The 45461-nt window shown below is 46.3% G+C and carries 54 protein-coding genes and 1 tRNA gene (1 of these 55 only partly in view); 48 read left to right on the top strand and 7 right to left on the bottom strand.

Going from position 1 to position 45461, the window contains the following annotated elements:
• Positions 1-165 precede the first annotated feature (165 nt).
• The 9 genes from NCY57_RS03365 to atpC all read left to right on the top strand — a co-directional run bounded on the left by NCY57_RS03365 (position 166) and on the right by atpC (position 7554).
• Entirely contained in the window at positions 166-1146 is a 981-nt protein-coding gene (locus NCY57_RS03365) for a biotin--[acetyl-CoA-carboxylase] ligase (RefSeq protein WP_173739360.1), read from the top strand.
• A 191-nt stretch (positions 1147-1337) separates the two neighbouring features.
• On the top strand, positions 1338-2003 hold the full coding sequence (locus tag NCY57_RS03360) for a F0F1 ATP synthase subunit A (RefSeq protein WP_202031519.1): 666 nt from the start codon (positions 1338-1340) through the stop codon (positions 2001-2003).
• Positions 2004-2065: 62 nt separating this feature from the next.
• Positions 2066-2284, top strand: coding sequence for an ATP synthase F0 subunit C (gene atpE, locus NCY57_RS03355; protein WP_021652814.1), 219 nt, complete (start codon positions 2066-2068; stop codon positions 2282-2284).
• Between the two features lie 50 nt (positions 2285-2334).
• Positions 2335-2835, top strand: coding sequence for a F0F1 ATP synthase subunit B (gene atpF, locus NCY57_RS03350; protein ID WP_173739359.1), 501 nt, complete (start codon positions 2335-2337; stop codon positions 2833-2835).
• Positions 2816-3319: an ATP synthase F1 subunit delta gene (gene atpH / locus NCY57_RS03345; protein WP_015525579.1), complete on the top strand. Its 504-nt coding sequence runs from the start codon at positions 2816-2818 to the stop codon at positions 3317-3319. Before atpF ends, atpH begins: the two co-directional genes overlap by 20 nt.
• 7 nt (positions 3320-3326) lie before the next feature.
• Positions 3327-4835: a F0F1 ATP synthase subunit alpha gene (atpA, locus tag NCY57_RS03340; protein WP_173739358.1), complete on the top strand. Its 1509-nt coding sequence runs from the start codon at positions 3327-3329 to the stop codon at positions 4833-4835.
• An 8-nt stretch (positions 4836-4843) separates the two neighbouring features.
• Complete coding sequence (gene atpG / locus NCY57_RS03335; RefSeq protein WP_022427144.1) at positions 4844-5734, top strand: ATP synthase F1 subunit gamma; 891 nt, start codon at positions 4844-4846, stop codon at positions 5732-5734.
• 5 nt (positions 5735-5739) lie between these two features.
• Positions 5740-7137: a F0F1 ATP synthase subunit beta gene (gene atpD, locus NCY57_RS03330; protein WP_015525581.1), complete on the top strand. Its 1398-nt coding sequence runs from the start codon at positions 5740-5742 to the stop codon at positions 7135-7137.
• A gap of 9 nt (positions 7138-7146) precedes the next feature.
• Positions 7147-7554, top strand: a complete 408-nt coding sequence (gene atpC / locus NCY57_RS03325) for an ATP synthase F1 subunit epsilon (protein WP_015525582.1) — start codon at positions 7147-7149, stop codon at positions 7552-7554.
• Positions 7555-7614: 60 nt separating this feature from the next.
• On the opposite strand, the gene NCY57_RS03320 is transcribed toward atpC, so the two are convergent.
• Genes NCY57_RS03320 through NCY57_RS03310 form a run of 3 tightly spaced genes read right to left on the bottom strand, consistent with a single transcriptional unit; the run spans position 7615 to position 9334 of the window.
• The gene (locus NCY57_RS03320) at positions 7615-8301 is read right to left on the bottom strand and encodes a hypothetical protein (RefSeq protein WP_173739357.1); all 687 of its coding nucleotides are present in this window, start codon (positions 8299-8301) and stop codon (positions 7615-7617) included.
• Positions 8302-8305: 4 nt separating this feature from the next.
• Positions 8306-8800, bottom strand: coding sequence for a hypothetical protein (locus NCY57_RS03315; protein ID WP_129975099.1), 495 nt, complete (start codon positions 8798-8800; stop codon positions 8306-8308).
• Positions 8801-9334 (bottom strand): RNA polymerase sigma factor, encoded by a 534-nt coding sequence (locus NCY57_RS03310; RefSeq protein WP_110102749.1) that lies wholly within the window; start codon positions 9332-9334, stop codon positions 8801-8803. It lies immediately after the preceding gene.
• Positions 9335-9475: 141 nt separating this feature from the next.
• On the opposite strand from NCY57_RS03310, the gene NCY57_RS03305 reads away from it, so the two are divergent.
• Positions 9476-10636 (top strand): alanyl-tRNA editing protein, encoded by a 1161-nt coding sequence (locus tag NCY57_RS03305; RefSeq protein ID WP_114001503.1) that lies wholly within the window; start codon positions 9476-9478, stop codon positions 10634-10636.
• A 5-nt stretch (positions 10637-10641) separates the two neighbouring features.
• On the top strand, positions 10642-11532 hold the full coding sequence (locus tag NCY57_RS03300) for an amidohydrolase family protein (protein ID WP_195656183.1): 891 nt from the start codon (positions 10642-10644) through the stop codon (positions 11530-11532).
• On the opposite strand, the gene NCY57_RS03295 is transcribed toward NCY57_RS03300, so the two are convergent.
• From NCY57_RS03295 to NCY57_RS03280, 4 genes are all read right to left on the bottom strand, one after another.
• Positions 11502-12665, bottom strand: coding sequence for a hypothetical protein (locus tag NCY57_RS03295; protein ID WP_250789482.1), 1164 nt, complete (start codon positions 12663-12665; stop codon positions 11502-11504). The genes NCY57_RS03300 and NCY57_RS03295 overlap by 31 nt on opposite strands.
• Positions 12666-12691: 26 nt before the next feature.
• A complete protein-coding gene (locus NCY57_RS03290; protein ID WP_250789481.1) occupies positions 12692-12892 on the bottom strand; it encodes a hypothetical protein in 201 nt (66 codons plus the stop codon).
• A 127-nt stretch (positions 12893-13019) separates the two neighbouring features.
• Positions 13020-13784 (bottom strand): GNAT family N-acetyltransferase, encoded by a 765-nt coding sequence (locus tag NCY57_RS03285; protein ID WP_015525590.1) that lies wholly within the window; start codon positions 13782-13784, stop codon positions 13020-13022.
• A 4-nt stretch (positions 13785-13788) separates the two neighbouring features.
• Entirely contained in the window at positions 13789-14415 is a 627-nt protein-coding gene (locus tag NCY57_RS03280) for an SGNH/GDSL hydrolase family protein (RefSeq protein ID WP_250789480.1), read from the bottom strand.
• Between the two features lie 271 nt (positions 14416-14686).
• Here NCY57_RS03280 and NCY57_RS03275 point away from each other — a divergent pair.
• The 37 genes from NCY57_RS03275 to NCY57_RS03095 all read left to right on the top strand — a co-directional run.
• A tRNA-Glu gene (locus NCY57_RS03275) sits at positions 14687-14758 on the top strand.
• 79 nt (positions 14759-14837) lie between these two features.
• Entirely contained in the window at positions 14838-15992 is a 1155-nt protein-coding gene (nagA, locus tag NCY57_RS03270) for an N-acetylglucosamine-6-phosphate deacetylase (RefSeq protein WP_250789479.1), read from the top strand.
• Positions 15993-16227: 235 nt separating this feature from the next.
• Entirely contained in the window at positions 16228-16740 is a 513-nt protein-coding gene (locus tag NCY57_RS03265) for a prepilin peptidase (RefSeq protein ID WP_021652829.1), read from the top strand.
• Positions 16737-17750, top strand: coding sequence for a hypothetical protein (locus tag NCY57_RS03260; protein ID WP_021652830.1), 1014 nt, complete (start codon positions 16737-16739; stop codon positions 17748-17750). The genes NCY57_RS03265 and NCY57_RS03260 overlap by 4 nt, the downstream gene beginning before the upstream one ends.
• Positions 17747-18937 carry a CpaF family protein gene (locus NCY57_RS03255; RefSeq protein WP_092071684.1) on the top strand — a complete coding sequence of 397 codons (1191 nt, stop codon included), beginning with the start codon at positions 17747-17749 and terminating at the stop codon, positions 18935-18937. Before NCY57_RS03260 ends, NCY57_RS03255 begins: the two co-directional genes overlap by 4 nt.
• Positions 18934-19716, top strand: a complete 783-nt coding sequence (locus tag NCY57_RS03250; protein ID WP_015525618.1) for a type II secretion system F family protein — start codon at positions 18934-18936, stop codon at positions 19714-19716. Before NCY57_RS03255 ends, NCY57_RS03250 begins: the two co-directional genes overlap by 4 nt.
• 9 nt (positions 19717-19725) lie before the next feature.
• Entirely contained in the window at positions 19726-20751 is a 1026-nt protein-coding gene (locus tag NCY57_RS03245; RefSeq protein WP_173761353.1) for a type II secretion system F family protein, read from the top strand.
• Positions 20752-20780: 29 nt separating this feature from the next.
• Positions 20781-20918: a hypothetical protein gene (locus NCY57_RS03240; RefSeq protein ID WP_173732674.1), complete on the top strand. Its 138-nt coding sequence runs from the start codon at positions 20781-20783 to the stop codon at positions 20916-20918.
• Between the two features lie 51 nt (positions 20919-20969).
• Positions 20970-21284, top strand: a complete 315-nt coding sequence (locus NCY57_RS03235) for a hypothetical protein (protein ID WP_054335442.1) — start codon at positions 20970-20972, stop codon at positions 21282-21284.
• A gap of 193 nt (positions 21285-21477) precedes the next feature.
• A complete protein-coding gene (locus NCY57_RS03230) occupies positions 21478-22014 on the top strand; it encodes a hypothetical protein (protein WP_250789478.1) in 537 nt (178 codons plus the stop codon).
• Between the two features lie 262 nt (positions 22015-22276).
• Positions 22277-22774, top strand: a complete 498-nt coding sequence (locus NCY57_RS03225) for a hypothetical protein (protein ID WP_250789477.1) — start codon at positions 22277-22279, stop codon at positions 22772-22774.
• A 57-nt stretch (positions 22775-22831) separates the two neighbouring features.
• On the top strand, positions 22832-23554 hold the full coding sequence (locus tag NCY57_RS03220) for a DUF4240 domain-containing protein (RefSeq protein WP_250789476.1): 723 nt from the start codon (positions 22832-22834) through the stop codon (positions 23552-23554).
• A 128-nt stretch (positions 23555-23682) separates the two neighbouring features.
• A complete protein-coding gene (locus NCY57_RS03215) occupies positions 23683-24297 on the top strand; it encodes a hypothetical protein (protein ID WP_250789475.1) in 615 nt (204 codons plus the stop codon).
• Between the two features lie 8 nt (positions 24298-24305).
• Complete coding sequence (locus tag NCY57_RS03210) at positions 24306-24491, top strand: hypothetical protein (RefSeq protein ID WP_054335447.1); 186 nt, start codon at positions 24306-24308, stop codon at positions 24489-24491.
• A 209-nt stretch (positions 24492-24700) separates the two neighbouring features.
• Positions 24701-25609: a ParM/StbA family protein gene (locus NCY57_RS03205; protein WP_173885174.1), complete on the top strand. Its 909-nt coding sequence runs from the start codon at positions 24701-24703 to the stop codon at positions 25607-25609.
• Positions 25606-25893 carry a hypothetical protein gene (locus tag NCY57_RS03200; RefSeq protein ID WP_054335448.1) on the top strand — a complete coding sequence of 96 codons (288 nt, stop codon included), beginning with the start codon at positions 25606-25608 and terminating at the stop codon, positions 25891-25893. The genes NCY57_RS03205 and NCY57_RS03200 overlap by 4 nt, the downstream gene beginning before the upstream one ends.
• A 124-nt stretch (positions 25894-26017) precedes the next feature.
• Positions 26018-26191: a hypothetical protein gene (locus tag NCY57_RS03195; RefSeq protein ID WP_173885172.1), complete on the top strand. Its 174-nt coding sequence runs from the start codon at positions 26018-26020 to the stop codon at positions 26189-26191.
• Positions 26192-26449: 258 nt separating this feature from the next.
• Positions 26450-27055 carry a hypothetical protein gene (locus NCY57_RS03190; protein ID WP_054335449.1) on the top strand — a complete coding sequence of 202 codons (606 nt, stop codon included), beginning with the start codon at positions 26450-26452 and terminating at the stop codon, positions 27053-27055.
• Between the two features lie 87 nt (positions 27056-27142).
• Positions 27143-28432, top strand: coding sequence for a DNA (cytosine-5-)-methyltransferase (gene dcm / locus NCY57_RS03185; RefSeq protein ID WP_173885269.1), 1290 nt, complete (start codon positions 27143-27145; stop codon positions 28430-28432).
• The gene (locus NCY57_RS03180; protein ID WP_054335451.1) at positions 28422-29378 is read left to right on the top strand and encodes an amidoligase family protein; all 957 of its coding nucleotides are present in this window, start codon (positions 28422-28424) and stop codon (positions 29376-29378) included. The genes dcm and NCY57_RS03180 overlap by 11 nt, the downstream gene beginning before the upstream one ends.
• Positions 29379-29466: 88 nt before the next feature.
• On the top strand, positions 29467-34713 hold the full coding sequence (locus NCY57_RS03175) for a SpaA isopeptide-forming pilin-related protein (RefSeq protein ID WP_250789474.1): 5247 nt from the start codon (positions 29467-29469) through the stop codon (positions 34711-34713).
• A 75-nt stretch (positions 34714-34788) separates the two neighbouring features.
• Positions 34789-35286: a gamma-glutamylcyclotransferase family protein gene (locus NCY57_RS03170; RefSeq protein ID WP_173885168.1), complete on the top strand. Its 498-nt coding sequence runs from the start codon at positions 34789-34791 to the stop codon at positions 35284-35286.
• Positions 35252-36073 carry a class B sortase gene (locus tag NCY57_RS03165; RefSeq protein ID WP_173885166.1) on the top strand — a complete coding sequence of 274 codons (822 nt, stop codon included), beginning with the start codon at positions 35252-35254 and terminating at the stop codon, positions 36071-36073. Before NCY57_RS03170 ends, NCY57_RS03165 begins: the two co-directional genes overlap by 35 nt.
• An 89-nt stretch (positions 36074-36162) precedes the next feature.
• Positions 36163-36684 (top strand): type II toxin-antitoxin system PemK/MazF family toxin, encoded by a 522-nt coding sequence (locus NCY57_RS03160; protein ID WP_054335452.1) that lies wholly within the window; start codon positions 36163-36165, stop codon positions 36682-36684.
• A 281-nt stretch (positions 36685-36965) separates the two neighbouring features.
• Entirely contained in the window at positions 36966-38126 is a 1161-nt protein-coding gene (metK, locus tag NCY57_RS03155; RefSeq protein ID WP_180214484.1) for a methionine adenosyltransferase, read from the top strand.
• Positions 38126-39091, top strand: a complete 966-nt coding sequence (locus tag NCY57_RS03150; RefSeq protein WP_054335453.1) for a DUF3991 domain-containing protein — start codon at positions 38126-38128, stop codon at positions 39089-39091. Before metK ends, NCY57_RS03150 begins: the two co-directional genes overlap by 1 nt.
• A gap of 3 nt (positions 39092-39094) precedes the next feature.
• On the top strand, positions 39095-39907 hold the full coding sequence (locus NCY57_RS03145) for a hypothetical protein (RefSeq protein WP_173885164.1): 813 nt from the start codon (positions 39095-39097) through the stop codon (positions 39905-39907).
• Entirely contained in the window at positions 39904-40503 is a 600-nt protein-coding gene (locus NCY57_RS03140; protein WP_054335454.1) for a hypothetical protein, read from the top strand. Before NCY57_RS03145 ends, NCY57_RS03140 begins: the two co-directional genes overlap by 4 nt.
• A gap of 17 nt (positions 40504-40520) precedes the next feature.
• On the top strand, positions 40521-41333 hold the full coding sequence (locus NCY57_RS03135; RefSeq protein ID WP_250789473.1) for a DNA-methyltransferase: 813 nt from the start codon (positions 40521-40523) through the stop codon (positions 41331-41333).
• The gene (locus NCY57_RS03130) at positions 41314-41694 is read left to right on the top strand and encodes a DUF3848 domain-containing protein (RefSeq protein ID WP_250789472.1); all 381 of its coding nucleotides are present in this window, start codon (positions 41314-41316) and stop codon (positions 41692-41694) included. Before NCY57_RS03135 ends, NCY57_RS03130 begins: the two co-directional genes overlap by 20 nt.
• Before the next feature lie 76 nt (positions 41695-41770).
• Positions 41771-42094, top strand: a complete 324-nt coding sequence (locus tag NCY57_RS03125; protein ID WP_054335457.1) for a DUF7768 domain-containing protein — start codon at positions 41771-41773, stop codon at positions 42092-42094.
• On the top strand, positions 42091-42387 hold the full coding sequence (locus tag NCY57_RS03120) for a hypothetical protein (RefSeq protein ID WP_054335458.1): 297 nt from the start codon (positions 42091-42093) through the stop codon (positions 42385-42387). The genes NCY57_RS03125 and NCY57_RS03120 overlap by 4 nt, the downstream gene beginning before the upstream one ends.
• Positions 42388-42539: 152 nt before the next feature.
• Complete coding sequence (locus tag NCY57_RS03115; protein ID WP_173885162.1) at positions 42540-42923, top strand: DUF3789 domain-containing protein; 384 nt, start codon at positions 42540-42542, stop codon at positions 42921-42923.
• Between the two features lie 149 nt (positions 42924-43072).
• A complete protein-coding gene (locus NCY57_RS03110; protein WP_173885266.1) occupies positions 43073-44011 on the top strand; it encodes a hypothetical protein in 939 nt (312 codons plus the stop codon).
• Between the two features lie 213 nt (positions 44012-44224).
• Positions 44225-44677, top strand: coding sequence for a DUF6329 domain-containing protein (locus NCY57_RS16895; RefSeq protein WP_054335460.1), 453 nt, complete (start codon positions 44225-44227; stop codon positions 44675-44677).
• 4 nt (positions 44678-44681) lie between these two features.
• Complete coding sequence (locus tag NCY57_RS03100) at positions 44682-44990, top strand: plasmid mobilization protein (RefSeq protein WP_027642815.1); 309 nt, start codon at positions 44682-44684, stop codon at positions 44988-44990.
• Between the two features lie 6 nt (positions 44991-44996).
• Positions 44997-45461, top strand: the beginning of a protein-coding gene (locus NCY57_RS03095) for a relaxase/mobilization nuclease domain-containing protein (protein WP_173885158.1). The gene runs 837 nt beyond the window's last position; the window shows 465 of its 1302 coding nt (coding positions 1-465); it begins with the start codon at positions 44997-44999; the stop codon falls past the right edge of the window.

The raw sequence follows: 45461 nt of genomic DNA, 5'->3' as shown, positions 1-45461 counted from the left end.
AAAATGAGAAAAATCATATAATAGCTGCATCTGAAATATAAAAATAATATAGATAGCATATGTAAAAAAGATAATAGACATCGCGATGCTTAAGTGCTATAATGCTTTCGAATCTTAGGAGGGAATAAATTTTGCCATTTCAGGCAGATTACGGACGGTGAAGATATGACTGTAAAAGCAAGAATGCTGAAGCTTCTGGAGCAGCACGAGAATGAACTGATATCCGGAGAGGCGGCAGCAGCAGAACTAAACTGCACACGGGCAGCCATCTGGAAAGCTGTGAAATCCCTTCGTGAAGAGGGATATACCATAGAAGCTGGACCAAACAAAGGCTATGTGCTTCGAGGAGGCAGCCGTTTATCGGAAGAAGGAATACGGCTTTACCTCGATCATCCGGATGTCCCTGTAAAAATATACAGAGAACTGGATTCTACAAACCGGGCAGCCAAGGAGGCTGCATTTTCAGGAGAAGCAGGTCATGGTGCACTGATACTGGCGCGCAGACAGAAAAGCGGAAGAGGCCGAAGAGGCCGAAGTTTTTATTCTCCTGAAAATGCAGGACTTTATATGAGTATCGTTCTAAGACCTGACCGAACTCTGAAGGAAGGACTCCTGATCACTACATCTGCGGCAACTGCAGTGTGCCGTGCAGTGAAGAAAATCTGCGGGATCGACCTTGGGATCAAATGGGTCAATGATCTGTATCTTCATAATAAGAAAGTGTGTGGGATACTGACAGAGGCTGTTACAGACTTTGAAAGCGGGAACATTGAGTTTGCAGTTGTAGGAATTGGTTTGAATCTGTATATGCCGGAAGATGGGTTTCCTGAAGATATACAGGAAACGGCTGGAGCATTATTTGAAAACAGGAAGGACGCAGAGCATATAAACTGCAGTATTCTTGTGGCGGAGATCGTCAATCAGCTTCTCATGGAAGTGGAGACTCCGGGACTTTCCAGAGAATATACAGAAAATAATATCATTCCTGGAAACATGATCGTGATCACAGACGGACAGTGTACAAGGGAAGCTTATGCAGAATCCATAGCACCAGATGGAAGGCTTCTTGTGAGAGAACAGGATGGTTCAGAAACCCTGCTTTCTTATGGAGAAGTATCTGTACGCAGGAAGTCGGATCAAGGTTAATTGAAATGAATTGTATATTTTGTATAAAAAACAGATTCTTTTTTGTACAAAACAGGCAAAAATAATATTGACATTCTGGAAATGCGGAGTAAAATAAAGTCAACTACAAGGCGTGGTCATACCAATTATAAAAAGATACGATCAGCGCCAAGAGAAAAGGAGGGAGAAAAACGGGAGATTTATCAAGTACACTGGCAGAAGAACTAAACAGTAAGACAGCCTTTACCATTCCGGCGTTTGGTGGAATACCAATTGCAGAATGCGTGGTAGTCACATGGGTCATCATGGCGGTTCTTGTGATTCTGTCTCTGATCTTAGTTCGGAATCTCAGTGTGGAAAATCCGGGTAAGAAGCAGCTGCTTCTGGAGACCGGGGTAAGTTTTCTTCAGGATTTCTTCATGGGTATCCTTGGAGAAGAAGGCAAACAGTATGTGCCTTATTTGATGTCAACCGTAATTTACATCGGAATAGCCAATATCGCAGGCGTATTTGGTTTTACACCACCAACGAAGGATATGAATGTTACCATTGCGCTGGCGCTGATGAGCATTATTCTGATCGAGTATGCAGGCTTTCATAAAAGGGGACTGAAGGGTTTCCTGAAAAGCTTTGCGGAGCCGGTTCCGATCATGCTTCCGATCAACGTTCTGGAAGTTGCGATCAGACCTACATCTCTCTGCATGCGGTTGTTCGGTAATGTTCTGGGAAGCTTCGTAGTTATGAAGCTGCTGGAGTTTGTTTGTCCGGCCATTCTTCCCATACCATTCAGCCTGTATTTTGATTTCTTCGACGGATTCATACAGGCGTATGTATTTGTATTCTTAACATCCTTGTTCATTAAGGAAGCAATTGAGTAGTGAAGCGGAAGATCCGCTTGATCTAAAAATGAAAAAATTGTATTTTACAGGAGGAAAAAACTATGTTAATCGCAATTGGTGCAGCTATCGCAGTTCTTACAGGTATTGGAGCAGGTATTGGTATCGGTCTTGCAACATCTAAAGCAGTAGAAGCTATCGCAAGACAGCCAGAGGCAGAGAGCAAGATCAGTAAAGCACTTCTTCTTGGATGTGCTCTTGCAGAGGCAACAGCTATTTACGGTTTCGTAATCGGTCTTCTGATCATCATCATGCTTGGCTAATAGGTAAAGACGAGATACTAATTCAGGATTAAGAGAGGCAGGTGGACCAGGTGATTAAAATTGATATCAACCTTGTCTTTACTATTATAAACCTGATCGTTCTTTATCTTTTAATGAAGAAGTTCCTTTTCGGCCCGATCATTGGTGTTATGGAGAAGAGAAAAGCTATGATCGATGAGCAGTTTGCTTCAGCAGAGAAGACAACCACTGAAGCAAACCAGCTGAAAGGACAGTATGAGGATGCACTGAAATCTGCGAAGGAGGAATCCTTCAGTATTGTAGAGCAGGCTAAGGACGAGGCAAAAGTACAGGCAGACAGCATCGTGAAGAGAGCTAATGATCAGGCTGGTCAGATTCTTGAGAAAGCAAGAAGAGATATCAGCACTGAGCAGGAAACTGCTATGAAAGCGATGGAAGGCAAAGTGGCTGAGCTGGCAATGGATGCAGCATCCAGAATCATGGGAAAAAAGAACGACGAAGCACAGGATATGTCCCTATATGACCAGTTTTTAGAAGGAGCAGGTGATCCTCATGACAGAGACGTCCATTAATTATGCAAAAGCATTATACGGTCTTTCTGTCCCGGGGGAGGCAATCTGCGAAACAGGAAGGATTTTTAAGAATACACCTGAGATAGGTAAGATGCTTGAAAATCCACTTGTTTCCCTCAAAGAAAAAGAACAGGTAATAGAGCGGGTTTTTCCGCAGGAAATGAAGAGTTTTCTTAAAGTAACGTGTAAGTATCAGAAGATTGACAGAATCGGAGAGATCCTTGAAGCTTATGATGCTTACAGCCGGGAACAGAAAGGAATTCTCAAGGCAGAGCTTCTTTATGTAACACGTCCTGCCGAAGAGCAGGAAAATAAGATGAAGGAGTTTCTCCGTAGCCAGTTTTCTGCCAGAGAAGTGGAACTTACCCTTACAGAGGATAAAAGCCTTGTAGGTGGATTTGTTCTCAGGGCAGGAGATCGTGAGTACGACTGGAGCCTCATCGGACGTTATAAGAAACTGAAACAGAAATTAACCCGGAGGTGAAATTGAATTGGGTGCAATAAATCCAGATGAAATCATTTCGATTCTCAAGGAAGAAATAAAGAACTATGACGAAATCAGCAAGGACCAGGAAGTAGGCACTGTCATCTCCGTGGGAGATGGTATCGCAACTGTTTATGGCATCGATCATGCCATGTACGGTGAGGTCGTGACCTTCGAGAATGGTCTGAAAGGTATGGTACAGGATGTCCGTGCCAACAGCATGGGATGTATTCTTTTCGGAAAGGATACAGGAATCAAGGAAGGCACCAAGGTTGCCAGAACTGGCAAGCAGGCAGGTATTCCGGTAGGGGATAAATTTATCGGAAGAATCGTGAACGCACTTGGTGAGCCTATTGATGGAAAGGGAGAGATCCAGGCAGAGGAATACCGCCCGATCGAGAACCCGGCTCCTGGAATCATCGACCGTAAGTCTGTAACTGTACCTCTGGAAACAGGAATCCTTTCCATTGATTCCATGTTCCCGATCGGCCGTGGACAGCGAGAGCTGATCATCGGCGACAGACAGACAGGTAAAACATCCATCGCAACCGATACGATCATCAACCAGAAAGGTAAGGATGTGATCTGTATCTATGTTGCTATCGGACAGAAAGCTTCTACCGTTGCAAAGGTAGTTTCCAATCTTGAAAAATACGGTGCAATGGAGTATACAACCGTATTCTCCGCAACAGCCAGCGACTGTGCACCGCTTCAGTATATTGCTCCTTATGCTGGTACTGCTCTTGCAGAGTATTTCATGTATCAGGGTAAAGACGTACTGATTGTATATGATGATCTTTCCAAGCATGCAGTGGCATATCGTGCATTGTCACTTCTGCTTGAGCGTTCTCCGGGACGTGAGGCATATCCTGGTGACGTATTCTATCTTCATTCCAGACTTCTGGAGCGTTCCAGCCGTCTGAGTGAAGAGGCAGGCGGCGGATCCATTACGGCACTTCCGATCATCGAGACACAGGCCGGTGATGTATCTGCATACATTCCTACAAACGTAATTTCCATTACAGATGGTCAGATCTTCCTGGAAAGTGATCTGTTCTTCTCAGGTATGCGTCCGGCAGTCAATGTTGGTCTTTCCGTATCCCGTGTTGGTGGTGCTGCACAGACCAAGGCTATGAAGAAAGCTTCCGGTAGTGTACGTATCGACCTGGCACAGTACAGAGAGATGGAAGTGTTCACCCAGTTCAGTTCAGATCTGGATGAGGCTACAACTGCACAGCTGAAATACGGAAGCTGTCTGATGGAGCTTCTGAAACAGCCGCTCTGCAGCCCGTTAAGTCTTCATCAGCAGGTAATTACTCTCTGCGTTGCGACTCACAAGCTGATGGTAGATGTAGAAAAGAAAGAGATCAAGAAATATCAGCAGGATCTTCTGGAGTACTTTGATAATGTATATCCTGAGATCGGCAAAGAGATCGAGACTACAAAGCAGCTCTCTGATGAGCTTGTAGAGAAAATCGTAAAGGCGGCAGAAGAATTCAGAGATAAGAGCAGGTAGGTGTTGATATGGCAAATGCAAAAGAAATACAGACTCGTATGAAAAGCATTCAGGACACCATGAAGATCACCAATGCGATGTACATGATTTCTTCTTCCAAGATGCAGAAGGCCAAGAAGATCCTGCAGGACACGGAACCATATTTCTATAATATGCAGGCTGCCATTGCCAGGATTCTCCGTCATATGCCGGACATCCAGCATCCTTTCTTCAGTGAGCGTCATCTTGTTCCGAAGGATGAAAGAAAGGTAGGTACCATTGTCATTACAGGTGATAAAGGTATGGCTGGTGCATACAATCATAATGTACAGAAAATGACAGAAGATTTCATGGAAGAGGTACCGGGACATCACAAGCTGTATGTCCTTGGTATGGTAGGGCGTCAGTATTTCGGCAAGAGAGATGTGGATATGGACGGCGGTTTTCATTATACCGTGCAGAAGCCGACTATGCACAGAGCACGCCTTATCACGGAAGAGATCGTACGGGCATTTCTTGAAAGAGAGCTGGATGAAATTCACATTGTCTATACACAGATGCTGAATGCGATGGCAATGGAAAATGTGAATATGCAGCTTTTACCGCTGAAAAAGGCTGATTTTAAGGTGGGTCAGATCCCGGCAGATATTTATCAGGAGGAGATCGTGTTATCTCCGTCTGCAGATGTACTTCTGGATACTATGATCCCCAACTATCTTACAGGTGTGATCTATGGATGTCTTGTAGAGGCATATGCCAGTGAGAACAGTGCGAGAATGACAGCAATGCAGTCCTCTACAGATAGTGCAAAGGCGATGCTGAAGGATCTTTCCATTCAGTATAATCGTGCACGTCAGGCTGCGATCACCCAGGAGATCACAGAGGTTATCAGCGGTGCTAAAGCACAAAAAAGGAAGTGATGACTATGAATAAAGGTAAGATCGTACAGGTTATGGGACCTGTTGTAGACGTTGTTTTTGAAGACGGACAGCTTCCGGATATCAAGGATGCCCTTGAAGTCGAGAACAACGGTAAGAGATGCGTTATGGAGGTGTCCCAGCACCTTGGAAATAATATCGTACGCTGCATCATGCTGGGAGCCAGCGAGGGCCTGCAGCGAGACAGAGAAGTAACAGCTACCGGAAGCGGTATCAAGGTTCCGGTTGGAGATAAAACACTTGGTCGTCTGTTCAACGTTCTTGGAGATACCGTAGATGGCGGTGATTCCCTGGACGGTGAGGAGCATTGGGTCATCCATCGTGATCCGCCTTCATTTGAGGAGCAGAAACCGGCAGTTGAGATCCTGGAAACAGGTATCAAGGTTATCGATCTTCTTGCTCCATATGCAAAAGGTGGTAAGATCGGTCTGTTCGGTGGTGCCGGTGTTGGTAAGACAGTCCTTATCCAGGAGCTGATCCAGAATATCGCTACCGAGCATGGTGGATATTCTATTTTCACCGGTGTCGGTGAGCGTTCCCGTGAGGGTAATGACCTTTGGACAGAGATGAAGGAATCCGGTGTTCTTGAAAAGACAGCCTTAGTGTTCGGACAGATGAACGAGCCGCCTGGAGCACGTATGCGTGTTGCTGAGACAGGACTTACCATGGCAGAGTATTTCCGTGATCAGGAGCACAGAGATGTACTTCTTTTCATTGATAATATCTTCCGTTTTGTACAGGCAGGATCTGAGGTTTCCGCTCTGCTTGGACGTATGCCGTCCGCAGTAGGATATCAGCCTACACTGGCAACTGAGATGGGTGAGCTTCAGGAGAGGATCGCATCTACCAAGGAAGGTTCTGTTACATCTGTACAGGCAGTATATGTACCGGCCGATGACTTAACTGACCCGGCTCCGGCAACAACATTTGCCCATCTGGATGCAACAACCGTTCTTTCCCGTAAGATCGTTGAGCAGGGTATTTATCCGGCCGTAGATCCGCTTGAGTCTACTTCCCGTATCCTGGAGGCAGATATTGTTGGTGAGGAACATTACGAGGTTGCACGTAGAGTACAGGAGATCCTTCAGAAATATAAAGAACTTCAGGACATCATTGCTATTCTTGGTATGGAGGAGCTCTCAGAGGAAGATAAGCAGACAGTATTCCGTGCAAGAAAGATCCAGAAGTTCCTTTCCCAGCCGTTCCATGTAGCTGAGAACTTCACCGGTATCAAAGGTAAATATGTACCTCTGAAAGAGACGATCCGCGGATTTAAGGCGATCATTGACGGCGAGATGGATGATTATCCGGAGAACGCATTCTTTAATGTTGGAACCATTGATGATGTAATTGCAAAAGCAAAAGCCGAGGAGAACCGGCAGTAAGGAGCAGCTATGAGTGAGACATTTGGCCTGGAAATATATGCCAGCAATAAACTGGCTTATGCAGGACGTGCTCAGAAGCTTATTATCCCGGCAGTGGATGGTGAGCAGGGATTTCTTGCCCATCATGCGAATGTTGTAGCTGCCATCATTCCCGGTGAGATGCGTTTTGAGGATGCTGACGGTAATGAGTATGTGTTTGCTGTGAGCAGCGGATTTGTTGAGATGATCAATAACCGTGCCAAGCTGTTCTGCCTCAGCGTAGAGAGTCCGGACGAGATTGATATCCGCCGTGCTCAGGAAGCAAAGGAACGTGCAGAAGAGCAGCTTCGTCAGAAACAGAGCATCCAGGAGTATCATATGAACCAGATGGCACTTGCGAGAGCGATGACACGTCTTAAAGTAACACATAAGCAGTAAATTTAAATCATATAAAAAGATCCATTGTCAGGAAACTGGCAGTGGATCTTTTTTTCTCTGTTATTTTGTGGATGAAGCAGGATCAGATTCGGTATTTTCCGGATCAGTAATGGAAGAAGCTTCAGAAGCTGGATCTTTGTTTGAGTTATCAGAAGTATGAACAGGCTTTTCTGTCAGCTGCTGATATGGACGATAGGGTTCCCAGTAATGTTCATCTTTTGTTTCGGTTTCCTGTTTCAGTTTCTTTTTCTGCTGAGTAAGAAGATAAATACCTGTAGCAATGATACCTGCAGCAATGACGATCTGCGGAAGGCTGTTGCAGATATTGTATACATAGTCGGCCATATTATTCGGTACAATGAAGTACAGAAGACTTGTGAAACGACTCCACAGGATGCAGATACCAAACAGGATCAGAACCCATGCAGCTGCACTCTGATGCTTTTGTAAGAATTTTCCCATATCACCGGAAAACTGATCCATGTGAAGAATGTAATTATCCTCTACAGAGTAGAATTCTTCTTCTGACAGGGATTTCAGATTATGGACATTAAAAAAACTATAGAACCATATCACCGGGAGAAACATGGCCAGCCATCCAAGACCGGTTATGGATGCCAGTGCGATCGATCCCCAGAACAGCAGCATAATGCTAAGTCCCTGTTTTTTAAATCCCATGTACATTTCCCCGGCACCGGGGATCAGGGAAAAGATAAATACCCAGAAACCATGTTTTTGTTTTTTCATAAATTTACTTGCCTCCGTTTATAATTTTATTCGTAAGATCGTTCAGATTATTACTGATCTTCTGAGAATGTTCACTGAGCTGGGAACCTACCTGCATGGAAAGCTGGTTTAGGCCGGAACCAATGTCAAGGGATGAAGAAATCTTAACTTTTGTTTCCGGTGAAGGATGAAGAGCCGTAAAATCTGTCTGAGATACAGAAAAAAGCATGATCAGCGCAACACCCATGCCTACGGCAGTCCGTAAGCCTGCACAGAGAAGCTTCATCCAATAAGCAGTTTCATGTATTTTTCTGGAAGCCTGAACTTCCGGAGAAGCTGCTTTTTTCAGAATTTCATCCTGCAGATAGGATGGAGCATACTCAGAAGCGGCATCCTCATTCTGAAGAAGTTCATCCAGACAGAAGTCACATTGCTCCATATGCTCCAGAAAATGGATCATTTCATCCGTATTCATGGTTCCGTTCTGGAATTTCTGTAATTCATCCTGTGGTATGTGCATCTAATCACTCCTTTCCAGCAGTGCTTTCAGCATAGATCTGGACCGGTAGATCTGCGTCTGGACTGTTTTGATATTTTTATTCTGCGCTTTTGCAATTTCTGCGGCGGTTTTTTCTTCGCAGAAATGCTCAAGGGCAACCTCCCTGTAGGGGCTTTTCAGCGCTGAACATAAATGCCGGATCCGATCCTTGAAATCTTTGTCCAGAAATGCCTCCTCCGGGGAAAACTCTTTATCATGGAGCTGTTCAAAATAGGTGTCCTCTGTGGGAATGGTACGTCTGCCGGCTGCTTTCAGATGATCCAGACATTTTCTGACTGCGATCTTGCTGAGCCAGGCTTTTTCGTAGGTGCCATCAAAACGGGAGAGATTTTTGTAGGCGGAAAGAAAAACATCCTGTGTCAGATCCTCGGCGTCAAAGGGATTGCCCACCGATTTCAGACAAATGGAAAATATTAAGTTTTGGTATGTATGTATCAGATATTCCAGATATTCTTCCCGTGTAATGCAATCAGCTCCCTTCTCTTCCCGCTTCATTTATTATAACGCGGAACCTGAAGGAAAGCCTTCAGCTTTTATAGAAAAATATGTAAATCATTGGATAAATGCCGTTTTTATATAGCGGGGAGAGAAAATTTGGTCTATACTATAAGTCGTCAAAGCAGAGATGCAGAAAGGATGAGACAAATGACAGAGACGAAACGTTTATATTATGAAGATGTATATAAAAAAGAATTTACAGCCAAAGTCCTGGAGTGCAGAGAAGCAAAAAAAGGTTTTCATATCATTCTGGATGAGAGCGCTTTTTACCCGGAGGGCGGTGGACAGCCAAGCGATACCGGATATCTCAACGATGTGAAAGTAAAGGAAGTGCATGAAAAAGAGGGAGAACTCCTTCATTATACAGATCAGCCGATGGAAGCCGGAACAGAAGTACAGGGACGCATCGATTGGGCAAGAAGATTTGATCTGATGCAGCAGCATTCCGGTGAGCATATGGTGAGCGGACTGATCCACGAGGCTTACGGATACGATAATGTAGGCTTTCATATGGGAAGCGATACCATTACCATAGATCTGAATGGCCCGTTGGATGAGGCGCAGCTTGCTGAGATCGAACGGAAAACAAACCAAAAGATATGGGAAGATACGCAGATAAAGATCATATATCCTACAGCGGAGGAACTGGAAAAAATCGACTACCGAAGCAAAAAAGAGCTTACCGGTCAGGTGCGGATCGTAGAATTTCCAGGGGTGGATATCTGTGCATGCTGCGGAACTCATGTGACACATACCGGAGAGATCGGAATGGTGAAACTTCTTTCCGTGGAAAAATTTCGTGAAGGTGTCCGTATTGAGATGATCTGCGGAAAACGTGTGCTGGATTATCTGAACATGGTCAATGACCAGAACCACCAGATTTCTGTAAAGCTTTCCGCAAAAATGGATAAGACTGCGCAGGCAGTGGAACGCCTTCAGGAAGAGAATTTCCGACTGAAAGGACAGGTTGGGCAGCTGGTAGACGACATGTGCCGGAAAGAGGCAGAGCGTTATGCAGGAAGCGGAAGCGTTCTCATATTTATGGATGGAATGGATGCAGACAGTGTGCGGAAGCTTGCAGATGCGGTGACGCAGACCTGCCAGGGCTGCTGTGCGGTATTTTCCGGAAATGCAGACGGAAGCTACAAGTATGCAATGGGCGAAAAAGACGGCGATCTCCGTCAGTTTACAAAAGAGATGAATGCGAAATTAAACGGACGCGGAGGCGGAAAGCCGTTCTTTGTACAGGGGTCGGTGCAGGCATCTGAGAAAGAGATCCGAAACTTTTTTGAGCAGTGATGAAAATGTTTGGGGAATGTCATGCACATATATTTCTCAATGGCTATGATTACCGGAAAGCCGTTGAGACACAGAAAAACGGGCCCCAGGATGCACTGATCCGTGCTCATCTTGAGGAATACCGGAAAAGAGGAATCCGTTTTGTGAGAGACGGAGGAGATCATTACGGTGTGTCAAAACGGGCTGCCAGACTGGCCCCGGAATATGAAATTGACTATCGCACACCGGTTTTTGCCATTTATAAAGAGGGTCATTACGGGAAAATCGTTGGAAAAAGCTTTTCAGACATGAAGGAATATCACAGAAGAGTTCTGGAAGCTGCCGCTGAAGGTGCGGATTTTATCAAGATCATGACTACAGGGCTTCTGGATTTTGCAGATCACGGGAAAATTACGGGAACGCCGCTTTCAGCAACGGATGTGAAAGAAATGGTACATATTGCTCATGAAGAGGGATTTGCCGTGATGAGCCATACAAATGGATGCTATGGCGTACAGGCAGCAGTGGAGGCTGGTGTTGACAGTATTGAGCATGGGAACTATATGGATGATGAGACGATTTCCATGCTGGCAGACAGCGAAAGCGTGTGGGTTCCGACACTTGTAACTGTGCGGAATCTTAAAGGCTGCGGCAGATTTGAAGATACGATCCTTGCATCTATTATAAAGACAGGCGAGCAGAATCTGAAGAAAGCTTTTGAAAAGAAGGTTCATGTGGCAGTAGGAAGCGATGCCGGTGCATATCAGGTTCTTCACGGCCAGGGTGTACAGGATGAAAGCAGAGCTTTTTTTGATATACTGGGTGATACGCAGGCAGTACGAAGCTGGATGGAAGATGGAGAAAAAAGGATCCGTACCATCTTCCGTCACGGGTCTTCGAATTTAATACAGGTATAAATATTGGAGGTGCGTGATTTCGCAGGGTTGAAAGTAACCTGGAGATCGGCACCTTCTTCCATTCCGCTTGAGGAAAGGTCCGGAACGTTTTCACGGCTGCAGAGGATCTTTACGCCGTCGTATGTCTGGAGCAGCACGGTATTGGCGGTTGTGCCCAGGATCGTGCCGGTTACAGTAGAAGTAATGTTGCGTACTGAAAGTATGTCCGGATCCTCCCCGGTGATTCCACGGATCTTCATGCCGCTGGTGGATTCACCATTAAATTTACCGGTATAGATAATGTTTACATAAGATCCCGGAGCCATTCCTCCTTTGAAATATACAGGGGCGGAGGAAAGTGAAACTGTCAGTTCCGATCCTGTGGCCTGCGGGATGACAGTCATTGTGCTGGTGCTGACACTTACGATCTTTGCACGGAGATGCTGCTCTTTTTTTTTCGGTTCAGGGGAAGGCGTAGGAGATGCTGCAGGTACTTTCAGTGGATCCGTATCGGAGACACTGATCACTTTTGTGAAACTGCCGTCATACTGCTTGTCACCCACGAGTGTTTCGTTGATGAATTTACCGCGAAAATGGACATAGACCCACTTGCCGGCCTTGATGCCTTTTTTGTAGTATTGTCTGACACCGGTGACAGGGAAGGTTACGGTATTTCCCTTTTCTGTAACTATCACAAGGGCATTGGAGGTGAGTGATTTCACTTTGCCCTTTAAAGTGCGGTCCTCCAGAGGAGTTTCATTATGATATTTGTCGGTTATTTTGATGGGGGAAATGGCGCTGATATCTGTTCCGGAAAGCTGTCCCTGGTAGATCACACTGACCTGATCACTGGATACAACGCCGTATTTGCATTCAAGCCTTGTCTGGGAAACATCAAATACATAGGTTTCTCCATTGCTGGAAATCGTCAGGTGTGTACCGTCAAAATCCAGCAGTGTGCCGGTAAGCTCATCCATATAAACACGTTCTTCCGTGGAAGGCTCCTGATCTTCCTGTTCTGTGGAATCTGAAGCAGTAACGTCTGAAATTTTATCCTGAAGAGAAATAATATGATCATCGATCTGATCATTGCTGCAGCCTCCCGCAAAAAGGGAAAGGCCGAGAATCATACATGCAGCAGACAGTTTTTTCATTTGTGTCCTCCGACCCGGGATAACGGTCAGTCCTGTTTATCTGTAAGATCATGGGTTTCCGACGCCGGTATAAAGTCAAAGATCTGGCGGAAAGAATCCCATTGCTCACGGCTGTCGATTCCATGGTTGATCAGACCCGTGCATTCAGTACAGGCATTGGTATCCAGATAATTATCGTAATAAATATGATAGGGATTTTGGGCGTTTTTTTCCTGCGGATCGTTCATCGGATCAGTCTCCTTATTGATTGATAAGGATCAGTATATGAAGGCAGGAAAGATTTTATACATATTAAGGGTATTATAGCAAAAAGATTTTTTGATTTCTACAGGGATTTACGGAAAATCCATGCATTTACTGAAAACGTGTTCCTACAGGCTGAACACGGAACCAGTAGGTATAGGAATACTGAAATCCAAGAGAGCTGTAAAGCTTTTCTGCGGAAGTATTGTTTTTTACCACCTGAAGATAAGCGTGGCTGGCGCCTCTTTTTTTGCCCTCATTGAGAAGACCGGTACAGATCTGACGGGCATATCCTCTGCGGCGATAATCTTCACGCACATGAATGGCATAGATACCGATGTAGTCGCGATCCAGGATTCCAAGACCTGTGGCAATGATCTCGCCGTTTTTTGTTATGGAAGCGCAGACAGTTTCCTTAAGAATGGCACGGTACATGGAAGGAACGACGCTTCGATGGATCGGATTTGTAGTTCTTTTCAAGTCAAAAAGGCTGTGGATCCAGAAATCAGGAATTTCATTGGAAAAAAGCACATCGGTGACAGACGCATCCAGAACGGCATTGTCTAGGTCTACAGTCATAACATTTGTTATGTGCTGAACGGAATAGCCCCTGTTTTCCAGCATATAGTCAAAATCCGGGGATACAAGGGGGCTGATCTTAAAGATCGCAGGAGTTCCCAGACGCTTATAGACCTGTTCGCAGTAGGGGATTTTTTCGCGCCATGGAAGTGTGGAGGTTCCGAACTGTTCCACACTGTTGGTCCTGTGCGTATAGAAATAAGAAAAACGTAAGATCCATCCGTCATAAAGTTCCATTTTATGGGAAGGCCATGCGTTCAGTGACATATCTTCGATTTTTTTGATCGTTGTTTCCATAGTATTACCTTTCTGATATGATCAATTTATAAAGTTTATCTGCCAGGATCTGATGCCCCTGTGGTGTGAGATGGATACCGTCAGAAGTTATTGATGCAGGCCCGGACCGTGCAGTTTCCTGATCCAGATCGTTCTGCAGCGGGAGAAAAACGGCGCCATGATCCTGACTGATCTTTTTAATATGCACGGACATCTGGGAAAGAAGGGGAGCCCAGGAAGCGTAGCAGCGTGGCCATGGAAAAACAAAGGGTTCCAGGAAATAGAGCTTTCGTTTCCGGGAGTTTGTGCAGGATAGCTTTTTTGCAAGGAGCTCATAACGGGTGACAAATTTGTTCATCAGATCCTGCTGTTGTGCAGATGAACGGCGGGTGTTCATCATGATCCCCACATCATTGATCCCGATCAGGACGGTAACAATATCCGGATCAGAGCTTTCCAGCCAGAAATCTGTGTTCTGAAGAAGCCGTTCCAGGGTGAAACCATCAATACCTCTGTTTTCAATGGAAAATCGGTGATCTGTGTTATGAAGCAGACAGGAGAGCTGCTTCACATATCCTTTTCCAAGAGGATCTGCGGAGAAAAGCCGTCCGCAATCTGTGATACTGTCTCCGAGACACAAAATGCGAGTCATCCAATTCCTTCTTTCTGTTATACCGGGCGGATCATTATCCGCAGTCGATTATTTTCGTATTGGTGCTTTGATAGTAGCACTTACACCAGCAGTGGTCAAGCGTACGAAATACCGGAAAATGGGTAAAAAACGAATAAACGTGAAAAACATGAAAATTTTTTAAAAAAATTAAAAAAAGTACTTGCATTTTGAAAGAAAGTGTTATATACTAACGAAGTCGGTTGAGGGAAACAACAAAAAACGAAATCAAACGACAGAAACAAAAGAATATGGCCAGTTGGTCAAGGGGCTAAGACGCCGCCCTCTCACGGCGGAAACACGGGTTCGATTCCCGTACTGGCTATTAACTGAAAGCAATCAGAACATGTTTCTGGTTGCTTTTTTGTTTATGATCACAAATGGGGATTTTGGGAGGTTTTACTATGATCATTGATAATGTGTATGTTTTTACATCGGACAAAGCATTTGTAAAAGGCGGGATTATCCTGGATGGGGATAAGATCCGACAGGTTTATGAAGAAAAGGATGCGCCGCAGCTTAACGGAGATGTTCTGGACGGAAAAGGCTGCTACGCCATTCCGGGACTGATCGATCTGCATTTTCATGGATGCAAGGGAGATGATTTCTGCGACGGAGACAAGGCTGCGATCGGAAGGATCGCGGAATATGAGGCATCGGTAGGAGTTACAGCGATCGCACCGGCTACTATGACTTTACCGGTAGAGGAACTGGAGCAGATCCTCCATACAGCAGCAGAATATAAAAAAGAAACAAAGGACTGCTGTAAGGCGGATTTTCTGGGGATCAATATGGAAGGGCCTTTTATCAGCCCGGCGAAAAAAGGGGCACAGGATGCGAGGAATATCCTGCCATGTAATGTGGAAATCTGTGACCGTTTTTTAAAGGCCTCGGAAGGTCTGGTAAAATTTATAGGGATTGCACCTGAAGAAAGTGAGCATGCAGCAGAATTTATCCGGGAAGTTCATGAAAGGGTCAATGTTTCTCTGGCACATACTAATGCAGATTATGATACAGCAATGGAAGCGTGCAGAGCAGGAGCAAACCATGCAGTCCATCTGTATAATGCAATGCCTGCGTTTACACATCGTGCACCAGGCGTCGTAGGTGCTGTTTTTGATAGTAAGGATGTTATGGCAGAGATCATCTGTGACGGGATCCATATCCATCCGTCTGTTGTTCGAGCTACCTTTCAGATGATGGGAGCTGACAGGATGATCCTGATCAGCGACAGTATGAGAGCTACCGGTATGCCGGACGGCCAGTATACACTGGGCGGACTGGATGTTAAGGTTGTGGGAAGACTTGCCACGCTGGTATCTGACGGTGCGATCGCAGGATCTGCCACAAATCTGATGGATTGTATGCGTACAGTTGTTAAAAAGATGGATCTTCCGCTGGAAACAGCCGTGGCCTGCGCGACCATAAATCCGGCCAGAAGCCTTGGTGTGGAAGAACAGTACGGATCTCTGGAAGCAGGTAAAAAAGCTCATGTGGTACTGCTGGATCAGGATCTGGAACTGAAAGCAGTGATCAAGGACGGAGTAAAGATCCGATAAGATCATAGAAGATAAAGCGATAAAAAATAAAAAGATAAAAAGAATTTCAGGAGCAGATGACAGCAAAATTCGTGTCAGAATTTGTCGAACGAAAATGCTGGACAAAATGCTCCTGAAATTCTATAATTAATTTCACCAGAGATCTTCTGGTATCGATCACCGCCAGGTCAGGCGGGAAATCCCATTTTTATCATAACTGAATAAACATATATTTTAAGAAGGAAAGGGGGCGTGTATGTTTCTTTATGGAGAATTATCCGTGGTGATATCTGCGATGGCGGTCTGGATGGATCTTAAAGATGCATCTGTAGACAATGGATGGATCCTTTTTTCTTTTATGATCGGTTTCCTGATCCAGATCACAGAAAACGGGCCGAAAGGTGGAGTGATCTTTTTGGCAGGAGTGGCTGTGCCGGTGCTTCTTTTGGGAATCCTTTTTATATTCCATATGATCGGCGCCGGAGATATCAAGCTTCTGTGCGCACTTGGCGGGATCATGGGGCCGCGGACAGTTATGGAATGTATTGTTTATTCTCTGCTTGCAGGTGCAGGCATTTCTCTGGCAATTCTTATTTCTACAGGCGGTATCCGCCGACGATTCCTTTATTTATATCAGTATATGAATGAGTTTTACTGTACCGGTGAGATACGTCCTTATTACAGAAAGGGGATGAGCTTTCCGGAGAACTTTCATTTTACGGTACCCATATTTTTGAGTGCGGTGCTTTATGCAGGAGGTGTGTATTGAAGAAAAACATATTTGCAGTCTGTGATCTGGAGGTGGATTATGCTTTCAATTTTATGGATTATCTGAACCAGAAAAAGAATCTTCCGTTTGAGATCCAGGCATTTACCACGGCGGAAAGTCTCATTGCTTACGGAAAAGAAAATCATATTGAGTTGCTGCTGATTTCCGATAAAGCAATGCGAAAAGAAGTCCGTGACCTTGGCATCGGAAAGATCATCATTCTTTCAGAGGGTGTGCATCCTCCGGAACTAGATCAGTATTCAAGTGTGTATAAATATCAATCTTCCTCAGATGTGATAAGGGAGGTGATGGCCTGCTATGGAGAAGAGAAGTCTCTTGATCCGGTAACTTTTCCTGTGTTGAAAAAGACAATGGAGATCATCGGTGTTTTTTCTCCTCTGGGCAGATGTCTGAAGACATCCTTTGCACTTGCGCTGGGACAGATACTGGCGAAAGAACGTGCCGTTCTTTATCTGAATCTGGAATCCTATTCTGGTTTTGAAGAACTTCTTGGAAAAAAATTTCCGGCTAATCTGAGTGATCTGTTTTATTATGTTCGCCAGGGAAATGAAAACCTGATCCATAGAATGAACGGAATGATCCAGACAGTAAACAATCTGGATTTTATACCGCCTGTAAGAACACCTTCAGATATCCGGACCGTGGACTGGGAAGACTGGGAGCGGTTGTTGCAGGAGATCGTACTTCACAGTTCCTATGAAGTGCTGATCCTGGATATGGGAGAAAATGGAGATGAGGATTTCCGGCTTCTGGAAATGTGCAGAAAAATCTATATGCCGGTTTTGAATGACACACTTTCTGTCTGTAAGGTGACACAATTCGAAAATCTTCTGCGTATCTGGAATAAAGAAAAGATCCTGGAAAAAACAGAAAAGGTGCATCTGCCCTTTCATATGGATAGGATCTCTTCTGACGCTTACGTAGAACAGTTGGTCTGGAGTGAACTGGGAGATTATATCCGTGAGCTTTTGAGAAAGGAGCGGTCATGAACAGAGAAAAATTCCGGGAAATGTATGATCTGCTCATGGAACAGCTGGATGTTTCCAGAGAGCTGTCCGATGATGAGATCCTGGGGGTGATCGATGAACTGATATTAACTCAGGCAAGGGAACTGTTTCTTTCACTGAAGGAGAAAGTAGAGCTCAGACAGGAGCTGTTCTGTTCTGTGCGCAAGCTGGATGTTCTGCAGGAACTGATCGATGATGAAAGTGTTACGGAGATCATGGTAAATGGTCCGGATCATATTTTTGTGGAACGTGGAGGAAAACTGACCAGATGGAATAAGGTCTTCACGTCAGAAGAGAAGCTGGAGGATGTGATCCAGCAGATCGTAGGGCGCTGTAACCGGGTTGTCAACGAGTCCATGCCCATTGTAGATGCAAGGCTGGAAAACGGAGCACGTGTGAATGCAGTGGTTTATCCGGTTGCTCTGAATGGTCCGATCCTGACGATCCGTCGTTTTCCGGATGATCCTATCACAATGGAAAAACTGATCGCTTTTGGAAGCATCACCGAAGAATGTGCACAGTTTTTAAAAAAACTTGTTCAGGCAAGATATTCTATTGTGATCGGTGGAGGTACAGGCAGTGGAAAAACAACATTCCTTGGAGCTGTTACAGAATATATTCCAAAAGATGAGCGCCTGATCACCATTGAAGATAATGCGGAGCTTAAGATCCGGGGAATTGATAACCTGGTATGTCTGGAGGCAAAAATGGCCAATATGGCGGGCGCGGTGTCAGTAACGATCCGAGATCTGATCCGGTCAGCCCTTCGAATGAGGCCGGACAGGATAATTGTAGGGGAAGTCCGTGGAGGAGAGGCAGTGGATATGCTGCAGAGCCTGAATACGGGACATGATGGAAGCCTTTCAACACTTCATGCAAACAGCAGTCAGGATATGCTTTCCAGAATTGAAACGATGACATTGATGGGAATCGATCTTCCCCTGGAAGCAATCCGAAGGCAGATCGCTTCCGGGGTAGACATTCTGGTACATCTCGGGCGTATGCGGGATAAAAGCAGAAAGCTGTTGGAAATCACAGAAGTATGTGGATTTGAAAACGGAGAGATCCAGACCAGGCCGCTGTATCGCTGGGAAGAAGGAAAGGGACTTGTAAAAACCGGAGAACTTTTGCATTGTGAAAAAATGAAACGGGCAGGAATCAGACTATGAAAGAGCGGAAAGGAAAGAATCAGAAATGGAGATCTACGAGGAAAGATTACAGGATGTATCATTTTACGGGGAAGGAGACCGCAAAGTATCTTCTGGAGGGAGCTGCCGTATGCGCTGTAGCCGACTATCTGTTTTATCAGAGCCTTCCTGTGTTGCTGTTTATGCTTCCAATACCAGTGCTTTTTCTGAAAATGCAGAGGAAAAAATGCACTGCACGGCAGCAGAGGGAGCTGAATTATCAGTTCCGGGATGCTCTGACGGCCATGAATGTGGCGGTACAGGCCGGCTATTCCGCGGAGAATGCGGTGCGTGCCAGTGTAAAGGATCTGGGGAGACTTTATGAAAAGGGAAGTGATATCCTGGATGAATTTCGGTATATCGAAAGCCAGCTGCGTCTGAGTGTTCCGGTGGAAGAGCTGTTCCTGGATCTGGGAAAACGCAGCGGAGTGGAAGATATTGAAAATTTTGCAGCAGTATTTTATACAGCAAAAAGAACAGGCGGGGATATGACGCAGGTGATCCAGAAAGTAGCCAGAATGCTTAGTGATAAGATCGAGGTAAAAAAAGAGATCGAGGCAACGCTGGCCGCAAAGAAATCGGAACAGATGGTTATGAGTATCATGCCGGCCGGTATCATCTGCTATCTGAAACTGACTTCGCCGGGATTTTTGGATGTACTTTATGGGAATCCTTTCGGAATCTGTGCCATGACAGTTTGCATGGTGATCTATGGCTTGTCTTACTGGCTGGGTGTGAAGATTGTAGACATAGAAGTGTAGGTGAGGATAATGTGGATACATATTTTGATATTTATGGTGATCCTTGGGGTGTTTCTGGCAGGAAAAATGGGGCGGCTGCCTCCGGAAGCCGGAAATCCGGAAGAAAAGAAACTGTTTATACGGATAGCGCTTACCGGAAATATCATCGGTATGCTCCTGACATTTCAAAGTGGCGGAGATAAGGTTTATTCATCCGGATACCGTATGGAAAAAGAGGAGACAGGTGCTTATGAAGAGAAATTCAAAGTATCTGTAGACGGAGAAGAAGCCGGTTCCCTGTATGTGCAGGTGCCGGAAAAAGAAACAGAAGGATCCGAAGAAGAACCGGAAACAGAACTTAGCGAAGAACAGCAGCGCGAGAAAGAGCTGCAGGACATGATCGTACAATATAATCAGAAAAAAAACGATCCGCAGTACTATTATCTTCCAGATGAATGGAATGGAAAACATATTGAATGGGAGCAGCCAAAAGACAAAACAGGAAACCTGCTTTCAGCTCTTGGTCTGGCAGCAGCGGCAGCAGCTGTCATTGCAAAAAAACGGGAAGAACAGAATGCTCAGATAAAAAGAAGAGAACAGATGCTGATGGATTATCCAGGACTGATCATGAAATTTACTCTTCTGGTGCAGGCAGGCTTAACTGCCAGAAAAGCGTTCCAGAAAATAGCACTGGATTACGGAAAGAGAGAAGATGGTAAAAAACGTGAGGCTTACGAAGAAATCCGAGTAGCCTGTTATGAGATGGACAGTGGGATTTCCGAAGCAGAGGCTTACCGGAGATTTGGAGAACGGTGCGGACAGGTAAAGTATAAAACTCTGTCAACACTACTGATCCAGAACCTCCAGAAAGGAAGCAGGTATCTGGCCGATCTGCTGGAAAAGGAATCCGTGGAAGCCTGGGAGGAGCGAAAAAGAAAAGCAAGAGTGCTGGGAGATACAGCAGCAACAAAACTGCTTCTTCCGATGGTCTTGATGCTCCTGGTGGTGATGGCGGTGATCATGTTGCCGGCATGCCTTTCCTTTTACGGAGGGTAGGACTGGAGAACAGAGAAAGGAAATGTGAGGTGACAAATGAAAATATGTGGAAGTATGTAAAAGAATTTGCGATGGAAGAGGATGCGGTGGGTGTTGTGGAGATCATCCTGATTCTGGTGGGAATATTCACCCCCTATTATGGGGTGGGTATAAGGTGTATGGCGTAAGAATATGTGGATAAATAGTACGATAAATACAAGGAAAGGTGGAAAGTGTGCATGACGTATGAGGAAAAAGAGGATAGCAGAGAGGTTATCCTAGTTGGGTACTATAACGTCTTATTCTACTTAATATTTAGAGTTGGTTTAGATGAATACAAGAAAGATATTCTTATTGAACGCATAAGAAGTGGGGAACGAATGGTAATGAAAGATATCTATAGATGGTGTGAAGGGCATCAAGTACCATTCTGGACAAAGTTTATATATCGCAAAGATTTTTCTGTTAAGGCAAACTTGTGGAATTTGTATTCATATTGCCGTTTCGTATATGAAATTAGGGGAACCCATTATAATATGGATAATAAAAAGTAAAGGAACTGTTGATAAAAGGCTAGACCGAGACAAAGATAATCCGTCAGCAGCAAAAAAGGAAACAATCAGCCCGTTAGAGTAATTGTTGGTTTTGCCCAATTCTGAAAAATATCCTTAGTGGTTTGTGTGAATAGCTTTCCTTTGGAAAAAAGGGTAGTGTTGCGTTTATAACTAAAAGGAGGGATCGAAGGCAATGATTTTGGAACTGGATTTTTTGCAGGAAGTACAGATACTATATGAGCGTTCAGTGCGTTTAAACAGATTACAGCATTCATATACAAATAGAATGGATACCTTCATCTGCAATTACATTACAAGACATGGTTTTTGGAGCAATCCTGCAGCAGTTGGTGCAATTATGAATTGTTTACCGTCACTTTATTATCCAGAGTTAATGTCAAAGATAAGGGAAGTATTCCATTGTGAAAAATATGAGTTGATGGATCTTGCATATAGAGAGAACTATCGAATAGATCCAGAGTTGAAAAGGAGATTGCAGAAGATTTTTCCGGTACTCAGAGACCGGAGAGAAAAGGCAGGAAAAGCGACCACGTTATTATGGGAATATATTTATGACTATTTTAAAAAAAATAGGCTGTTTACAAATAAAGAAGCGCTGGAGGAAATCTTTGAAGCTGTGCCTGATAGTTACGTGAAATTTCGGATATGGGACGCACACCAATTAGAAAAGAAGAAAGAGAAAAATAAAAAAAAGGAGGAGTGCAGATAACGTGGCAGGAAACATATAGAATCAAATATCCAACTTGTATTCATATTGTCGTTTTGTATATGAAATGAGAGGAACTCATTATGATATAGATGATAAGGAGTAGTCGGATTTTTCCGGCTATTTTTTTAAGGAAAAGAAAGTGTTCGAGAGTCGGGAAATATGCAGCAAAATGTGGCAAAACGCAACAATGCTTGGAGGTGATAACGTGCGGAAGGAAAAATTTAAAATTAAATGTCCCAAACGGATTCAATTTGGGGATCCATTGTATTATGAAGATTTTAAAGATAAACCGGAGAGACTCAAAAAGCTGGTGGTCGATTATAAGCCAAAGCCTGAATTTAAGGCAGGCGTATTGTTGACGGAAATGGAATATCCTGAGTTTCCGGGATACATGGCACGGACAATAACCGTTTATTTTGCACCGGAACAATATCTTTCTACATATTTGGATGAAAAGATATATGCTTCACAGAAAATAGAGCAGAAAGAAATCGGTGTTGATTCAGCCCGTTACCTGATTGATGTTGATGGGCGATACGAAGATATTAGAACAGGTGGAGATGGTTATTGGGGGGATTACCAGGAACTGTACCGTGAAATAAATGGGAAGAAATATGTGGACGCCGTGGTGATTTCAATTTCCATGCCGGATGATATGTCCTTTGAGAGCATGAAACGTCTGGCAGAGTATTTTTTTGAAGATATGAGTCCAGACAGGGAGCCAAAAAAAGCAGACAAGAAAAAAGGAAGGGACAGATAATGGGATTTAGCTACAGACGAATAAAAGAGAATGGTTTATTACGAGGGGAGATTTGATATGGGCAGTGGGATAACTGAAATTAACAAAGATACTTTCTGGCAGCTCATTGAAGAAACGAAAAATCAATGTGGACAGGATATGGACGCATCTATTTCCTGGATTAAAAAAGAACTGCTTAGTATGCCGCCGGAACAATCCCTGCGATTTCATGCGATTATGCACGGGTACCGGGATCTGGCTGATAAATACGGGCTTTGGACGGCAGCCATCTTTATAAAAGAGTATGGTTGTTCGGATGACGGATTTATGGATTTCAGGGCATGGCTGATCGCACAGGGGAAAGATATCTATATGGCGGCGTTAGAGAATCCGGATTCCCTAACAAGGGTAGAACAGTATGGAGACTGTGAATTTGAATTACTTAATTATGTTGGAGATTATGCCTATCAGGAACTGACCGGGCGAAGCGCTTATGAAGATTGCACACCGGAAATGGAAAAAAGGGTGCTGGAAGAAATATCCGGGGAAATCAAATATCATCCGCTGATCGAGTATCCATTGCAGCCGCCGGATGTGGCTGCGGTATATCCTGAAATAGGTGACATGATTATGAAAAAGTATAGCATCCGCTTTTTCAGCAAAGATTCCTCCCTATGGAATACTTCACTGCCGGAGCTGAAAGCAATGATAGAAAAGGGAGCGGCTGAAGTACGGAAACTTAAAAAGGCGAAACAAAAAAATAAGGATAAGCCCCGAAAGCGAGACGATCCGTCCAGATAGTGATAATAGGTAGTTTGCACGATCTGTGGAAGAAAATCTTGTTGCATTCTGTGAATAGCTTTCTTAGCCGAAAATGGTATAGTGTAAGGCTTGATAGAACACAATGAATAAGAAGGGAGCGATTCGGAATGCATGCACAATTAGAAGAACTGTGGATAGATGCCATGGAGATGAAAGTGGGTGAGCAGATTACAACTTATCTGCGAAAAAACCACCCGGAATATCAGGAGATAGAAGCACGCCAGAAAAAACTGATTGAGGATTATCCCATGTTGTGGAAAGTGGTGGATGGAGATGGGACAGTTACTTTGAACGAAAAAGGACATTGTGCTTTAAAAGAATATCTGTCCAATCAGGATGACATGGAGCGGCTGGAAAAAGAATACCATTATTATTATGGACAATCCCATGTATTCTCTTATGGGCGCATGTTAAAAAGTATCCAGAGGGAAATCAATCCGGATGGGGATGTGGCAAGAAAGAGAAAACTGGCTGATATGCTGATAGAAGCGAGAACCAGCGAAGCGGAAATGGATTTTTTGAAAGAAGATGAAGAATATCAGAAAAGACGGAAAGAGTCATTACGACAGGAAGGGATCTTAAAAACCATGAATCTGCCGGAAGATATCAAGAATCAGATCGACCTGCTTACCTGCTCGATCAATGACCACTGGAGCCGATATGCCGAACTGGTTTATCAGTATGCGATGGAGGATATCCTGACATTTCTGATAGAAAGGTAGGCAGCACAATGGAAAAAGATACAGTCAGGACGATCAGCAATGGTAAAAGTCGGAAATGGGAATCCAGGGATCAGGCAAAAATGTATTACCTGCAACTGGCGGCCTTTGCCGAGGGAGACGAAAGGCAGAGATATATGAATATCCTTGTGCGGTTAGCAAAGGGTATGAAGGTATGCAGTGACAAGAAACTTTAGATAACATGCTCTAAATTATCTTATGAAAAGTTTCGTATAACGGCAGGCAGGATCGGAAGGTTCTGCCTGCCGTTTCTTTTAAGACCACAACTAGCTGGAAGAAAAAAATCCCTGCCATCGGCAGGCACTTCCTCTTCCGGCAGGTTTTCCACACCGGGGTATCCGAACCCCCATTATTTTAATCATTCAATAGAAGGGATGTGAAGCCTATGATTATAGGAATCGATCATGGCTATTATGCCATGAAAACCCCGCATGTCTGTTTCCCAACAGGGCTGTCCAAGTATGACTATGAGCCATACACGATGCAGAACGTGCTGCAGTATGCGGGGAATTATTATGTCTGCGGTACCGGACGACAGACTCTCATGAAAGACAAGACAGCCAATGATAATTATTATCTGCTGACGATGGCGGCATTGGCACAGGAGATTGAATACCGCAGGGCAGAGAGGAAGGGAAAAATCATTCTCGCAGCCGGATTGCCGCTTGCAGGTTTTGGAAGGGAAAAGACGGCTTTCCGGCAGTATCTGTTCCGGAAGGAGCAGCCACTTTGTTTCAAATACGAAAATGAATCATATGAACTGACGATCGAGGATGTGAAACTGTTCCCCCAGGGCTATTCTGCGCTTGCTCTCCATCCGGAATATGTTCGGGATGAGCCGTCTGTCCTTTTGGTGGACATCGGTGGCTGGACAGTGGACCTGATGAGGCTGGATAATGCTGTTCCCAATGCGGCTACCTGCCGCAGCCTTGAGCTTGGGGTTATTCGTTGTATCGATGAAACGATGGAGCAGGTACGCAGAAGTACCGGATTGTCTGTGACAGATATCCAGATCGAGCGTGTCTTAAACGGAAATAGCTGCAGTTTGGATCCAAAAGCCAAAGAGATCATTCAGAAGAATGGGCGCAGTTATACGGAGAGGATTTTGTCTGCCATTATGGAGGCTGGCTTTGACCTTCGGGCGATCCCGTCCGTTTTCATAGGCGGCGGTTCCACCATCGTAAGACGCCACGTGACACCGCAGGACGGGCTTTGCAGGGCTTTCTACTTAACGGACGTAAAAGCCAACGCTGCCGGATATGAACGGATTGTGGGGCAGATGTGCGCGAGGTGAGCCGCCCCGTTTTTTCCTTTCGCCCAACACTGGATGATCCGGAGCATAAGCGAGCATGGGAGATTTTACAGAGTGTTCCCAATGGACAAAAAAATGCTTTTCTGGTTCAGACAATCCTGCAATCTGCGGATAGTGAAAACCTGATAGAAAAAATACGGATGGTGTTCCGGGAAGAATTGAAGGAGGTTCAGATATCTCCGGAAAAAAGTACGGGGAAACAGGAAGATGAGATTCCGGCACAAATGCTGGATTTTCTTTCCAGCATGGAAGATGTTCCAGAATGAGCAGTAACGCAGAAGTTATTGGTTTTACTAAAAAAATGGAAGGAAAATTTGTCAGATCTTGTGAATGGATATTTCAGGGTTCTTCGCTTATTGTTGTGTTACCAAAAGAAAGGAGAACCAAAAGATGGAAGAAATGATTTGTATTGAGTTAAAAGAAACAACCTTGGAAAAACTGGAAGCGATTGCCCGATGGAAGGCAAAACAGGAAGGAAAAGCGGTCAGCGTAGAGGATCTTGTGGGAATTGCGATTGAGCGGCATTTGGACAGATTATCGGAAAAGCTAAACATCAAAGCGTAGTGATTTAAGGAGAAAGCGGTTGGCTGATAGAAGGCCAACCGCTTTTTGCGTGACAGCGAGAACTTGTTTGACAGGAAGTTTAAGGATATTCGGACGGGAAAAGGCAAAGGAGGTGGTGCTGTTTTGAAAGTATAGATACATCTATGTATTGTTGGTTGTGCAATGATCTGGAAGCCGATGTTTGTTGGGTATTGTGAATAGCTTTCCATGTATCTTTGGAGTATTGTGTGTATAACAAAACGAAAGGAGATAACGCAGATGGAAATGAAGAATATATGCGGTAAGATCCCACTTGAACTGCATGCAAAGGTGAGAGGGGAAATCGAGCAGCGTGAAATTAGCACACAAGAATTTCTGCAACAGGTAATCGAAGAACATTTTATGGAAAAAGGAGTGGAACAGATGGCAGCAAGAACAATCGCAGTACAGGTAACAGAGGAATTATTCGGAAGGCTCAAAGCGGCAGTCGCATGGAAAGGATGCAAACAGAAGGATTTCCTTATAAGCATCATCGAAAAGGCAATCGAGGAAGTAGAAGCAGAGCAGGAGAATGCGAGAAGGGAGAAAGAAGCCCTGGCATCCCAAGAGGAAGAAACTGAGGAAGGATCAGAAGAAGCCGAGGGAGAGCCGGAAGAAGCTGAGGAAGAGCCGGAAGAAACCGATGAAGAACCGGAAGAAGCTGAAGGAGAGCCAGAGGAAGAACCGGAAAGAACCGGAGAAGAAGGTGAATCTGAAGAACCAGAGCCAACCGAGGAATCCAAAAAAGTGCTGCCTGATGGGGAAACGGAGAATGTCGGAGCAGAAATGAATGAACCGGGGACGATAGATGAGGATGAAGAACCGGAAGAAGCGATAGGGGCATAACGGATAGATACATAGAAAACAGCAGAAAAGAAACAGAGGAAAACGGTGTGGCGAATGCCATGCCGCTTTTTTTGAGAAAGGAGGAGGATAGCTGGAACAATTCGATTTTTTGATTTATTCAGCGGAATCGGTGGATTCCGTGAAGGGCTGAGGCGTGCCGGGGACTTTGAATGTGTCGGACACTGCGAAATGGATCCCTATGCGGACAGAAACTACCGAAGGCTGTTCGATACGGAAGGGGAGTGGTATTGTGATGACGCAAGAAATATTGAAACAGGAGCCATGCCGGACTTTGATCTTTTATGTGCAGGATTTCCTTGCCAGGCTTTCTCCATCGCCGGAAAACGTGAAGGTTTTAGTGATGCCAGAGGAACCCTGTTCTTTGAAGTTGCCCGATTGGTTGCAGACAAACGACCTGCGTATTTTCTCCTTGAAAATGTACCCGGACTCTTATCGCATGACAAAGGGCGGACGTTTCTTGCCATCCTCAGCACGTTTTCTGAGTTGGGGTACCATGTCGAATGGAAGGTGCTTAACAGCAAGGATTTCGGAGTCCCGCAGTCAAGAAAACGGGTGTATATTATCGGATATCTTGATGGCAGATGTGCCGGAAAAATATTACCTGTCCCCGTACCAAACGGAGCAGCTCTTATACAAGTCCTTGCAGGAAGCCAGGGGAAAAGAGTCTACGATCCTGCCGGAGTAAGCTGTACGCTTACCTCGCAGGCCGGGGGCATGGGCGGTAAGACCGGCCTTTATGAAGTAGGGATCCCGATCAAGGAGAACACGAAAAAAGGATACAAAATGGCATATCCCGGTGACAGCATTGACCTTGGGTATGCGAACCTGAATACGCGCAGAGGGCGAGTCGGGCATGAGATCGCCCATACGCTGACAACGGAGAGCCAGCAGGGAACCGTGCATTTTGTGGATATGTCTGCCCCGCCGTTTGTAACGGAGAATGCCAGGTGTTTGAATACAAAGCAGGATTCCAGTATCCATAAGCATAAAGGGGAGAGTTCCGGTGTCCTTGTTGAGACTGGACCGAGGGCAATCCTGACGCCGGAGCGCCTCAAGAAAAGGCAGAATGGCCGGAGGATGAAAGCACCGGAGGAACCGATGTTCACGATCACGGCTACAGACCGGCATGGGGTTGTGTACCATGGAAGGATCCGCAGGCTGGTTCCAAGGGAATGTCTGCGGCTGCAGGGATATTATGACAGCCAGATCGATTTGATGACCGTGGATATGTCTGACAGGCAGCTTTATAAGCAGGCAGGGAATGGCGTGACAGTGAATGTTGTTGAAGCCATCGGCAGAAACCTGAAAGCCGTAGATGAAGAATTAAAGCTGGAGGATTCCGTTTATGCCTATTGACCTCCGGGATCAGTATTTCGGTACGGAGATTGAGATGACAGGTATCACCCGGCAGCGTGCGGCACAGGTGGTGGCAGAGATGTTCGGTACGGACTATTATCATCGGATTTCGTATGACTCGTGGTGTGTGCGCGACCAACAGGGAAAGGAATGGAAGTTCTCCAGTGATGGAAGTATCATTACGGAGAGAAAAGTAAGAGGTCTTAAAACGTGTGCGGATGGAGAATTTGCCACAGAAATGGTAAGCCCGAAACTGGAATATTCCGAAATGGGAAAGCTGCAGGAAGTTGTCCGGTGTCTGCGCCATCATGGGGCATTCGTCAATAGCTCCTGCGGCCAGCATGTCCATGTGGATGCATCCAAGCATACGCCGAGAAGCCTGAAGAACGCCATGACAATCATGTATTCGAAAGAGGATATCCTGTTCAAGGCATTGAGAGTGCAGACTTCCAGGGAACGGAATTATTGCCAGAAGGTGCGTCCTGCCGTGCTGGAAAAGATCCGGAAGATGCCGAACAGCACGATCACAATGGAAAAGTTTAAGAGAGCATGGTATGAGGGTAGTGATGGCAGTGATGAACATTACAACTGGTCAAGATATTATGCTTTGAACCTGCATGCGGTGTTCTTGAAAGGGACATTGGAGTGGCGGTGTTTTGAAAGCACGCTCCATGCAGGGGAGGTGCGGGCAAACATTACGCTTGCACTGGCAATCTCGGCACAGGCGATCAACCAGAAGTGTACGCAGATGAGGAAAACGGAAATATCAGAAAATCTTGCATTCACATTCCGGACGTTCCTTTTAAGGCTTGGCCTGATCGGACCTGAGTACAAAAATGTCCGGGAACATCTTTTGAAGAATCTGGAAGGTGACCGGGCATGGAGGTATGACAAAAGCCAGTATGCCTGCCTGCAGCAAAGAAACCGGGAGCAGGAAACCCGGTAACATGACAATTGAATATGAAAGAAATAAAACCAGCCGGATAGAAAATCACATCTTTCCGGCTTACTTTTTTGAAAGGATGAATAAGACCATGAAAATGAAAAGAAAAATGAAACAGATCATATCCGGGCTGTTGGCCGCGGTAACGATCTTCTCTGGAGCCGTATCCCCTTTGACTGCCTCTGCTGCGGAGACAGATCCAAAGGAAAAGAAGCCCCCGGTATATGAAGAAGTCAAAGACCAGCTAAATGAGGATGAGGTGGTTACGGCGCATGACTATGCAGTGGAGGTCGGCAGTGATTTTGATGTGACTTTCGATTTCACAGGGCTTGACATTATTGACGACAACAAAGTAAAAGTTACATTTGAAGAAGCCAAAAATACCAAGGGAGAAGATTTTTCCACAGACCATGCCGATACCTATAAGGCGGTTTATTATGTGGAACCCAAGACTACGGACCATCCGATCTACCAGATCAGCCGTAATCTGGTGGTGAAAGATACGGGGACTGTTTCCCGCAGCAATATAGAATCAGAAACAGAGAACCACGATGCAGGGCAGACAGAGGAAACCCAGGATGATGGGGAGGATGCCTCGCAAACGGAGAGCCAGCAGACAGAAGTACAGACCGATGGCACATCTGATACCTTGCAGACAGAAGGATTAACAGAAACGGAGCTTGATAAAGCGCTTGAAGAAGCGGAAACACAGGATACTGTGGATGAGGAAAGCGGGCTGTCTGTTTCTGATGTGATGGAGCAGGCCGTAGAGGAAGAAGTGGGACTGTTTTCGCTTGAAGCAGGAGAGAGTGTCACTTTTCAGGCATCTGCAAGAGCGAATACCGGGAATTTAAGTGTGACAGTGACAAAAGGTTCCTGGTATTATTATGCAGATTATGGACTTGGAACTTATCTGACTTGTCCATATACGGTTCAGTTTGGAAGTATCACTGCGACAGCATATTGTGTGCAGCCATCTAAGCCGGGACCTGGGGATGGCGTGTATTCGATTGAAAAACTGGCAGATGGAAAAACGCTTGCCAAGGTCTGCTATTATGGTACGAAAGCCAGCGGTGAGAATGGATTCTTTGATGAAAAGCATCCGGATTTTTCTACAGGAAAGCGATTCATCATTACCCATCTGGCGGCTGCGTATGCCAATGGAAGCGGTGACGCATTTTCCGGTACGAATTCCACCGGACAGGCACTGGCAATGGAACTTTACAATTATTGTGTGAGCCAGCCGGATATCCCGGATGTGGCAATGTCTTTTTCCGATGCGGATGTGACTGCATATATTGATGGCAATTCACAGCGGACAAAAGAGATCACATTTAAAGCGGATGAGCTGCAGACGATCACCATGAAACTGCCAAGCGGCGTCAAATTCCATAACGTGACAACTGGAAAGACCAGTGCGGCAGGTGCAAGCGTGGAGGTAAGCGGAGGAACTAAATTTTATCTTTCCGCACCGCTGACACAGGCAGAAGATGTAAAGGATACCTGGTCTGCTACAATGAAAGGAAGCATCACCAAGGATTTCAGCGCTTATAAGATCACAACGGGATCCGGCACGCAGGATCTGGCCCTTGTATTCGGTGAAGGCGTGGATGATGAAAAATATGTGGATTTCAAGGTGAGCTGGCTGAAGATGGCAACGGTTGAGATCGTTAAGAAAGACAGCAAGACAGGAAATAACCTTGCAGGCGCTGTATATGGGATCTACAGTGACAAAGACTGCACAAAGCTGATCACAGAAATGCCGGCCACAGACAGCAATGGCGCTTCCAGCGTGATGATCACCAAGACACAGGATACCGTATATTTAAAAGAGATTTCAGTACCAACTGGTTATCTAATCGATACGAGATCATATGGTGTGGATCTTGTGATTGGAGGTACGACCACTCAAAATGTGACAGATGAACGTGCCAATGGCACGATCCATCTGGTAAAGAAAGATAAAGAGACCGGAGAAGTGACACAGGGGGATGCCGTTTTTGAGGGCGCCGTGTATGGATTATTTGCCCGTGAGGACATCGTGCATCCGGATGGAAAGACGGGTGTCCTTTATAAAGCAGGTACCCAGGTCGCAACCTTGACTGTAGACGCAAAGGGAAATGCCAAGGCAGAAGATCTGTATCTCGGAAAATATTATGTGAAAGAGATTACCCCTCCGGTCGGATATCTCCCGGATGAGGAAGAACATGATATTGAAGTAAGTTATGAGGGGGACAAGGCAAGAACTGTGGAGCGTACCGCAGAATCCCCGGAGCAGGTAGAGAAACAGCCATTCCAGGTAATCAAGGCAGCGAATAATGGAAAAACGGATGCGGATCTTTTATCCGGCGTTGGATTTTCAGCGTACCTTGTAAGCAGCCTGAAAGTAAATGCGGATGGTTCCTATGATTTTACTTCCGCAGATCCGGTCGTCCTGACCGCTGATGGGAAAACAGAAATGTTTACTGATGAAAAAGGCTATGCCTGCTCTATCCCGCTCCCTTACGGAACGTACATCGTGCGGGAGACAACGACACCGCATAACTTTACCCCGGTAGATGATTTTGTTGTGACAATCTCTGAAAACAAAACGGAACCGCAGGTATGGCGTGTCCTTCTGGATGATGAATTTGAGGCGAAGCTGAAGATCATCAAGAAAGACGATGAGACCAAGAAATCGGTACTGATTCCCAATACAGAGTTTAAAGTTTATGATCTGGACAACCAGAAATATGTGAAGCAGGTAACGACCTATCCGAATACGGCTGTGCATAAATCCTATTTTACGAATGAGGAAGGATATCTGATCCTGCCGGAGAACCTGAAACCGGGAAATTACCGGATCGAAGAAGTGACTGCACCGGACGGATATACATTAAATACGGTTTACGCAGAGATTAAAGTGGATTCCAATACCGCATACCAGGTAGATGGAGTTAGTAAGGATGCCATCATTGAAGTGGAATATGAAAACCATCCGGCAAAAGGCAAGCTTATCATCCATAAAGATGGCGAAGTATTGTCTGGATTTGATGATGATTTCCACTATGAAGCGGCAGATCTTGCGGGCGCCGTGTTCCAGGTATATGCCGCAGAGGATATTTATACGGCGGATCATCAGGTCAATGAATCTGGCAGCCGTAACCTGGAGTATGCCTGCGGTACGCTGGTAGCGACCGTAACAACGGATGAGGAAGGAAAAGCCGTGGTAGAGAACCTGCCGCTTGGAAAATACCGGATCGAAGAAGTAACTGCCCCGGAGGGTTATGTCCTGCATGCATCTTCAAAAGAAGTGGAATTTGTCTATGAAGGACAGGATACTCCGGTCATTACGGAGACAGTGGATTTCACCAACGACAGGCAGAAAGTCAGCATCACGGTAGAGAAGCAGGATGCCGAAAACGGAGCGGTTGTAGAGGGGGCCAAGTTTGGGCTTTACAATGCAGAAGATATCGTATCCGGTGATAAGACCATCGTAACAGCAGATACCCTGCTTGAGACGGTAACCAGTGATGGGAAAGGCAAGGCGGCCTTTGCGCTCGACCTGCCGTTTGGCAAATATTATGTGAAAGAACTGGCAGCGCCGGCCGGATTTGTATCTTCCGATGAAATCCTTACCTTTGACGCTTCTTACCAGGGACAGGATATCCCTGTAGTCAAACTGGAAGCCATAAAGAAAAATGAGCCGACTACGGTTGAAATTACGAAATCGGATATCACCACAGGCGTAGAACTTTCCGGTGCTTCCCTTTCTGTCATTGATAAAGATGGTAATGTCATTGATAGTTGGGTATCCGTAAAGGATGAGCCGCACATCATCAAAAGGCTGACAGCGGGAGAGAGTTATACACTGCGTGAATCTTTTGCACCGTTTGGGTACCTGAAAACAACCGATGTTACTTTTACAGTAGAGGATACGGCAGAGATCCAGAAAGTGGAGATGAAGGATGACGTACCGACCGCAACACTGATCGTCAACAAAAAGGGTGAATTCCTTGACAGCGTGACATTAGTCAGCCAGATCAAGGGAGTTGTGGAGCATATCTTTCATTACATCACCGGAAACCTGACGGATGTTACCTTTGAAATTTACGCAGCCGAAGATATCAAAGCAGCGGATAATGTGAGTGAAGATCATTTTAAAAAGGATGAACTGGTAGCAACCGTAACGACGGATGAGATGGGTATCGCAAAAGTGGAAAACCTGCCTGTTGGAAAATATTATGTGGTTGAGGCAGGCACAGCTTATGGATATGTGCTGGATGACGAACCGAGATATGTGGATCTTACTTACCGGGACCAGGATACTCCGGTCGTGGTATACGATGAAGATTGGCAGAATAACAGACAGAGGGCGGTTGTATCCGTATTAAAGAAAGAAAAGGACAGCGACCGTGTACTGGAGGGAGCGATCTTCGGACTTTACACAAAAGAGGACATCCTGTCTGCATCAGGAAAAGTCCTGATTGAAGCGGACACCATCATTGAATTAAAGTCTACAGATGCGGAAGGAAAAATTACCTTTGTGGCGGATCTTCCGGTGGATGGAAAGTATTATGTAAAAGAGATCTATGCTCCGGCTGGTTTCGTAACAACAGACGAGATAAAGGAATTCACGTTTGAGTATCAGGGTGAGGATACTGCGGAGGTTTCCTATGCTTTCACTTTTGAAGATGAGCCGACTACAGTGGAGATCACAAAGAGCGACTTAACAACCGGGAAAGAACTGCCGGGAGCAAAACTCCAGGTGATTGATGAATCCGGCAAGATCGTGGATGAATGGGTATCCGAGAAAGAACCTCATGTCATTAAGGAACTGGCAGTAGGCAAGACCTATTCATTGGTTGAAACAAAACCTGCTGACGGATATGTGACTGCGGAAAGCGTTGCGTTTACTATCGAGAATACCGCCAAGATCCAGAAGGTGGAGATGAAAGATGACGTCACCAAAGTGGAGATCAGCAAGACCGATATCACCGGAAAGAAGGAGCTGCCAGGAGCCAAGCTGACGATTTTGGACAGCGATGGCAACGTGGTGGAAACCTGGGTATCTACGGGTGAACCGCATTATATTGAAAAACTGCCGATTGGCACTTACACACTGCGCGAGGAGCAGGCCCCGGATGGTTACCTGGTGGCTGAGGATATTACTTTTGAAGTAAAAGATACGGCGGAAATCCAGAAAGTGGTTATGAAGGATGAAGCGAAACCGACCGATGTACCGAAAACCGGAGATGATACGAACCTCTGGCTTCCGCTTCTTCTCATGGTTCTGTCCGCAGCCGGATTGACTGGCCTTGCGGTGAGCAGAAGAAGGAAGAAACGCAAAAATGGTTAAGAGCCATGTATGGGAAGGAGCCTGCCAAAGTGCGGGCTCCCGTTTTTGGAAAAATTTTAGAAGGAAGGTGATAGGTTGGGGCAAACGCTGTATTTTGCCTATGGCAGTAACATGAACTTAGACCAGATGGAATATCGCTGTCCGTCCGCACAGGTGGTCGGGAACGTCCGTCTGGAGGATTACCGTTTGACATTTTGCAGCCATAATCCGGACAGAGGGGTGGCAACGATCCTGCCGGAAACGGGCAGCCATGTAGATGGTGTCTTATGGAAGATCACGCAGGACTGCGAGATAAGCCTGGACCATTATGAGGGTTATCCCTATTTGTACGGAAAAGAGGCCATTCTTGTGAAAGCGGGAGATGGCAGAACCTATGAATCTATGGCCTATGTCATGAACGCACCGCACAAAGACTGCCCGGCCAGACCATCGGATTTTTATCTGCGTGGGATTTTGGAGGGCTGTGAGCAGAATGGGATTCCAACTGAGCCGATCATGGACGCTGTATGCCGGACAGAAAAGGAAGTGAAAGCCAAGGATGCAAAAAACAGGAAAAAGGGATGGGAACGATAATTCAAGCAGGCATCCGGCTGGCGCCCACTGGATTTTGCAGCTGCTCCTGCTCTTGATTTTTTGTATCAGTGCGGGGTTCCTGTATTATCACATGGTAGCCATACCGAAAGAGAACCGGGAACTGGCAGAGACACTGAAGGAAGATTTTCCGGGGGAACAACTCCCGGAGGATCCCTCCAAAGAAGAACAGCCGGCTGGAGAAAAAAATACCATGCAGCCCCTTGTTGATCTGGCAGCCCTACAGGACCAGTATCCGGATATCCGTGGGTGGCTTACGATCCCGGATACAGGCATAGATTATCCTGTCCTGCAAGGGAGCGCGGATGATCCGGAATATTATCTGCACCGGAATTATAAAGGGGAACAGGACATCAATGGGAGTTTGTTCCTGCAATGGAACTGCGATGTCCGGGAAGGGGAGAATCTCATCATCTATGGGCATAACATGAACAGCGGCGTGATGTTCGGGAATCTCGATAAGTATGCATCTTCCGATTATTGTGAAGCCCACCCGACTGTTCTTTTCCAGACTGTGGACGGCGTATCTTCTTATACTGTCGTGGCAGTCCTGAAAGCAGATGTGTCCATGTTCCCGTTCCAGCAAGCCTCTTTTCAGGAGCCGGATGGTCTCCTATCCTATCTCACGCAGGCGAAAGGGCTGCAACTGTTCGACAATGGGAAGATTCTTGCGGCAGATGATGTAAAGCAGGTACTTACTCTGGTAACGTGTTCCTATGAATGGAATGGCGCCAGGAACATTGTGGTGGCTGTTCGGGATGAGCCGTAATATGAAAAGATCCGGCTGCTGTCGAAAACAGTTGAATGTGCGGACGGAAAGTTTTATAATATTCACATTACTGGACAGGGAGGCGGAACATGAACCCGGAAGCACAGGAATACTATAATATAGCCGGATGGCTGAAGGATAAGGTCAATTATAACCGGATTTCAAAATTCAATACCAATAAACGCAGGCAGGTTCTGCATGGGCAGATCTGGTACTGCGATATGGGATACAATATCGGCACGGAAAAAAATAAGCTCCGTCCGGTGCTTGTGATGTCCAATAACCGCATCAATAATTCGGAAAAAGTGGTTATAATCTGCATTACAGACGCAAAGGGTAAAGTAAATGCCAACAATCTGCCTGCGCAGGATTCCTGGTTCCTGCTTTATTCTGGTACGTCTGACGAGGATAAAATGATCTCTCCGGGAAGGCAGGTGCCTGCTTCCATGCATGTTTATGATTTCCTTGATAAAGACAGTATGGTGCAATGTGAAGAAATCCGTGCAGTCAGCAAATCCAGGCTTGATGCAGCCAGAGGGTGTATAGGGACACTTACGCCGGAGGATTTTGAAATGGTGAAAGGAAAGTTCAGAAGGGCATACGGTTTGTAAAAAACGGTGTTGACAGGAGGAAGCTGTTTGCATATAATGAAAGCAAGCAGGAGATATTATGATTAAGTCCCATACCTGAGAGATCAGGGTACAGTGGGTACTATATAAATGTTTAAAAGAAGCCGTAGGACCGAAAGGTATAGCTTCTGGAGGCTCCCCAGATTATCTGGGGAGTTTTTCTTTACAATCTGAATGATAATAGTTAAATGAGGTGCGGGATATATCCGGGAAATGGATGTATCCCGCATTTTTTAGTTTAAAGGAAGGGTGGTATTTATATTATGAAACGATTATATACAGCAGAATCTGTCACAGAAGGGCATCCGGATAAACTTTGCGACCTGATCGCAGACAGTATCCTGGACGAGTGTTTGAAATTTGATCCGGACTCACGGGTAGCCTGCGAGGTGCTTGCAACAAAAGGAATGCTTTTGGCAGCCGGGGAGATCACCAGTACCCATGAGCCGTATGTGTTTGAGGTTATGGAAAAGGTACTTTCTGATGTGGGGTATTCTACAGATAACATCCAAATGGATGCACTGATCCATCAGCAGAGTCCGGACATTGCAAAAGCGGTAGACTGTTCCAGGGAGAAACGCTGCGGCCTTCCGCCGAATCAGACAGGATGGGAGAACGGAGCCGGGGATCAGGGCGTTATGATCGGATATGCCTGTGATGAGACACCGCAGTTTTTGCCGATGCCCGTGGTGCTGGCGAACCGGATTGTCCGGGAACTGACTGCCAGCAGGCGGAGCCATTTTATAGAAGGGATCCTGCCGGATGGAAAGGCACAGGTAACGGTGGAATATGAAGATGGCAAGCCAGTCCGTCTGGACAGTGTGGTTGTGTCCTGCCAGCATACAGAGGATAAGAATTTAAAGAAGCTGGAACAGGAAATCAAAAATAAAGTGCTGGCTCCGGCTCTGCGCCTGCTCCCTGCGGATGAGGATACGCTGATTTATATTAATCCATCGGGGCGTTTTGTCTGCGGAGGACTGGATGCGGATACCGGGCTTACTGGCCGTAAGCTGATGGTAGATACTTACGGCAGCATTGTTCCGCATGGCGGCGGCGCTTTTTCTGGAAAAGACTGTTCGAAAGTGGACCGCTCCGGGGCGTATATGGCCAGGTACATTGCGAAAAATATGGTGGCTGCCGGTCTTGCCAGCCGATGCCAGGTGTCCCTTGCTTATGCTATCGGCGTGGCACAGCCAGTCATGGTGCAGGTGGATACCTTTGGAACGGGAAAAATCTGTGCGGATGACTGCCTTGCGGCGGCGATCCCATTGGTGTTCGCACTGACACCGAATCAGATCATGGATACGCTGCGCCTAAAGCGTCCGATTTTTAAACAGACGGCCGCCTATGGACATTTTGGAAGAAAGGAATTTCCGTGGGAGCGGACAGATAAGGTGGAAGCACTGCGGAACACCGTCATGTAATGCCATGGGTTAGCGAGGAACAGATCCAGGAACTAAAGCAGATCCGGGCTTATGAATATCTGAGGGAGAACCAGCCGAACCGCCTTAAGAAAACCAGGACAGCCAATGAATGGGAGCTGACGGACCATGACAGTTTCAAGATCAACGAGGTCACCAGTAAATGGCACTGGAAATCGAGAGATATCGGTGGGATCAGCGCCCTGCGGTTTCTGACTAAGGTGGATGGTTTCAGCTTTATGGAGGCGGTCAATCTGCTGCAGGAGGGGAATTTTGTCTATATCCCGCAGGAGATTCCGGCAGCGGAGAGAAAACCGTTTGTGCTGCCAGAGAAGAATATGAATAACCGCAGGATCCTGCAATACCTCTCCGGGAGGGGTATCAGCGAGGATGTCATCCGATACTGTCTGAGATTGGGAATCCTCTATGAGAGCAGTACTTATCATAATGCCGTGTTCGTTGGCCGGGATGAAAACGGGAAAGCCCGGTACGCTTTTCTTCGTGGGATTTATGATACCGGAAAAAAATCTTTTAAAATCGAGCAGGCAGGAAGTGAAAAAGCGTATGCGTTTTGTGTGCCTCCCCAAAAGGAATCAAAGCGGGTTGCGGTTTACGAAGCCTGCATTGACGCACTGGCCCATCTGACACTGGAAGGCGGCGGTTTGGATAAATACCGTCTGGAGCTTGGCGGGATCAGTGCGCCCAAAGAAGGAGAAACACATCGGGAGATGAAAAAGCCTCCTGCGCTGGAGCATTTCCTTTCAAAGCATCCGGAGATTGAAGAAATTGAAATCTGCACGGACAATGATTTTGCGGGACGGTGGGCATGTGCAAACCTCAAAAGAGCCTACGGAACTACATACCGGATCATAGAAAACCTGCCGCAGATCGAAGGGGCAGATTATGCGGATCTGGCGAAGGTGAAAAAGGAAGAAAAGAAAAAGGCGCGGGCAGCGCCGGAGAGGTAGGTGATGATAGTGGAACAGGATGAAAATATGCAGATGGAACTGCTGACACCCTTAACGGCGAATTTTATGCCGGAAACGAGTTACTGGAATGAGCTGGATGAAAATGATGAGGCATGGGATTATGAGTATGATGGCCTCCCATTGGATGGAACAGACCTTGTCCAGTATAAGGATGCGATCCAGGAGATGGTGGATAAAGAAAATTCATTTGGAAGTGAAGATGGCAAACCATGTAATCTGATGCAGTATTTTGATGGCAGCCCGGCCATCAAAGAAAAGGTGGAAAGTGCCGTAGTGTCGGTAAAAGAAGTCAATGATGTTCTCTATGGGTGTGTTACGCTTCAGCTTAAAGACCACCTGCAATCGGATGAGATGCCGGAACTGTGTGATTATATCACCGGACAGTATAGTGACGGATGGGGAGAAGGATTTGAACAGCGGGATATTCCTGTAGAGGCCGGGACTTTAAATGTGCATTTCTGGCAGTATGGCAAAGACTTCCGGTTTTTGGTGGCATCAGAGATACAGGCTCCAGCAGAGGAAAGAAAAGCAGAGGAAACTGTGCGCCGTCCGAAAATGAAACTTCTTGGGCATGATGGCAATATTTTTTCCATTATGGGAGATGCAAGAAGGCTCCTTGTGAGAAATGGGCAGAGCAAAGAAGCAGATGAGATGTTTCAGAGAGTGCAGGATTCCGGGAACTATTATCAGGCTCTTGGGATTATCAGTGAATATGTGGAAACGGAATTGAGTGTGCCAAAACAGGAGAAGGAAAAGCCGCATAGGAAGCCGGAGAAAGGAGGGACCAGCCGATGAGTCAGAAGAAATATGAAATTACAGAGATCACCCATCCGAAATACCCGTGGCTTCATCGGATCCGTGCCAGATGCCAGGTTAATGAGCAGGTCGGTCCCGGAGCGCTTGGAGGATATGTTCAGACGGAAGATAATCTGTCCCAGGATGGGACCTGCTGGATCTATAATCAGGCAATCTGCTGTGAAGAAGCCGTGGTTGAAGATGACGGCCGGATGTTTGATGGCGCCGTGGCACGGGGAAGCGCATTGATAAGCGGCGATGCCAGAATGTTTGAGCGGGCGGTGGCAGAAGGGAACAGCAGTTTTTTCAGTGGTGAACTGAAGGAGGATGCAAGGCTTTCCGGAAATGCGGTAGTCAATCGGTCGGACAATGGGCTGTCCCCGCTGATTGGGAGAAAGAGCAATGTCTACGGATCCGTCTGCGGCTGGTTTGTTGTCAATGACAATATCTTTGAAGGTGAGCATTACTTAAACCGCACGGAGGATATGTTCATTCTGGAGAATGGAAAACGGAAGGTATTGGTAAAACAGCGGAAATTAGAGCCTCCGGAGGAATACCGGAACGAAAAGAATAAAAGAGAAGATAGAGAACGATAAAGGAAAGGATGATGCCTATGGAGAATAACCTGCAACTTGATAACCTGATGAAAGAAGGGACATTCCCGGTGGAATCTGTCGGCGGCGACAGGTGGCGTATCCTGCATGGCGATACGCTGCAGATTGTACAGGCATTCCAGCCGGGAATTTTTGATGCCCTGATTACAGATCCGCCCTATGCTTCCGGCGGTACAAAGCAGAATGAACGCAACCGTACCACCAATCAGAAATACAGCAGCATGAAAGCAGAGAATGCCCTGCCGGATTTTGACGGGGATAACAAAGACCAGCGTTCCTGGACCCACTGGATGGCAGAATGGCTGTATGATGCGAGAAAAGCCTGTAAAAAGGGTGCGCCCATCTGTTTGTTTATTGACTGGCGGCAGTACCCGTCCATCACCGATGCCCTGCAATGGGCGGGCTGGATCTGGAGAGGAACGGCTGTGTGGGATAAAGGAAACTCCCGTCCGCAGAAAGGACGTTTCCGCCAGCAGGCTGAATATATCGTGTGGGGGAGCAATGGCCCGATGCCCGTGAACCGTCCGGTGTCCTGTTTACCCGGCGTTTTCCGGTATGGGAATCCGCAGAACCGTATCCATGTGACGGAAAAGCCGTTGCAGTTGATGAAGGATGTGATCCAGATCTGTGAGCCGGGAGGACGTATTCTGGATCCGTTTGCCGGAGCAGGAACAACGATCCTTGCCGCGGTAGAAGAAGGCTATGAGGCAGTAGGGATTGAAGTGACGGACGCTTATTATAAGCTCGGTACTGACCGTGTACAGTTTGCCTTAAATGCAGCCGCTGGAGAGAATGACGGACAAAATGCGTGAGAGTGAAAGGAATCCATATTACCGGAAACGAAAAAGGGAGCTGAACCATCAGCTTTATGAAAGGGTACAGTCCGAACTGGCGGTTTTTCATAAAGAAATGCTTGGGAAAACGCCGGAAGAAATTTATGAAGCGGCGCATGAGATTGCAGCCAAGCATGAGATCGCAGCCGCCTTTGCACATATAGATTTTTCTCCAGTAAGTGTAAAGGCTCTTTTGAAATCCCCCAATCTATTGAATGACATTTATGAAGAATGGCGTGAACGTGACGGCTTACCGGAAGGTGGCCTGAAAGAGTTGATTGAGGATTTCCGAAAGTACATGGTAAAGACGGAACGGATATTGTCCGGACAGGAGAGATAGGCATCCACATGGATGACCTGTTCTGCTGAGATAAAAAAGATAGGCATCCATGTGGATGCCAGGAAGGAGGCGCACGATGGAACAGGCATTGGCTTATGTGTGCTGTCCTGCGGATGAGAGCAGGGCGAAAGTACAGAAATACTGCCGGAAGATTTACGAATTGGGGTATGTCCCCATCTGTCCGCAGTATGCATTTGCGCCATTTTTGGATGATGGCGTAGCGGAGGAACAGCAGGATAAAACCAAGATGTCCCACCTGATCTTAAAGAGGTGCCGGATGGTGGTGGTCTGCGGGAAAGAGGTGTCCGGTACGATGAATGCTGAGATCAGCATGGCAGACAGGCTCCATATTATCTGCACGACACTGGATGGGTTGATTAAGATCAAGGAGGCAGAATGAACCGAATAGAGTTTTATCAGATGATAGGAACCGGAATACGAAGATACCTGCCAATGGGGTATCAGGATTATCAGGTTCACATCAAAGAGGCAGAGATCAGCGAGAAGAAAAATGCCCTGCTGGTGTTGGAAAAAGAGGGCGTTAAAAATATGCCAGTGATGAGCCTGGAACCCTATCTGGACAGAGTGGAAGCTGGCATGGATGAGGATGTGGCGCTGGTTGATATCGCAGTAGATTATGCCAAGATGGTATCGATACAGCACCGGAGTCAGCACCATCAGATGGTGCGGTAAATATTAGATCGATACAGCAGATCAGAAACCCTGACTCTGACTGAGAGACCGAATCAGGCGGTGCGACTGGTTTGGCAAGCATAGCGTTTGGATATCCAAACGCACTTTGGGGAGAACCCCAAACCCCCGTGAACGAAAGGAGAATGAAGAAAATGGGAATGATTGGTGTATTTGTAGGAGCCATGGTGGGCGGTTGTTTTGGAGTTGTTGTCACCTGCCTTGCGGTTGCCGCGAAAAGAGCGGATGAGCAGGATGGTATTTATGAGCCGGGAGATAAGCGGGCGCGGGATACTGCCCTGCCGAAAACAGACGGCAGGACGATCCGTTTTACCGATCCGGAGGGCGTCCTATTGTTTACCATTCCCGATGGGGACTGCGTAACTCTTATGTATGGTGACGGAGAAACCGTGGCAGGAGTGTGCCGCTATCTGGATCAGGACCATGCCGAGATCAATGGCGTGAGGTGGCGGATGACAGAATTTGCCCTTCAGATGCAGATAAGGGGGATCCTGTTTTCTCCGGCCATGACCAAATGAACAGAAAGAAGGTGTGCCATGAAGAAAAAGATAATCATAGGAATGATCGCAGCCGGCCTTGTGGCTGGTTTTATTTTTTGGAAAAAGGAGACGCATAATTGGCAGTAGGACAGGAAATTCAGGTGATCTATTACCCAATCCGTGAAGATATGGCGCGCAGGGCAAAAGAGATGAACAGTTTTTCCGGCTATATAGAAGGAACCGCTACGGCAGAATATCGGCGGTGCGTGGATCAGGCGGTGGAAGCTGCAAAACACCAGAAAGAAAAAGTCGATCCGATTTACCATGGAAAAATAGATGCGCTTGTGGATACCTATGCCAGAAAGCTGGCAGATAACATGAACCGCAGATTTGAGATCGATGCCCGTGTTCCGTCCGTCATGGTTGCCGGCCCTGCAAATTTTCCCACAGGAAAAAAAGAAAAGCAGAACGCAGCCGGGAATCAGAACATGGAAGAATGGCGGCAGGTGCAGGGCATTCTGGATAAGATCAAGAGTACGGGCATGGGAGGCATCCGTGCAGACCATCCCCATGCGGTTGAACAGTTGGAGCAGAAGCTGAAGGGGCTGGAGCAGTCCCAACAGACGATGAAAGAGGTAAATGCATATTACCGAAAGCACAAGACGCTGGATGGATGTACAGCACTCAGTGCGGCGGAGATAGAAAAACTCAAGGCATCGATGGCACAGCCCTGGCATTTGGGGGATAAGCCGTTCGCATCTTATGTTTTGTCAAATAACAGTGCCGAGATCCGGCGCATTCGATCACGCATTGCAGAGCTGAAAGAATATGCGGAAACGGGATTCCGGGGATGGGAGTTTGCCGGGGGAAAGGCTGTGGCGAATCAGGAGATGAACCGCCTGCAGCTTATTTTTGAAGGAAAGCCGTCTGCTGAGGAACGGCAGATACTTCGCAGAAATGGGTTCAAATGGGCGCCAAGCGCCAGTGCATGGCAGAGACAGCTAAACCAGCAGGCAATCGCAGCCGCTGGCAGGATTGATTTTATCAGGCCGCTCTCAGGAGAGCATCCCCGCGACCTGCAGCCGAAAGCCAAGCAGAGTCCGGGCAGAGACGAGACGGTGCGGTAATACAGCAGATAGAGAGAAGAATGGGGTGAAGATTATAAATGGATTTAAATAAAAGACAGACCGGGCGGTTCATGGGAAACGGAGTTATTTTCATTCCGCCCGGAATTTAATTTGGAAAGAAGGTGTGCCATGAAAAAGAAAGTGATTGCAGGAACCATCGTTGTATCGCTGCTTGCTGCCCTCATAATTCTGAAGAAGAAAGGGGAAATGTAAGTGGAAGATGCAAAAAAGAATGATACCGCAGAATTCGTAAGGAAACCCATAAACATGCGTGATTTGAAAGAACAATATTATGGGAGTTTCCGCCGTGGCTTTGAAGTAGAAAAAATTGCGGAGCTTTCCAGGGAACAATTTGAAAGATTCTCTGGTGAACTGTATGGGTATTATCGGTTTTTATATGATAACCGGGATGTCATGTACATGGGGCCGGGAGATCGGAACATGCATTGTATCCTTGTGACGACTTCCGAGTATAGGGAAGGGATTCTGGTAGAGGCGGAAGGATATGCGTATCCAAGATATGCGGCATTCGTCCCTGACTGCCGGAAGATCGAACTTGCCGGAAAAGAGGTGCTGGCGCAGGCAGACATGTCCTCAACACTGCCAATGGAATACTTTCAGGCAGCCGGAGCGAAAAAGAAGAATGAAAGAACGGAAAGCAGGTGAAAGGATGAGAAAACGAAATCATGTGATACCTGTCCGCCTCAATGCAAAGGAGCTGCGCCTGCTGGATGAGCAGGTAAAGCGGAGCGGGCTGTCCAGGGAAGAATTCCTCCGTTCACTGATCGTGGGGGCAGAGGTGCGGGCAAAACCCTGTGAGCATCATGCGGATCTGCTCCGGAAGGTGGCAGGGCTGTGCAACAATGCCAACCAGTTGGCCCATGTGGCCAATGCTGCCGGCCGTGCGGAAACGGAGAGTGTCCGGGAAATGCTGAGGATTTCAAAAGAAGTATGGCAGATCGTGAAAGAGGAATGGTAATGCCTTATGGCATATACCAGCATCATACCTGTCCACCGTCTGGATAATTCCATTAACTATATCAAAGATAAGGAAAAGACCACAAAGCCTGCGGCATCGGCTGGATCGCTGGAGGAAGCCATCGATTATGCCCTGAACCGGGATAAAACAGAAACCATGGTATTTGAAGATGCCATCGGCTGTACCTGTGAGGATGCGTTTGCGGATATGCTTGCAACTAAGCGCAGGTTCCATAAAGTGGATGGCGTACAAGGGTATCACCTGATCCAGAGCTTTGCGGCCGGAGAGGTATCGCCGGAACTTGCGCATCTGATCGGTCTGGAACTGGCAGAGCAGTTGCTGAAAGGGAAATATGAGGTAGTGGTTACCACGCATCTGAATACCAGCCATTACCATAACCATCTGGTGTTTAATTCCGTCAGCATGGAAGATGGAAGGAAATACCACAGCAACAGCCGGAGCTATTATGAG

Origin of the sequence: Blautia sp. MB18-30 (assembly GCF_023669475.1) — a bacterium.
In the GTDB taxonomy this organism is placed as follows: domain Bacteria; phylum Bacillota; class Clostridia; order Lachnospirales; family Lachnospiraceae; genus Blautia_A; species Blautia_A fusiformis.
The sequence above is the reverse complement of the archived record's forward strand: the minus strand, read 5'-3'. Positions and strand labels throughout refer to the sequence as shown.

Excerpts from the sequence above, each read along its gene's own strand:
- NCY57_RS03365 (WP_173739360.1), top strand. The coding sequence starts at position 166 with ATGACTGTAAAAGCAAGAATGCTGAAGCTTCTGGAGCAGCACGAGAAT.
- atpE (WP_021652814.1), top strand. The coding sequence starts at position 2,066 with ATGTTAATCGCAATTGGTGCAGCTATCGCAGTTCTTACAGGTATTGGA.
- atpH (WP_015525579.1), top strand. The coding sequence starts at position 2,816 with ATGACAGAGACGTCCATTAATTATGCAAAAGCATTATACGGTCTTTCT.
- atpG (WP_022427144.1), top strand. The coding sequence starts at position 4,844 with ATGGCAAATGCAAAAGAAATACAGACTCGTATGAAAAGCATTCAGGAC.
- atpD (WP_015525581.1), top strand. The coding sequence starts at position 5,740 with ATGAATAAAGGTAAGATCGTACAGGTTATGGGACCTGTTGTAGACGTT.
- atpC (WP_015525582.1), top strand. The coding sequence starts at position 7,147 with ATGAGTGAGACATTTGGCCTGGAAATATATGCCAGCAATAAACTGGCT.
- NCY57_RS03320 (WP_173739357.1), bottom strand. The coding sequence starts at position 8,301 with ATGAAAAAACAAAAACATGGTTTCTGGGTATTTATCTTTTCCCTGATC.
- NCY57_RS03315 (WP_129975099.1), bottom strand. The coding sequence starts at position 8,800 with ATGCACATACCACAGGATGAATTACAGAAATTCCAGAACGGAACCATG.
- NCY57_RS03310 (WP_110102749.1), bottom strand. The coding sequence starts at position 9,334 with ATGAAGCGGGAAGAGAAGGGAGCTGATTGCATTACACGGGAAGAATAT.
- NCY57_RS03305 (WP_114001503.1), top strand. The coding sequence starts at position 9,476 with ATGAGACAAATGACAGAGACGAAACGTTTATATTATGAAGATGTATAT.
- NCY57_RS03300 (WP_195656183.1), top strand. The coding sequence starts at position 10,642 with ATGTTTGGGGAATGTCATGCACATATATTTCTCAATGGCTATGATTAC.
- NCY57_RS03295 (WP_250789482.1), bottom strand. The coding sequence starts at position 12,665 with ATGAAAAAACTGTCTGCTGCATGTATGATTCTCGGCCTTTCCCTTTTT.
- NCY57_RS03290 (WP_250789481.1), bottom strand. The coding sequence starts at position 12,892 with ATGAACGATCCGCAGGAAAAAAACGCCCAAAATCCCTATCATATTTAT.
- NCY57_RS03285 (WP_015525590.1), bottom strand. The coding sequence starts at position 13,784 with ATGGAAACAACGATCAAAAAAATCGAAGATATGTCACTGAACGCATGG.
- NCY57_RS03280 (WP_250789480.1), bottom strand. The coding sequence starts at position 14,415 with ATGACTCGCATTTTGTGTCTCGGAGACAGTATCACAGATTGCGGACGG.
- nagA (WP_250789479.1), top strand. The coding sequence starts at position 14,838 with ATGATCATTGATAATGTGTATGTTTTTACATCGGACAAAGCATTTGTA.
- NCY57_RS03265 (WP_021652829.1), top strand. The coding sequence starts at position 16,228 with ATGTTTCTTTATGGAGAATTATCCGTGGTGATATCTGCGATGGCGGTC.
- NCY57_RS03255 (WP_092071684.1), top strand. The coding sequence starts at position 17,747 with ATGAACAGAGAAAAATTCCGGGAAATGTATGATCTGCTCATGGAACAG.
- NCY57_RS03250 (WP_015525618.1), top strand. The coding sequence starts at position 18,934 with ATGAAAGAGCGGAAAGGAAAGAATCAGAAATGGAGATCTACGAGGAAA.
- NCY57_RS03245 (WP_173761353.1), top strand. The coding sequence starts at position 19,726 with ATGTGGATACATATTTTGATATTTATGGTGATCCTTGGGGTGTTTCTG.
- NCY57_RS03235 (WP_054335442.1), top strand. The coding sequence starts at position 20,970 with ATGACGTATGAGGAAAAAGAGGATAGCAGAGAGGTTATCCTAGTTGGG.
- NCY57_RS03230 (WP_250789478.1), top strand. The coding sequence starts at position 21,478 with ATGATTTTGGAACTGGATTTTTTGCAGGAAGTACAGATACTATATGAG.
- NCY57_RS03220 (WP_250789476.1), top strand. The coding sequence starts at position 22,832 with ATGGGCAGTGGGATAACTGAAATTAACAAAGATACTTTCTGGCAGCTC.
- NCY57_RS03215 (WP_250789475.1), top strand. The coding sequence starts at position 23,683 with ATGCATGCACAATTAGAAGAACTGTGGATAGATGCCATGGAGATGAAA.
- NCY57_RS03210 (WP_054335447.1), top strand. The coding sequence starts at position 24,306 with ATGGAAAAAGATACAGTCAGGACGATCAGCAATGGTAAAAGTCGGAAA.
- NCY57_RS03205 (WP_173885174.1), top strand. The coding sequence starts at position 24,701 with ATGATTATAGGAATCGATCATGGCTATTATGCCATGAAAACCCCGCAT.
- NCY57_RS03195 (WP_173885172.1), top strand. The coding sequence starts at position 26,018 with ATGGAAGAAATGATTTGTATTGAGTTAAAAGAAACAACCTTGGAAAAA.
- NCY57_RS03190 (WP_054335449.1), top strand. The coding sequence starts at position 26,450 with ATGGAAATGAAGAATATATGCGGTAAGATCCCACTTGAACTGCATGCA.
- NCY57_RS03180 (WP_054335451.1), top strand. The coding sequence starts at position 28,422 with ATGCCTATTGACCTCCGGGATCAGTATTTCGGTACGGAGATTGAGATG.
- NCY57_RS03175 (WP_250789474.1), top strand. The coding sequence starts at position 29,467 with ATGAAAATGAAAAGAAAAATGAAACAGATCATATCCGGGCTGTTGGCC.
- NCY57_RS03165 (WP_173885166.1), top strand. The coding sequence starts at position 35,252 with ATGCAAAAAACAGGAAAAAGGGATGGGAACGATAATTCAAGCAGGCAT.
- NCY57_RS03160 (WP_054335452.1), top strand. The coding sequence starts at position 36,163 with ATGAACCCGGAAGCACAGGAATACTATAATATAGCCGGATGGCTGAAG.
- metK (WP_180214484.1), top strand. The coding sequence starts at position 36,966 with ATGAAACGATTATATACAGCAGAATCTGTCACAGAAGGGCATCCGGAT.
- NCY57_RS03150 (WP_054335453.1), top strand. The coding sequence starts at position 38,126 with ATGCCATGGGTTAGCGAGGAACAGATCCAGGAACTAAAGCAGATCCGG.
- NCY57_RS03145 (WP_173885164.1), top strand. The coding sequence starts at position 39,095 with ATGATAGTGGAACAGGATGAAAATATGCAGATGGAACTGCTGACACCC.
- NCY57_RS03140 (WP_054335454.1), top strand. The coding sequence starts at position 39,904 with ATGAGTCAGAAGAAATATGAAATTACAGAGATCACCCATCCGAAATAC.
- NCY57_RS03135 (WP_250789473.1), top strand. The coding sequence starts at position 40,521 with ATGGAGAATAACCTGCAACTTGATAACCTGATGAAAGAAGGGACATTC.
- NCY57_RS03130 (WP_250789472.1), top strand. The coding sequence starts at position 41,314 with ATGACGGACAAAATGCGTGAGAGTGAAAGGAATCCATATTACCGGAAA.
- NCY57_RS03125 (WP_054335457.1), top strand. The coding sequence starts at position 41,771 with ATGGAACAGGCATTGGCTTATGTGTGCTGTCCTGCGGATGAGAGCAGG.
- NCY57_RS03120 (WP_054335458.1), top strand. The coding sequence starts at position 42,091 with ATGAACCGAATAGAGTTTTATCAGATGATAGGAACCGGAATACGAAGA.
- NCY57_RS03115 (WP_173885162.1), top strand. The coding sequence starts at position 42,540 with ATGGGAATGATTGGTGTATTTGTAGGAGCCATGGTGGGCGGTTGTTTT.
- NCY57_RS03110 (WP_173885266.1), top strand. The coding sequence starts at position 43,073 with ATGGCGCGCAGGGCAAAAGAGATGAACAGTTTTTCCGGCTATATAGAA.
- NCY57_RS03100 (WP_027642815.1), top strand. The coding sequence starts at position 44,682 with ATGAGAAAACGAAATCATGTGATACCTGTCCGCCTCAATGCAAAGGAG.